Origin of the sequence: Paenibacillus illinoisensis NBRC 15959, assembly GCF_004000925.1 — a bacterium.
Classification (GTDB): domain Bacteria; phylum Bacillota; class Bacilli; order Paenibacillales; family Paenibacillaceae; genus Paenibacillus; species Paenibacillus illinoisensis.
The window spans coordinates 288,358-346,028 of record NZ_BIME01000003.1 but is presented as its reverse complement, the minus strand read 5'-3'; the positions used below and the strand labels follow the sequence as shown (position 1 = coordinate 346,028).

54 protein-coding genes (2 of these 54 only partly in view) are annotated in these 57,671 nt (G+C 49.6%); 46 read left to right on the top strand and 8 right to left on the bottom strand.

Annotation, left to right across the window (positions count from 1 at the left end):
• On the bottom strand, positions 1–18 hold the beginning of the coding sequence (locus PIL01S_RS10210) for an AGE family epimerase/isomerase (protein ID WP_127537439.1). 1,164 nt of this gene lie to the left of the window's left edge; the window shows 18 of its 1,182 coding nt (coding positions 1–18); the start codon lies at positions 16–18; its stop codon lies off the left edge, out of view.
• A gap of 221 nt (positions 19–239) precedes the next feature.
• Between PIL01S_RS10210 and PIL01S_RS10205 the strand changes: the two genes are divergently transcribed.
• From PIL01S_RS10205 to PIL01S_RS10135, 16 genes are all read left to right on the top strand, one after another.
• A complete protein-coding gene (locus PIL01S_RS10205; protein WP_127537438.1) occupies positions 240–1,553 on the top strand; it encodes an ABC transporter substrate-binding protein in 1,314 nt (437 codons plus the stop codon).
• Positions 1,554–1,787: 234 nt separating this feature from the next.
• Complete coding sequence (locus tag PIL01S_RS10200; RefSeq protein WP_095290862.1) at positions 1,788–2,675, top strand: carbohydrate ABC transporter permease; 888 nt, start codon at positions 1,788–1,790, stop codon at positions 2,673–2,675.
• The gene (locus tag PIL01S_RS10195; protein WP_371859946.1) at positions 2,672–3,511 is read left to right on the top strand and encodes a carbohydrate ABC transporter permease; all 840 of its coding nucleotides are present in this window, start codon (positions 2,672–2,674) and stop codon (positions 3,509–3,511) included. The genes PIL01S_RS10200 and PIL01S_RS10195 overlap by 4 nt, the downstream gene beginning before the upstream one ends.
• A 165-nt stretch (positions 3,512–3,676) precedes the next feature.
• A complete protein-coding gene (locus PIL01S_RS10190) occupies positions 3,677–4,714 on the top strand; it encodes a glycoside hydrolase family 130 protein (RefSeq protein ID WP_127537436.1) in 1,038 nt (345 codons plus the stop codon).
• A 45-nt stretch (positions 4,715–4,759) separates the two neighbouring features.
• Complete coding sequence (locus PIL01S_RS10185; RefSeq protein WP_127537649.1) at positions 4,760–5,701, top strand: glycoside hydrolase family 113; 942 nt, start codon at positions 4,760–4,762, stop codon at positions 5,699–5,701.
• Between the two features lie 237 nt (positions 5,702–5,938).
• On the top strand, positions 5,939–6,904 hold the full coding sequence (locus tag PIL01S_RS10180) for a phosphotransferase family protein (protein ID WP_127537435.1): 966 nt from the start codon (positions 5,939–5,941) through the stop codon (positions 6,902–6,904).
• Between the two features lie 17 nt (positions 6,905–6,921).
• Positions 6,922–7,920, top strand: coding sequence for a glycosyltransferase (locus PIL01S_RS10175; RefSeq protein WP_127537434.1), 999 nt, complete (start codon positions 6,922–6,924; stop codon positions 7,918–7,920).
• A gap of 41 nt (positions 7,921–7,961) precedes the next feature.
• Positions 7,962–8,246: a hypothetical protein gene (locus PIL01S_RS10170; RefSeq protein ID WP_127537433.1), complete on the top strand. Its 285-nt coding sequence runs from the start codon at positions 7,962–7,964 to the stop codon at positions 8,244–8,246.
• Between the two features lie 56 nt (positions 8,247–8,302).
• Positions 8,303–8,770, top strand: coding sequence for a hypothetical protein (locus PIL01S_RS10165; protein WP_127537432.1), 468 nt, complete (start codon positions 8,303–8,305; stop codon positions 8,768–8,770).
• A 124-nt stretch (positions 8,771–8,894) separates the two neighbouring features.
• A complete protein-coding gene (locus PIL01S_RS29455; RefSeq protein WP_164764209.1) occupies positions 8,895–9,056 on the top strand; it encodes a hypothetical protein in 162 nt (53 codons plus the stop codon).
• 97 nt (positions 9,057–9,153) lie between these two features.
• A complete protein-coding gene (abc-f, locus tag PIL01S_RS10160; protein WP_127537431.1) occupies positions 9,154–11,079 on the top strand; it encodes a ribosomal protection-like ABC-F family protein in 1,926 nt (641 codons plus the stop codon).
• Between the two features lie 183 nt (positions 11,080–11,262).
• Positions 11,263–11,796 (top strand): hypothetical protein, encoded by a 534-nt coding sequence (locus PIL01S_RS29715; RefSeq protein WP_246058161.1) that lies wholly within the window; start codon positions 11,263–11,265, stop codon positions 11,794–11,796.
• Entirely contained in the window at positions 11,796–12,080 is a 285-nt protein-coding gene (locus PIL01S_RS10150) for a hypothetical protein (RefSeq protein ID WP_127537430.1), read from the top strand. The genes PIL01S_RS29715 and PIL01S_RS10150 overlap by 1 nt, the downstream gene beginning before the upstream one ends.
• 5 nt (positions 12,081–12,085) lie before the next feature.
• Positions 12,086–13,402, top strand: a complete 1,317-nt coding sequence (locus PIL01S_RS10145; RefSeq protein WP_127537429.1) for a glutathionylspermidine synthase family protein — start codon at positions 12,086–12,088, stop codon at positions 13,400–13,402.
• Positions 13,403–13,417: 15 nt separating this feature from the next.
• Complete coding sequence (locus PIL01S_RS10140; RefSeq protein ID WP_127537428.1) at positions 13,418–13,822, top strand: DUF350 domain-containing protein; 405 nt, start codon at positions 13,418–13,420, stop codon at positions 13,820–13,822.
• Between the two features lie 246 nt (positions 13,823–14,068).
• Positions 14,069–15,016: a nucleoside hydrolase gene (locus PIL01S_RS10135; RefSeq protein WP_095360156.1), complete on the top strand. Its 948-nt coding sequence runs from the start codon at positions 14,069–14,071 to the stop codon at positions 15,014–15,016.
• A 70-nt stretch (positions 15,017–15,086) separates the two neighbouring features.
• Here PIL01S_RS10135 and PIL01S_RS10130 read toward each other — a convergent pair whose 3' ends face one another.
• Positions 15,087–15,566 carry a heme-degrading domain-containing protein gene (locus PIL01S_RS10130; protein ID WP_246058160.1) on the bottom strand — a complete coding sequence of 160 codons (480 nt, stop codon included), beginning with the start codon at positions 15,564–15,566 and terminating at the stop codon, positions 15,087–15,089.
• Between the two features lie 229 nt (positions 15,567–15,795).
• On the opposite strand from PIL01S_RS10130, the gene lspA reads away from it, so the two are divergent.
• The 14 genes from lspA to PIL01S_RS10055 all read left to right on the top strand — a co-directional run bounded on the left by lspA (position 15,796) and on the right by PIL01S_RS10055 (position 31,991).
• Positions 15,796–16,287 carry a signal peptidase II gene (gene lspA / locus PIL01S_RS10125; protein WP_127537427.1) on the top strand — a complete coding sequence of 164 codons (492 nt, stop codon included), beginning with the start codon at positions 15,796–15,798 and terminating at the stop codon, positions 16,285–16,287.
• 297 nt (positions 16,288–16,584) lie between these two features.
• A complete protein-coding gene (locus tag PIL01S_RS10120) occupies positions 16,585–17,790 on the top strand; it encodes an ABC transporter substrate-binding protein (protein ID WP_127537646.1) in 1,206 nt (401 codons plus the stop codon).
• A gap of 24 nt (positions 17,791–17,814) precedes the next feature.
• Positions 17,815–18,681, top strand: a complete 867-nt coding sequence (locus PIL01S_RS10115; protein WP_095290884.1) for a carbohydrate ABC transporter permease — start codon at positions 17,815–17,817, stop codon at positions 18,679–18,681.
• Positions 18,681–19,508 (top strand): carbohydrate ABC transporter permease, encoded by an 828-nt coding sequence (locus tag PIL01S_RS10110; RefSeq protein ID WP_127537426.1) that lies wholly within the window; start codon positions 18,681–18,683, stop codon positions 19,506–19,508. The genes PIL01S_RS10115 and PIL01S_RS10110 overlap by 1 nt, the downstream gene beginning before the upstream one ends.
• A 247-nt stretch (positions 19,509–19,755) precedes the next feature.
• A complete protein-coding gene (locus PIL01S_RS10105) occupies positions 19,756–21,543 on the top strand; it encodes a cache domain-containing sensor histidine kinase (protein WP_164764208.1) in 1,788 nt (595 codons plus the stop codon).
• Entirely contained in the window at positions 21,533–22,321 is a 789-nt protein-coding gene (locus tag PIL01S_RS10100; protein ID WP_095360151.1) for a response regulator, read from the top strand. Before PIL01S_RS10105 ends, PIL01S_RS10100 begins: the two co-directional genes overlap by 11 nt.
• A gap of 125 nt (positions 22,322–22,446) precedes the next feature.
• Positions 22,447–23,784: an extracellular solute-binding protein gene (locus PIL01S_RS10095; protein WP_127537425.1), complete on the top strand. Its 1,338-nt coding sequence runs from the start codon at positions 22,447–22,449 to the stop codon at positions 23,782–23,784.
• 56 nt (positions 23,785–23,840) lie between these two features.
• Positions 23,841–24,722, top strand: coding sequence for a carbohydrate ABC transporter permease (locus PIL01S_RS10090; protein WP_127537424.1), 882 nt, complete (start codon positions 23,841–23,843; stop codon positions 24,720–24,722).
• 32 nt (positions 24,723–24,754) lie between these two features.
• Positions 24,755–25,642, top strand: a complete 888-nt coding sequence (locus PIL01S_RS10085) for a carbohydrate ABC transporter permease (RefSeq protein WP_371859945.1) — start codon at positions 24,755–24,757, stop codon at positions 25,640–25,642.
• Positions 25,643–25,896: 254 nt separating this feature from the next.
• On the top strand, positions 25,897–27,306 hold the full coding sequence (locus PIL01S_RS10080) for an MATE family efflux transporter (RefSeq protein ID WP_095290892.1): 1,410 nt from the start codon (positions 25,897–25,899) through the stop codon (positions 27,304–27,306).
• A 179-nt stretch (positions 27,307–27,485) separates the two neighbouring features.
• Positions 27,486–28,364 (top strand): helix-turn-helix transcriptional regulator, encoded by an 879-nt coding sequence (locus PIL01S_RS10070; protein WP_127537643.1) that lies wholly within the window; start codon positions 27,486–27,488, stop codon positions 28,362–28,364.
• A 248-nt stretch (positions 28,365–28,612) separates the two neighbouring features.
• Positions 28,613–29,323 carry a response regulator transcription factor gene (locus PIL01S_RS10065; protein WP_127537422.1) on the top strand — a complete coding sequence of 237 codons (711 nt, stop codon included), beginning with the start codon at positions 28,613–28,615 and terminating at the stop codon, positions 29,321–29,323.
• Positions 29,320–30,825, top strand: a complete 1,506-nt coding sequence (locus tag PIL01S_RS10060; protein ID WP_127537421.1) for a sensor histidine kinase — start codon at positions 29,320–29,322, stop codon at positions 30,823–30,825. Before PIL01S_RS10065 ends, PIL01S_RS10060 begins: the two co-directional genes overlap by 4 nt.
• A 59-nt stretch (positions 30,826–30,884) precedes the next feature.
• Complete coding sequence (locus PIL01S_RS10055) at positions 30,885–31,991, top strand: DUF5050 domain-containing protein (RefSeq protein ID WP_164764207.1); 1,107 nt, start codon at positions 30,885–30,887, stop codon at positions 31,989–31,991.
• A gap of 52 nt (positions 31,992–32,043) precedes the next feature.
• On the opposite strand, the gene PIL01S_RS10050 is transcribed toward PIL01S_RS10055, so the two are convergent.
• From PIL01S_RS10050 to PIL01S_RS10040, 3 genes are read right to left on the bottom strand one after another with little or no spacing between them, the layout of a single operon-like run.
• Positions 32,044–32,460, bottom strand: a complete 417-nt coding sequence (locus tag PIL01S_RS10050) for a YvaD family protein (RefSeq protein ID WP_127537419.1) — start codon at positions 32,458–32,460, stop codon at positions 32,044–32,046.
• 2 nt (positions 32,461–32,462) lie between these two features.
• Positions 32,463–32,897: a DMT family transporter gene (locus tag PIL01S_RS10045; protein ID WP_127537418.1), complete on the bottom strand. Its 435-nt coding sequence runs from the start codon at positions 32,895–32,897 to the stop codon at positions 32,463–32,465.
• Positions 32,897–33,466, bottom strand: coding sequence for a TetR/AcrR family transcriptional regulator (locus PIL01S_RS10040; RefSeq protein WP_127537417.1), 570 nt, complete (start codon positions 33,464–33,466; stop codon positions 32,897–32,899). The genes PIL01S_RS10045 and PIL01S_RS10040 overlap by 1 nt, the downstream gene beginning before the upstream one ends.
• 172 nt (positions 33,467–33,638) lie before the next feature.
• Here PIL01S_RS10040 and PIL01S_RS10035 point away from each other — a divergent pair, with 172 nt between their 5' ends.
• From PIL01S_RS10035 to PIL01S_RS10025, 3 genes are all read left to right on the top strand, one after another.
• A complete protein-coding gene (locus tag PIL01S_RS10035; RefSeq protein WP_127537416.1) occupies positions 33,639–34,553 on the top strand; it encodes a LysR family transcriptional regulator in 915 nt (304 codons plus the stop codon).
• A gap of 368 nt (positions 34,554–34,921) precedes the next feature.
• Positions 34,922–36,115, top strand: coding sequence for a M20 family metallopeptidase (locus PIL01S_RS10030; protein WP_127537415.1), 1,194 nt, complete (start codon positions 34,922–34,924; stop codon positions 36,113–36,115).
• A 4-nt stretch (positions 36,116–36,119) separates the two neighbouring features.
• Positions 36,120–37,544, top strand: coding sequence for a YfcC family protein (locus tag PIL01S_RS10025; protein WP_246058159.1), 1,425 nt, complete (start codon positions 36,120–36,122; stop codon positions 37,542–37,544).
• 96 nt (positions 37,545–37,640) lie between these two features.
• Here PIL01S_RS10025 and PIL01S_RS29755 read toward each other — a convergent pair whose 3' ends face one another.
• Positions 37,641–41,726: an InlB B-repeat-containing protein gene (locus PIL01S_RS29755; RefSeq protein ID WP_164764206.1), complete on the bottom strand. Its 4,086-nt coding sequence runs from the start codon at positions 41,724–41,726 to the stop codon at positions 37,641–37,643.
• Between the two features lie 381 nt (positions 41,727–42,107).
• Between PIL01S_RS29755 and trhO the strand changes: the two genes are divergently transcribed.
• The 9 genes from trhO to PIL01S_RS09975 all read left to right on the top strand — a co-directional run bounded on the left by trhO (position 42,108) and on the right by PIL01S_RS09975 (position 51,277).
• The gene (trhO, locus tag PIL01S_RS10015) at positions 42,108–42,995 is read left to right on the top strand and encodes an oxygen-dependent tRNA uridine(34) hydroxylase TrhO (protein WP_127537412.1); all 888 of its coding nucleotides are present in this window, start codon (positions 42,108–42,110) and stop codon (positions 42,993–42,995) included.
• A 21-nt stretch (positions 42,996–43,016) separates the two neighbouring features.
• Positions 43,017–43,655, top strand: a complete 639-nt coding sequence (locus tag PIL01S_RS10010) for a helix-turn-helix transcriptional regulator (RefSeq protein ID WP_095291272.1) — start codon at positions 43,017–43,019, stop codon at positions 43,653–43,655.
• A 238-nt stretch (positions 43,656–43,893) separates the two neighbouring features.
• A complete protein-coding gene (locus PIL01S_RS10005; protein ID WP_127537411.1) occupies positions 43,894–44,466 on the top strand; it encodes a TetR/AcrR family transcriptional regulator in 573 nt (190 codons plus the stop codon).
• A 22-nt stretch (positions 44,467–44,488) separates the two neighbouring features.
• Positions 44,489–45,343 carry a phosphotransferase family protein gene (locus PIL01S_RS10000; RefSeq protein ID WP_127537410.1) on the top strand — a complete coding sequence of 285 codons (855 nt, stop codon included), beginning with the start codon at positions 44,489–44,491 and terminating at the stop codon, positions 45,341–45,343.
• Positions 45,344–45,671: 328 nt separating this feature from the next.
• Complete coding sequence (locus PIL01S_RS09995; RefSeq protein WP_127537409.1) at positions 45,672–46,727, top strand: ABC transporter substrate-binding protein; 1,056 nt, start codon at positions 45,672–45,674, stop codon at positions 46,725–46,727.
• A gap of 149 nt (positions 46,728–46,876) precedes the next feature.
• Positions 46,877–47,737, top strand: a complete 861-nt coding sequence (locus PIL01S_RS09990) for an ABC transporter permease (protein ID WP_236146853.1) — start codon at positions 46,877–46,879, stop codon at positions 47,735–47,737.
• Between the two features lie 2 nt (positions 47,738–47,739).
• Positions 47,740–48,534, top strand: coding sequence for an ABC transporter ATP-binding protein (locus PIL01S_RS09985; protein ID WP_095290912.1), 795 nt, complete (start codon positions 47,740–47,742; stop codon positions 48,532–48,534).
• Positions 48,535–48,700: 166 nt separating this feature from the next.
• Positions 48,701–49,879 (top strand): winged helix-turn-helix domain-containing protein, encoded by a 1,179-nt coding sequence (locus PIL01S_RS09980; RefSeq protein WP_127537408.1) that lies wholly within the window; start codon positions 48,701–48,703, stop codon positions 49,877–49,879.
• A 78-nt stretch (positions 49,880–49,957) separates the two neighbouring features.
• A complete protein-coding gene (locus PIL01S_RS09975) occupies positions 49,958–51,277 on the top strand; it encodes an MFS transporter (protein ID WP_246058158.1) in 1,320 nt (439 codons plus the stop codon).
• Positions 51,278–51,367: 90 nt separating this feature from the next.
• Here the strand turns inward: PIL01S_RS09975 and PIL01S_RS09970 are convergent, their stop codons facing one another.
• Positions 51,368–51,949 (bottom strand): hypothetical protein, encoded by a 582-nt coding sequence (locus tag PIL01S_RS09970; protein ID WP_127537407.1) that lies wholly within the window; start codon positions 51,947–51,949, stop codon positions 51,368–51,370.
• A gap of 33 nt (positions 51,950–51,982) precedes the next feature.
• Complete coding sequence (locus PIL01S_RS09965; protein ID WP_127537406.1) at positions 51,983–52,501, bottom strand: hypothetical protein; 519 nt, start codon at positions 52,499–52,501, stop codon at positions 51,983–51,985.
• 78 nt (positions 52,502–52,579) lie between these two features.
• Here PIL01S_RS09965 and PIL01S_RS09960 point away from each other — a divergent pair, with 78 nt between their 5' ends.
• From PIL01S_RS09960 to PIL01S_RS09940, 4 genes are all read left to right on the top strand, one after another.
• Entirely contained in the window at positions 52,580–53,212 is a 633-nt protein-coding gene (locus PIL01S_RS09960) for a DUF6385 domain-containing protein (RefSeq protein WP_127537405.1), read from the top strand.
• 43 nt (positions 53,213–53,255) lie between these two features.
• Positions 53,256–54,764: a DUF6385 domain-containing protein gene (locus PIL01S_RS29825; RefSeq protein ID WP_246058157.1), complete on the top strand. Its 1,509-nt coding sequence runs from the start codon at positions 53,256–53,258 to the stop codon at positions 54,762–54,764.
• 80 nt (positions 54,765–54,844) lie between these two features.
• On the top strand, positions 54,845–57,001 hold the full coding sequence (locus PIL01S_RS09945; RefSeq protein ID WP_127537404.1) for a glycosyltransferase: 2,157 nt from the start codon (positions 54,845–54,847) through the stop codon (positions 56,999–57,001).
• Positions 56,964–57,671, top strand: the beginning of a protein-coding gene (locus PIL01S_RS09940) for a glycosyltransferase (RefSeq protein WP_164764205.1). 1,233 nt of this gene lie beyond the right edge of the window; 708 of the gene's 1,941 nt are visible here — the first part of the coding sequence; it begins with the start codon at positions 56,964–56,966; its stop codon lies off the right edge, out of view. Before PIL01S_RS09945 ends, PIL01S_RS09940 begins: the two co-directional genes overlap by 38 nt.

Genomic DNA, 57,671 nt, shown 5'->3' with positions numbered 1-57,671 from the left:
GTCACTGCTGTTCGTCATAAGTAAGCGCCCCTTCGAAATACAGGATCAAGTTTAGTTAAGTTATCGGTAACTTTATTTAATAATATTAGATTCGGATATAGACGTTGTCAACGAATCGTTTGAGAAAAACTTTTGTTAAGTAATAAATAATTTAATTGACAGGTAAGCGTTACCATAATAAAATCCATTTTGTAACCTTAACGATAACTTAAATTAACTTAGCAAAGGGGTCGAATCGATTGAAGAAAAACAAAGGCTGGATGCTTCTGCTTACCATGCTGCTCATTACTTCTCTACTCGCAGCTTGCTCTTCTGGAGGCGAATCTTCACAGGCAGGGGAGGATATCAGCACAGATCCTGCGGATATCAAGGGTGAAATTACCGTTTTGACACAGCGTACGGATATTGTTGATACCGTATTCAAGGATTACGCAGCAGCATTTAACAAGGAGTATCCGGATGTCAAAGTTAACTTCCAGGCACTGGCCGATTACGAGGGCCAAGTGAAAATCCGGATGAGCACCAAAGACTACGGTGACGTGCTGATGATTCCGACCAGCGTACCTATCGCAGATATCCCGGACTTTTTTGAACCGCTTGGCACGTATGACGAGTTGAAAGACAAGTACACAGGGATTGAAGAACGTATGGTCGATGGCCAGGTATATGGTATCCCTACAGTTATCACGTTCTCTGGAATTATCTATAACAAGCAGGTATTCAAGGATGCCGGCATTACGGAAGTGCCCAAGACGCCTGAGCAGTTCCAGGCAGCCCTCCAACTTGTGAAAGACAACACGGATGCAATTCCTCTGTACACCAACTATGCGTCCGGTTGGGCTTTGACGCAGTGGGAATCCGATCTTGCGACGGTTGCAGGCAGTGTGGACTACGTTAACATTGATCAGCCAAACACGGACGAGAACTTTGTGGCTGGTAAGCCGCATTATGAATTGTACAAAGTGCTCTATGATGCAGCCAAAAATGGCCTGATCGAGAAGGATCCAACCACAACCGATTGGGAAAGCTCCAAGGCTGACCTTGCAAATGGCAAAATTGCAACGATGGCGCTGGGATCATGGGCGATTACGCAAATCCAGGGCTTGACGGATACACCGGATAATATTGGATTCTTGCCATTCCCTACAAATGCAAGTGATGTAGTCGTTCCGCTCGCTGCAGACTATAACATCGGCATGAACGTGAATAGCGAGAACAAGCCTGCTGCGAAAGCGTGGATTGACTGGTTCCTCGCGAAATCAAACTATGCGGTTGAGCAAGGCGGAGGCATGAGTGCAGACAAAAGTGCGGAGCTGCCACCCATTTTGGATCAATACAAGGACGTTACATTCTCCACATTAACCCCTGCCAAAGAAGGACAGGAAGGCCTGGTTGATAAAATCGACAATGAAGGCGAGATCGGCCTCTGGCAGCCAGATTTCAAGAAACGCATTATCGAAGCAGCCATCGGTAACCGCAGCGAATCGTATGATGACATCATGAAGGACCTGAATGACAAATGGGTGAAAGCGCGGGCAGAACTCACGAAGTAAGCAGTTTGCAGCAGATGCAACGTTGTCACTGCAATACGTACGTCTGACCAACCGTTGACATACAGCGAGGCATTGCACACGGACTGAAGGAAGAAGGGTTTCCCTTTTTCATCAAGGCATTTTGCATCTGAATGCAGGATGTGAAATGCCATCTTCAGTAGTGTATTTATCAGCGTAATTGGGCGGGAGTCTTTCGATATAAAAGCGGTAGAACCGCTTGGAGGTGTGGAGAGCATGAAATACTTAAAGATTTCGAATTGGGGTTATTCAGCACAGCGCATATTTATCATCTGTGCCTTCTCAATTATTCCGTTGGCACTGCTGTTCACGTTTGCCTATTTACCTGTCATTAACATGTTCAAATACAGCTTCACCGACTGGAACGGATACAGCAAAAGATTCGACTATGTTGGGTTTGAGAACTACACGCGGATATTCAGTGACCCTGAATATTTTAAAGTGTTTATTGTCAGTCTCTACTATTTTGCTGCCACGTTCATACAAATGGGCCTGGCCCTTTACTTTGCAACAATCCTGAGTTTCAAAATTCGAGGCAAAAACTTTTTCAAAGGGATATTATTCTTTCCCTATCTGCTGAATGGCGTAGCTATCGGATTTATCTTCCTCTTTTTCTTCAAACCGGACGGTACCCTCGATACGCTCATGCAGGCGGTTGGACTTGGGCAGTATACCCAGCTCTGGCTGGGGAATCCGAACATTATTAACGTGTCACTCGCAGGCGCATCCGTATGGAGATACATGGGCTTCAACTTCATCATCTTCCTCGGTGCGATCTCTTCCATACAAAAGGATGTCTATGAAGCTTCGGATATTGACGGGGCCAATCGCTGGCAGCAGTTCCGCCATATTATCCTGCCGAGCATTACGCGTATCCTGCAGCTCAACCTGATCTTGGCGATTAGCGGCGCAATCAGTGCGTTCGATATTCCATACATTATGACCGACGGCTCCAACGGAAGTGAGACCTTTGTCATCCAGACGGTCCACTTGGCATTCAAGTACGGCAAGCTGGGCTTGGCATCGGCAATGGCCGTTGTGCTGCTGTTCATCGTCATTCTCGTTACGCTCGTTCAGCGTGTCACTATGAAAGGGGAGGAATGAACGTGCATCAACTCAAATATACCCTTGCGAGTCTATTCAAATATGCCTCACTTATTCTTGCCGCGTTCATTGCGCTTGTACCCATCGTTGTGGTGCTGTTTGCATCGCTTAAGACCAACGCCGAATATGCAACGAGCAGTCCGCTTGCCCCGCCAGCCAACTGGCTGAACTTTGCGAACTATACCAAGGCTTTTGTGGATGGCAACATGCTGGTCGGTTTCAAAAATACGATTATTATCCTGATTATTTCCATCGTGGGTGCGACTTTAACGGGCTCCATGATCGCTTACGTGCTGGATCGTTTCAAGTTTAAAGGTAAAAAAATCATGGTTGCCGCGTTTCTGCTCGCTACCCTGATCCCTAGTGTTACGACACAGGTCGCCACATTCCAGATTATTAACGCCCTGGATCTGTTCAACACCCGCTGGGCAGCCATTGTGATGTACCTGGGGACTGATATCATTGCGGTGTATATTTTCCTCCAGTTCCTGGGTTCCATCTCCAATGCACTGGATGAATCCGCCATGCTGGATGGGGCCTCCTACTTCACGATCTACTGGAAAATCATCTTGCCCCTGCTGAAACCGGCGATTGTTACGGTCATTATCGTAAAAGGGGTCAACATCTACAACGATTTCTACACGCCGTTTCTGTATATGCCCAAGACAGACCTGCAGGTGATATCCACGGCCCTGTTTAAATTCAAGGGGCCATTTGGTTCCCAGTGGGAGGTCATCAGCGCAGGCATCATGATCGCCATCATTCCAACGATGATCGTTTTCCTGCTGCTGCAGAAGTACATCTACAACGGCTTCGCACAAGGCTCTGTGAAATAAAAAGTGAAGGTTGCATGAAATGGATTTGAAATGCACAGGAACGGAGAGGGCAGAAAAAACCTGGAGATAACAGCGATCGGAAGGCTGTTCTGTCATTGAAGTGGTTTCGTGCAAGTTTTAACAGTTCATTTCATAGAACCTATCACCGAAGGGAGAAATGAAACGATGACAGTTGTTAATACGAAAAACGTACACATTGTTGGAGATGCCTTGCCCCATATGCCTTGGGAGGATAAACCGGAGGGGACAGAAGGGCCGGTCTGGAGACATTCAGCCAATCCGGTCGTGCCGCGTAACCCGGTCAAGGGGGTTGCCCGCATTTTCAACAGTGCTGTTGTTCCTTATGAAGGAAAGTTCATTGGTGTGTTCCGCGCCGAAACGATTAATGGCCGTCCGCACCTGCATATGGGTTCGAGTGAAGACGGTCTTACATGGACCATTGAAGAGGAGCGTATTTCTTTTGTAGATGAGAATGGCGATCCCTTCATGCCGAACTATGCGTACGATCCGCGTCTGGTTAAGGTGGAAGACACGTATTATATCATCTGGTGTACAGATTTCTACGGTGCAGCGCTGGGCTTGGCCAAAACGGATGATTTCAAAACGTTCGTGCGCCTCGAAAACCCCATGCTGCCGTTCAATCGCAATGGCGTGTTGTTTCCGCGCAAAATCAATGATAACTATGTCATGCTGTCCAGACCGAGTGACAGCGGCCACACGCCGTTCGGCGACATTTTTCTGAGTGAAAGTCCGGATCTTGTGTACTGGGGCAAGCATCGCCATGTCATGAGCAAGGGCGGCCAGGGCTGGTGGCAATCGGTCAAGATTGGCGGCGGTCCTGCTCCGATTGAAACATCTGAAGGCTGGCTGATGTTCTACCACGGCGTCACCGGAACGTGCAACGGATTTGTATACAGCATGGGTGCAGTCATTCTGGATTTGGATGAGCCATCGAAAGTGAAATATCGTTCCTCCAATTTCGTACTTACACCGGAAAAATGGTACGAGGAGCAAGGCTTTGTGGACAATGTCATCTTCCCATGCGCCACACTGCATGATGCGGAGACAGGACGAATCGCCATTTATTATGGAGCTGCGGATACGTATGTTGGCGTGGCGTATACCACCGTGGAAGAGATCGTACATTACGTCATCGAGACTGACGAAGTCATCGCCGGAGACCGCGAGGAAGGCAAGCTGTAATTGAACATTTTTATAGATTGAAAGGGGTTCTACAAGGCAATGCATATGGAGTACATTAAGGGGTTTACATTTGGCTGGATGAGCGGCAGAGGGGAATTCCGTAAACCGGAAGCCAAAGAGTCCCTGCGCCTGATGGCTGAACGAACGGGCAGTTCGCATGTCATTTTTGCACTGGCGGCACTTCAGGATCACCCGCAGGCGGTAGAAGTCAGGTATCGGGGAGAGCATATGGTGGAGGATGACGAATTACTGGATATGATTCGTTATGCTCGCACTCTTGGGCTGCGCGTGATTTTGAAACCAACGGTTAATTGCACCGATGGCACGTGGCGTGCACACATTAACTTTTTTGATATCGATGTGCCGTGTGAGCCGAAGTGGAAGGACTGGTTCCGCAGTTATACCGCTTATCAGAAGCACTATGCAGCCATTGCGGAGCAGGAGAAATGCGAGATGTTTATCGTTGGCTGCGAGATGGTACAGTCCGAGCGTCGTAGTGAGGAATGGCGTGGGGTAATTGCAGCTGTACGTGAAGTATACTCCGGACTTGTGTCGTACAATACGGACAAGTATCAGGAAGGTCATGTGACATGGTGGGATGCAGTGGATGTGATTTCATCGAGCGGATACTATCCCCTCGGAGACTGGGAAGCGCAGCTGGACCGGATCGAACAGGAGATTTCCCCTTACGGAAAACCGTTTTTCTTCGCGGAAGCAGGCTGTCCCAGCCGCAGCGGTTCGGCGCAGGTGCCGAACGATTGGGGCCTGGAAGGTGCGGTCAGTGCGGAGGAACAGGAGCGTTTCTACGAGGCCATGTTTAGGCATGCCAGCCAGCGGGAATGGGTGCGGGGATTCGGTCTATGGGACTGGAGTGCGAGCCTGTATCAGGAAAAGAATGCCCTGACCGATGATGGTTACGGCGTGTATGGTAAACCGGCAGAGCGTGTTATTCGTCGCTTCTATGAAAGGTTGTCGGTCGAAGTTTAGCCTCTCTAGCTATAGGGAAGTCACGAACTGCGGCATTGATGATGAAGCAGAGCGAGCAATGACGAAGAAAAAGGCGTACATGTAGATAATCTTGGATTATCCTCATGTGCGTCTTTTTTTGTTTTCCTTAGGGGCAAGAGTACTTCGTTTCACGCTTGCGGGCATGTGCGCAGCAACGTATGATGGATAGAACATATTAATGAGCAGGTACGGAAAGACGAATGGACGGTGTTGATCATGAACAAACATGCACATGGCTGGGTCACGGCTGAAGGGACCCTGAATGAACAGGCTATAACCAGCCGGGAGCAACTCTACAAGGGGATGAACGGCAGATATGTGGAGCGATTTACGGTCCACACCGGAGAGAGTTACATTTTCAAACCACTCACGAATCTGGGACAGCATGGGCGTGAACAGTGGATATCCATGCATGTGCTGTCCTTACTGCCTTCCATTTATCCTAGGCTAATAGACTCCTCTGACGAAGCCATCGCTCCGGAACAGAGCTGGCTGATCTACGAGGACCTGGGGCCGCTTGTGCATGATTTGCAGGAAGGTGCGATGCTGTCCGCAGCTGTACATATGGCGGAATGGCACACGCTCTGGGTACCCCAATGGGACGAGCTGCCGCGTGTGGGCCAGAAGCCGTCCATTGGCAACATGCTGCAGGAACTCTGGGATGCCCAGGAATCAACGGATGAATTGCTGTCCAAGCTGGGAATGACGCTCTCTGCACCTGCTTGGGACGAGATCAGGGCGCTTATCCAAACAGCTGACCAAGAACTTCCGCTTGTCCTGTGTCACGGAGACCTGCATCCCGGAAATATGGCCGATGTGAATGGCAGACTTGTCATTATCGATTGGGAACATGCTCATCTGAATACGCCCCTCTGGGATTTATATCACATGGTGGATCTGTCTCATCCGCTGTTTCCGAGACACGTTGCACCACAGCTTCGGGAGCGGATCATTCAGACGTATCTGAACGAGCTGGAGCAGCGCGGGCAGCGGGTCGAAAGAATTTCTTTTCGAAGATGGTATGCCGCGTATGCCATTGTATTCTCGCTCTGGATGCTGCGCTTGATCGATTCGGATCTGAAGAAGGAAGACTGCGTATGGCCGGAGGAGCAGCTGCGCAATCAATGGAATGAGACGGCAACCACGCTGGAACAGTGCATGAACCAGCTATTTACCGAATAGACATGAGGGGGCAGAACATGCGTAAAGTAGGACTCGTTATGCGGAAAATTCAATTCACCGAGGCGCAGGGACCGCGCGTATTCGCTGATCGGCTGAAGCAGATCGGTCTGGAGCTTGGGGTAGATATTGTGTTTATATCGCCGGAGCGCCATGTGAGCGGGTATGACTGGCTGCCCGGTTATGAACACGAGAAGGGAGATCTGGTAAACTACGATATCGTGCTTGACCAGATATATAGCCAAAATATAGAGCATGTCATCTACACGGTATCTGGGTTTACGTTTTTGAAGATGTTTTTGCCCAAAAGTGTACTGTTTCCGCACAGCTTCCCTGACCCGGCACTGACGGGGTATGAGATGATGAAGCCATTCTATAGCATGGTGGATAAAGCCATTGTGCAGACGGAGTTTTTGAAAACAGAACTCGGACGCAACTTCGGCGTACATGACGTGAGCGTCATTCCGATCGGCTTCAATGAGGAACTGGCACACCGCCATTATGACCCAAGTCAGGTCGTGCACAACCGCGTGCTCTGGATCGGCCGGGATGAAGCGAATCGTCGCCCGGATCTGGTGCTGGAATATGCCCGGCAGAACCCGGACAAGGAAGTGTACATGGTATTTGGCGGACGGCGTTATGAGGAGAGCATGAAGAAGTACGACATACCGGACAATGTGAAACTTCAGTTTGCATTGACCCAGGATGAAGTCTTTACTCTGATGAACTCTGCCAAGGTGTATTGGAGCTGCTCTGCGTTTGATACATTTGCGATGCCCCTGACGGAAGCGATGGCTATGGGCAAAATGATTGTGAAGCCTGAGCATGCATGCTACGGCCATATTCGTTCTACACATGCCTTTGCAGGCAATGAGGATAACTGGTTTGAGCTGTTGAATATGGCAGCTGCTGCACCGCGCAATGTATCGGAGGACAACCGGGAGTATGCGTTTGGAGCCTTTTCGCGCACAATTATGAAGGAAGGGTACCGGAACTTTTTTGCAGACTGGTTGAAGTAAGGGACTGCGGTATTAATATCCGATCGTAAGGAGAGGATTTTGTGGATATCGTTATTCTGTGGACGGTTGGCATGTGGTTGGTGCAGCTGCTGATAGAATGGATGGTGTATCGGATGCAAGGGCGCAGAATGACGTGGATTCAGTCGATCCTGCCGTGTCTGACGCTGCTTGGCGGGGCCGTTGTCATCATGATCAGCATCGATATTGGTGGATGGAATGGTATCGGATATGCACTGCTTGGTGCAGCTCTGGGTACATCGGGCTTATTGACGTTGATCACGGTCGCCATTACCGCTCTGGTGCTGCAGCGTCGGAGAAGGAAATGATCAGGTCTTGGGGGAAGGAGCCACGGACTTGATGCAATAACTGAAAGGATAACATAATGAACAGTCTAATCATGAAACACTGGTCTGCTGAACAACGTGAGTTACCTGGAATGAATTGCATTGCTTTTGCAAATGGAGACATCATCATCTTAAATATCAGCAAATATTACAACCCTAACAATAATGAGCGCACAATCTCCTGTACTCCCCTGTGTGATACAACCATCGAGAGCATTGATAAATATAACGATGATTATTGGGCCGCAGTTGATGCTTGGACAAGTATGGACTATCAGGGTGGAAAAATCTATGGCGGGGATGGCCAAATGGGGAATGAAGGCTTCATTGCCTGCACAGACGCAAACAACAGTTTGATCTGGGGTATTTTTTTGGATGAAACCAACCCTATAAAAAAATTAAGTGTTAGAGGTAAAACGCTGATTGCCATTAATGAACATGAAGACATGAGTATTGAAATAAATTTGGATTCCCTAGCAGATATTAAGATGGCATATCTTAGGTAATAACTGTAGCCGTCTGAGGTGACGTCTGCAAAAGGGACGAGGATGATAGGCGCATGACATGGTTGCAGAGATGCAATCGTCTGTGATATATTGGCATTAATTATGACAAGGGAGGTGAAGACAGGTGAATCACGAGATGCTTAACAACCGTATTAGCCAGCTGCCGATTGCTATGGCTGGCATTGTTCACACTTTTCGCTACAACGGGAGAAGTCTGTCCAATTTTGAATATACGGAAGTTAACTATTGCGAGAAGATGCCTGCCTTGACCTCATTCGGACGATAAGCGATTAAGCTTGAATTCTGAAGGGCCGCGGAGCTAACCTCTGCGGCTCTTTTTGTGTTGCGGTCAGGATCTTCCATACCATAGGAGGAACCTTATTATGATGATCATTAGCGCGCAACAACTGACTCAATATCACGGAGCACATCTGGTGCTGGACGGCATTACTTTTGAGATTATGGAAGGGGACAAAGTCGCCCTCATCGGCCGCAACGGAAGCGGCAAAACGACACTGATGCGCCTGATGGCCCGGCTGAATCAGCCGGACGAAGGGCAATTAATGATCAAAAAAGATACACGGATCGGCTATGTAGCGCAGGTGCCGGAAGGACTGGATGATTATACGGTACTGGATGTGCTGGCTCTGGGATTCAAAGCGCTTATGGAGTGCCGCAGCCGCATGAAGGAAATGGAGCAGCAGATGTCTGATCCAGACTATGCAGCAGATCCAGACCAATTGGAACGCTTGTTGAAACGATATGCCGCACTGCAGGAGCAGTTTGAACGTGAGGGCGGGTATGAGATGGACGCACGGATTGATCAGGTGGCGGACGGGCTGGATATTGCCAAAGCACACTATGGCTGGAGGTTCGGTTCCCTCTCCGGAGGAGAGCAGACCCGCGTCGTACTTGCTTCGCAGCTAATCGTCCGTCCAGATCTGCTGCTGCTGGATGAGCCGACCAATCACCTTGATCTGGAGCGGGTGGAATGGCTGGAAGGCTATCTACGGGAGTACACAGGCACGATCGTGCTGATCTCCCATGACCGTTATTTTCTGGACCGGGTGGTGACCCGAACGCTGGAGCTGGAAGATGGCGAAGCGCAAACGTCAGCAGGCGGTTATACGGAATACATGAAGGTGAAGGAACAACGGCTTCTGCAGCAATTTGAGGAGTTCAAGGAGCAGCAGAAGGTCATGAAGAAAATGAAGGAAACGATCCGTCAGCTGGAGGAATGGGGACGCATTGGTGGGAACGAGAAGTTCTTCCGGCGGGCCGCTTCGATGCGGAAGGCACTGGAGCGGATGGAGCAGGTGAAGCGGCCTGTGCTGGAGCGGCGCAATGCGGATTTCGATGTGCGTCCTACAGACCGCACGGGCCGCCGCGTGGCGGTAATTGAACAGGTGGAGAAGGCTTACGGAGAACGTCCGATCCTGCGCGGCGTTTCAGCGCTACTGGAGTTCGGAGACAAGGTGGCCCTGATTGGCCGTAATGGCTCAGGCAAGACCACATTGTTCAAGCTGCTGCTTGGAGAAGAGCAGCCGACTTCCGGTCAGCTTGAATGGGGAGCAAGGGTGGATGTTGGCTATCTGGCACAGCAGGAGGAGCCTTCCAATCCGAAGCTGAGCGTGCTTGAACATTTCCGCCTGGAGGCAGGCGTGGAAGAAGGCGAAGCACGTGGCATTCTGGCAAGGTATCTGTTCTATGGGGCAGATGTATTCCGCTCGGTTGGGCAGTTATCTGGCGGGGAATGGACCCGTCTACGGTTATCCCTGCTGGTGCATCGCAAGCCGAACGTACTGCTGCTGGATGAACCGACCAACCATCTGGACATTGCTTCAAGAGAAGCACTGGAAGAATCCCTGGTTGACTTTGAAGGCACGGTGCTTGCGATCTCTCATGACCGCTACTTCGTGAACCGTGTGGTTTCACGTGTCTGGGAGCTGGAGAATGGTGAGATGACCACCTATCTCGGGGATTATGAAGCCTATCGGGAGAAAAAGCTTGAACTGCAAATGCGAGCAGGTGAAGCGGCCCAGCATGCCGTTCCTATTCCGGCCCTTCCTCGTGAGCGTGCCGAATCTAAGGAACAACGTAATTCTCGCCAAGGAGAGAATGGAGCGGGGAAACGACAGTCGGCCGAGCAGCTGGAACAGAGGCTGGCTCGTCTGGAGGCACAGATTCAGGAGCTCGACCACCAGCTTGAATTGCAGGCAAGCTCTGCTGAGCTGGAACAGCTGTGGAATGAGCGTGAGCAGCTGTCGGGTGAATACAACCAGTTATTGGCCCAATGGGCTGAATTGTGATCGTTCGTCAAGGTAAGGACGAACATGAAAGGTCGGAGAATGGTCTCCGGCCTTTTTATTTTCCGGATGGTGAATACAGTCATTCTCCCCTGCAATAGGCTTCAAAAGGTGCATTGGTAATGTCCTTATTTACATGTCATAGGGAATAGTGTAACTTTTTCCCTTCTCATGCGTTAAATACGTTTGTATGATTTGAAGCGGCTCAACTTAGAGCTACACAAAAGGGAGGTTATCGTTATCTATTACGCATTGACTTATCGAAGCTGGTCGGACGATCGGCAGGCTGAGACCGGGCAGCTGGAGCACGTATCTGTTACCCGGGATGAACTGTTTATGCGCAAACTGGTGGATGCAACCCTGATGAAAAACAAACTGTGGGCCCACCTGTCCAACGAGTGCGAGGATCTGCGGGATCATGCGATCTATGTGACTGCCTACGAGAGCCAGATGCCTGCAGATTACGGTACAGCGATTGCGGACGCTGCACTGGCCATGTGCAAAATGTCCTCCATGTACAGCGCAGAGTACATGATGTGGAATGGAAAGGCATTTCAGGAGTTGGAACTTGCAGAATCGTCCTCGTACACGATGGAACTCGCCGAGCGTCTGCTGGACCATTATATGGTTCGTAACGGAACGACGTATGAATTCGTGTATTCGGTGCTGGATGGGGATCGCCGGAAAGTGTTGTTTTTTATGAAGGAGGTAGACCTGTAATGACAGAAGAAGAGCGGCACCATTCATCGAAACCCGGATCAAAGGCAAAGCTGGTTGCCTTTTCCCTGATGCTGGCTGTACCTGCGGTATTGTCGGGCTGCGGCAGCAATGACGAGTGCGACCCGGATTATGACACCGGATGTGAGTATGATTCCAGCAGTGGGCATTATTATTATGGCGGTTCATATGGTGGCAGCAGCAGTAGTAGCAAGAGCAGCTCCTATAGTAACTCGAAGTCCAAATCGAGCGGATTTGGCAGCTTCTTCCGCAGTTCGGGAGGCTAAAGGATATGAGGCATATTCACTCATTGCCCTATGGTCATGAAGAGGTGTTTGCGGGCGAGGCGGGGAAGCATGTGCCGTATCACCGGATGTATGGCAAGCAATATTGTGTACCCTCACTAACCCTGTATACTCCAGAAGAGATGCAGGAATTGCAGCGTGCAGTTGAGCTGATCGACGGCATATACTGCAAAGTCATGCGGTTCATCCAGCAGTATATGCCGGATAGCTTTTTGGAACAGCAGCTGGGTATTCATCCAGGGCTCATTGCGACAGCCAGGATGGAGACAGTGACTGGGGGCATTACGCGTCAGGACTGGATTATCGGTGAGGCCGGGTTCAAGTGTATCGAAAATAATACCGACACCCCAACTGGTATACCCGAAGCCGCGATTCTGGAGCGCATTTTGGTAGGCATGGCTGAAGATGATGCATTCACTGCGCCGTCAGCGGGCATGGATGCCTGCATCCGGGAATGCTTCCGCAGGTGGCTGGAGGTTTATGCCGAGCAAGGGCTGCGAGGACCAGTGACATTTACCTCATTTGGTGAGCATGTGGAGGATCGGACCAATACGGAATACCTGATGAAACGCTGTCAGGAGGCCGGATATGAGGTGCGCTATGCCCCGCTGGAGGAACTTGAGATTGTTCCCGGAGAGGCACTGTATCATGATGGGCACGAGATTCAGCTGCTGTATCGTCTGTATCCGCTGGAGTATCTCGTTGATGATCGGGATGAGACAACAGGTGTGGACATCGGTGCGGCACTGCTTGCACTGGTACAGGAAGGCCGGCTTGGGCTGATGAACCCCGTACAGCATGTCCTGATGCAGAGCAAAGGCTTCATGGCTGCGATCTGGTCACTCTATGAGCGCAACGATCAGACGCCAGAGTACTGCGGTTTTCGGCTGTTTACTAATGCGGAACTGGATTCGATTTCCCGGTATCTGCTGCCCACCTATTTCGAAGCAGGCCCTTTTGAACTGGAGTCCACTCCCTATGTGGAAAAAAGCTACTGGGGTCGTGAGGGCCGGGGCACTCAGCTGCTGGGTGAAGGAACGGAGAGTAGCGCGGCTGGAGCAGGACTGGACGAGGATGAAGATATCGCGGCTTACTATAACAACCAACCGAAGATTTATCAGCAGCTGGTTCCGATGGAACAGGCCAGCATCGTGACAGAAGACGGGGAATATAGCGGTTATCTGCTGACAGGCGTGTTTGTCATAGGTGGACGTTTTGCCGGTGTATTGCCCCGGATTGGGGAGAAAGTGACCGGAGATATGGCCTATTATTGTGCGGCTGCAGTAAATGGAAGTATTGGATGATGAGGAGGAGTAGGAATGGATAATTTGGGTTTGAACCTGCTGAATGTAGCGGTAGGCGTCGGCATTCTGTTGGTTGTATTGGTATGTGGGTATTTTGCTTTTAGCAAATTAACCCGGTATAACGATAGTGAGGAAATCGCCAAAGGTAACGAAGCGGCGGGTATGTATATGGGCAGCAAGCTGCTGGGACTGTGCATCATTGTCGGTATGGTGTCCTTCTCCACGCATTCATGGCTGGATATGCTGTTATGGTCTGTACTGGGAATCATTATTCTGTGTCTGGTCTATATTATATTTGATTTCCTGATTCCCAGAATGCGTGTATGCGATGAGATTGCAAGAGGCAATCTGGCGGTAGCCCAGCTGCTGCGTTCCATTATCATCGGCGTTTCCATCGTCATCGGTACATTTTTGATGTAAAATGTACCCTAGCGATAAATGATAATTTAGAGGGAATATAATAATTACACATGTACGAAGAGGACAGAAAGAATCTGGAGAAGCGAAGCGTTCGCCTTTATCATCGGATTTTCACCTTTTCAGAAGGTATAAAAAAAATCTGAGGATAACAGCGATCGTAAGATTGTTCTGTACTTGGAGTGCGAGTGTGTATTTCTTATATGTTCGTTCTAAATAAATATCAAACTGAAGAAGGAGCGCAGCATCATGAGAAAAGTCATCATTGATACAGATACAGCAGGAGACGATACGATTGCGATCCTGACGGCACTGCACCACTTTCAAGTGGAAGGCATCACCATTACGGGCGGTAACGTCCAGTTTGACCAAGAGGTTGAAAATGCCCTGTACACCGTGCAGGTTGCTGGACATGGCGGCAAGGTGCCTGTGTACAAAGGATGCGAACGACCGCTGATGGCCTACGGGCAGGCGCAGCACCGCACAGTGGAAGATGTGCATGGCGACGACGGCATGGGCGGCGCGCATTTCCCCAAGGCAGATCAGCGTCCCGAAAGCGGCCACGCGGTTGATTTTATTATCGAGAAGGTTCATGCCAATCCGGGAGAGATTTCTCTTCTGGCGATTGCACCCCTGACCAACATTGCGATGGCGATTCAAAAGGACCCGACGATTATTCCGGAGATTGCTCATCTCTACATTATGGGCGGTACGAATAATGCGCTGGGCAACATTACGCCAGCGGCAGAGTACAACTTCTACGTTGACCCCGAAGCAGCTAAAATTGTACTGCATGCCGGCATTCCAACAACGATGGTTGGCTGGGAGATGTGCACGCAATACTCCGTCATGGATGATGATGATCATGCAGAAATAGCAGCGCTTGGAACATCCGGAGCCGATTTCTTCACGGCCATCAACAAAGTCGTTATGCAGTTCAACAAGTCGGTACATAAGCTGAATGGAACCACACACCCGGATACACTGCTGATGGCGGTAGCGGCAGACGAATCGCTGATGACGAAGTCAGGCCAGTATTACGTGGATGTGGAAGCCGCAGGAGAACTGACGCGTGGATACAGCGTGGTGGATATCAACGGACGTTTCGGCAAGGAACCTAACGTGCGCGTATGTGAAGCCATCGATCGGCCGAAGTTTAAATCCATGCTGTTGGATGTTTTGTCAGCTATTCAATGAACCAAGGAATGATCTAAACACGGCAAGCCCACCTGGGTCCGCAAGGACCAGGTGGGCTTTTCTTGTTAAATTAGCCTTGCTGCAGCAAAAATGAACGGATTCCGGTGGTGACCAGGTCGTGGTCTTCCTCATCGGGCAGACCCGATACCGTAATTGTTCCGATCTGTCCCTGACCCTCCACAATCAATGGAAAGGCACCACCAGCCAGTACAAAGTCAGAGGAAGGCAGGCTGAAATCCTGCTCAAGCGTTTTATTCTCGCTGCGCAGACGCAGAGCGGTATGCCATGAACTGGAGGAGAAGTGGTTTACCACGTTGTTTTTACGCCGGATCCAATCCTCGTTGTCCGGATGAGTGCCTTCCATGGCATGCAGGAAAAGGCGATGTCCACGGAGGGTAATGTCGATGGTTACGGCCTGTGAACGGCTTTTTGCCTGCTCGATCAGATGGAGTCCAAGCTGTAGGGCCAGTTCAGAGTCAAATGTACGGAATACCAAGTCCTTTTCTTCCTGCTGCATTTCCTTTAATCTCTCTGTCATCGTCAGGTTCAATTTACAGGCAGCCCCTTTTCATGTGTAGTTCATATCTACATTCGACATAGGGTAGGGTGGTCCCTCCCGGATGCAGGCTGGGTTATCGTTTGGCTCTAAATCTGCCTTTCACCGGAGCCCATTTGGAGACACGACTTCGGCTGTGGTAAAGTGAAGGGAACGTAACTTTGGACATTCCACAGGTTTACATAGGATAGGGCAAAACGAGTTGGGCAGGAGGAGAGACAATATGCTGTTTTATTTTATAGCACTGCTGGTTACGCTGGTGGATCAGGGTACCAAGCTGGCCGTGAGAATGTATATGGAAGTCGGCGACATGATGAGACTCGGTGACTCCGGCATGCAGCTGCAGCATTATGAGAATAGCGGGATGGCGGGAAGCATGTTCCAGGGAAATGCGCGTCTGTTTGGCGTTGTCGCCATTCTGTTCATTGCCGGCATTCTGTATTATCGGAGAAAAGGTGAAATTCGCGGTTTCTGGATGCAGGCAGGAGCAGGCTTCATGGTTGGTGGAGCCTTGGGAAATGCAATCGACCGTTTTGTATTTGCAAAAGTAACGGATTTTCTAGTATTTCCATCTGGCCGGGGCATTCTCAACCTGGCTGATGTAGCGATTAACATTGGGGTGATACTCTTGGTGATCGGAATGTTAATCCGTGCATTTAAGAGCTACCGGGCCAAGCGATCGCGCAATGCCTTGCCCAAAATTGAACGTTGGTAATGCGACATTAATCAAGTGTTGCAATCACGCACAATGGAAAAAAGAAGGACATTGGATATAGGCCGATGTCCTTCTTTTTGTTGTGCAGCAAGCAATGCTGGAAAATAACGCCATGATTCATTTTTATCGAAACCGTTTTAGAAATAATAAAGGGTTGAATAGCCCGCCCTTATGTCATGCTCCGCGTGGAAGAATTAACCAAATGGTTATTCCACCAATTTAATGGGTATATCTTTACTTATATAATGCTGAGGGAGGTACAACATGAGAACATCGCTTACCAAGGCACTCGGGACAATGTTGCTATGTGGATTAATGGCTGTGCTCCTATCTTCTTGTACAAGCGGGGAGAGCGCAAGCGGCAAAGTGCAAATCGAATTCTTCCAGAACAAACCCGAAGCCAAAGGAACCTTTGACGAATTGATCAAGACATTCAATGCGGAGCACTCCGATATACAGGTCACTCAGGTGAATCCGCCAGATGCGGAGACGGTGTTGAAGACTCGCGTAGTCAAAAACGATGTGCCTGATATTATGGCCATGGGTGCAACCGATACATATTCGATACTGGCCCAAAGTGAAATTTTCGCTGATCTGACGGACAGCTCGCTGACCAAGACGATTGATCCGAATTACATACAAATGCTGAAGGATGTCACAGGCATGGAGGAAGTGACAGGCATTCCTTACGCAACAAATGCAAACGGCATCATGTACAACAAAACGCTGTTTAAGGAAATGGGACTCGACGTTCCCAAGACATGGGACGAGCTGATTGCTACTGCTCAAAAGATCAAGGACGCGGGTAAAATTCCGTTTTACTTCACGTACAAGGATGACTGGCAGACGAATCTGCCGTTCAATGCTCTTGGACCTAACTTGGTTGGTATCGATTTCTATCTGGATCGTCGCGAGAACAAGGTGACCTTCAAGGATAAATATCGCGAAGTGGCAGAGAAACAGCTTGAACTGATGAATTACGGTCATGGCGATAACTTCGGTAAGGCCTATTCCGATGGTAACCGGGCTTTTGCCAACGGCGAAGCATTCATGTATATCCAGGGAACCTGGGCGATCTCCGAGATTCGCAAAGCCAATCCGAATGTGGATATCGGCTTCTTCCCGTTCCCGACCGGAAATGATCCAAGCCAGATCAAGCTGGTGAACGGCATCGACTCCCTGTTTACGATCTCGGCAGATACGCCAAACCGGGAACAGGCTGAAGAGTTTATCGCATTCCTGCTGGAACCCGAAAATATCGGGAAATACATTGAAGAGCAAACGTTGTTTGCGGCGGTCGAAGGCGTTGAACAGGACGACCCTGCGGTGCAGGAGCTGACGCCATATATCGAGCAGGGCAAAGTTATTGATTTTGCCGATCACTACATTCCGGCTGCAGTGCAGCTGAATTCCATCGTACAGTCCTTTTTGCAGAACAAAGACATCGACAACTATCTGGATACACTCGACAAAGAATGGGACAAGGTTGCGAACCGGCGTTAAGCCTTGTCCGAAGGAGGATGGAGTATGAACAAACGTATGGCACCCTATTACTGGATGACGGTTCCGGCGGTGGTATTGTTCTTCGTGTTTATGACGCTGCCGGCTCTCCAGGGGATTTATTATTCCTTTACGAACTACAACGGTTTTGGGAAAAGCTATGATTTCGTCGGTTTCAAAAACTATTTCAACCTGTTTCAGGATGATAATGTCGGCAATGCCTACTGGTTTACATTCAAGTTTGCGATTGTGGTGACCATTCTCACCAATATTCTGAGCCTGCTTATCGCTCTCGGGCTGAATGCCAAGATCAAGTTCCGTAACTTTTTCCGCGGCATCTACTTCCTGCCCAATATTTTGAGCGTATTGATTGTAGGTTACATATTTAACTACCTGTTCTCCAACGTTTTTCCAATATGGGGACAAAACCTGGGGATTAACGCCCTATCGACCAACATTTTGGGTAGCGAAAGCCTGGCATGGATCGGGATCGTTATCGTAGCCGTATGGCAATCGGTAGCACTCAATACGATTCTGTATCTGGCCGGACTGCAAACGATACCAACAACGCTGTACGAGGCATCCAACCTCGACGGTGCAGGCAAATGGCGTGAATTCTGGAGCATTACCTTCCCGCTGATTGCACCATTCTTCACCATTAATATGGTACTGGCTATGAAAAACTCCCTGATGGTCTTCGATCAGATCGTTGCCTTGACCAATGGTGGACCCGGACGGGCGACGCAATCCATCTCTCACCTGATCTATACGGGTGGATTTGAAGGTGGAGAATACGCGTATCAATCTGCGAACTCGGTTATTTACTTCATCGTGATTGCGGTAATCTCGATTCTGCAAATCCGGTTCCTGCAAAGAAGGGAGATGGATCTGTAATGAGAAGTCGTACACGCACCAACTGGCTTGTTATGCTGCTCGTTATTCTGGGTACATTGTTTATCCTGTTTCCGCTGTATATGACGGTTACGATTGCGTTGAAAAATCCGGAGCAAATGGCTCAGTCGGTATTTGCCTTCCCGACCGAATTGCACTGGGAGAACTTCGCAAGCGCCATCGACATGACGAACTTCTTCCAATCGTTCCGTAACAGTGCTGTCGTTACTGCATCAACCGTCATTTTGACGCTCCTTAGTAACTCCATGGTAGCTTACGCTATCGCGCGCAATATGGAGAAACGAAAGTTTTTCAAAGGATTGTACTATTACTTCGTCAGTGCGATGTTCATTCCGTTTCCGATCATCATGCTGCCGATTGTCAAACTGACATCTTCACTGGAGATGACGAACCTGCTTGGCTTGACCTTATTACATACGGTGTATGGACTCGCCTTTAACGTCTTCGTGTATGTCGGATATATCCGGTCTATTCCGGTGGCACTGGAGGAGGCAGCTTTTGTGGATGGAGCAACAACCTGGGGCACATTCTGGAAAATCATTTTCCCGCTTATGGCACCAATCAGTGCTACGGTTGGTATTCTGACATGTCTGTCCACCTACAATGACTTCCTGCTGCCGCTCATCATTATCAGTGATCCGGCACAGTACACGCTGCCGCTGGTGCAATACGTCTTCCAGGGTCAGTTCAATACCGACTTTAACCTGGCGTTTGCATCCTACCTGCTGGCCTTGCTGCCGATGATTATCATCTATCTGTTTGCTCAGAAGTGGATCATTAACGGGGTAACCCAAGGTTCTGTAAAATAAAGCTTTGTGAATATAGAGAGGTGGACCTAAGAGTCCTCCTCTCTTTTTTATTTCAAGGATGCACTACGAACGTTTCGAACGGATTGATTAACCCGGGAAACTGTGCTATTTTTTATTCGTTAGTTTAATCATTAAACAAAGAAAGCGAGCGTTGTCTTTTGCAAGCGCTTTAATTAAATAAGTGAATGAAACCAGCATCGGTGTACTCAATCTCAAGAGCAAGGGAGTAGGATGGTGGTTTTTTTACATGCAGAAAGGAGAATGGACAGAGTTGCAGGGGAAACCAGGGCGCTATAACTCGCTTCGCAATCAGATCTTTGTCGGTTTCGTCATGGTGATGCTCATTGTTCTGCTGCTCGCAGGTGTAACAGCCTATGACCGGGTGGCTGCGTTGCTGAAGAGCAATGCCGAGAAACATATCCATCAGACTGCAGTGCAGGCCAGTGGTCGATTGGATGCGCTCATTGCACAGGTGAACTCCTTGACGGCCCAGGTCGCGGATGATTCGTATGTGCAGCGTCTGCTCAGTGACGAGAAGCATGGTAAACCGGCCACCTTCAATCAACGTCAGGCACTGCTTCAGATTGCAGGCAGCTATCAATCTTTTATTAACGGGGCGCAAAGTATGGAGATCTACACAACCGGATACAACCGTATATTCCCGATGGATGACCGATCCCTGGATCTCCGAGTGGAGCGCAGCTGGATCACCCAAGCGGATGAAGGCAAAGGCAGATTAGTGTGGGCAGGCTCTGACCCTGAAGACCCGGGTGTACTTCTCGCCATTCGTCGAATCAACCTGCTGGATCATTCTTTTGAACATGGGGGCTATGTTGTGGTGCGGATGCAGCGCAGTTTTTTTCAACTGAATGATTCGAATGAGTCAGAGGGTTTGCAGGATTCCATCCTGCTGCTGGACGGCGATGGTGAAGTGGTGACTTCCAATCTGCAGATTAACCTTGATCCGAAGGCCATTTTGGACAGTGGGTCCGTCGTTCAGAATGGTGAGGAATCCTATATCGTTGTTCGCCATAAGTCCGAGCTGACGGGATGGACACTTGCTGTGCTGACACCACTAGGAGAAACAACCGAAGGCGTATCGATCTTGAGAACGGCGCTGCTCGTTTCGGGAATCATTGGTGTGGGGCTGTTTCTTGTGATGTCCTTTTTTCTGTCCACCATGATCACACGTCCGTTGATTCGGCTGATGCGGGCCATGCGCGGGGCACAGCCCGGAGCGATGAGACCGAATCTGATGGTCAGTTCCACCATGGAGATCAATGAGCTGAATGATGTGTATAACCAGATGGTGTACAGGCAGAACGAATTGACACGTGTGGTGCACGAGAAGGAAGTCATGCAGTCCCGGGCCGAGCTGAAGGCGCTACAATCGCAGATTAATCCGCATTTTCTGTTTAACACCCTGGAGGCATTCTATTGGTCCTTGGAGGAAAAAGGAGAAGAGGAGCTGGCACTTAGGGTTATTGCCATGTCCCGGTTATTTCGCTACATCATCCCGGGTCCTCATCAGGAAGAATGGGTCACGATCGCGGACGAACTGGAGCATGCGGAGCGGTATTTAAACATTATGCAGATGCGGCTGGGCGAGAGAATGCAGTGGGAGATCAGTCTGAGCGAGGAACTGCGCAGCGTGCCTATCCCCAAGCTGCTGATCCAGCCATTGGTGGAAAACGCGATACTGCACGGGATTGAAAATACGTTAAAACCGGGAAAGGTGGAGATTCGTGTTGAACCTTCCTCGGTAGAAGGTCGTGTACGCGTCAAGGTCCAAGATAATGGGCCAGGCATGGATGAGGAACGTCTGCTATCCATTGTTCAAGCTTTGGACGGCGGGCCTGCTGCATCCACCAAGGGAACGGGAGTGGGGCTGATCAATGTGCATCGCCGGCTGAAAGTCTACTTTGGCAGCCAACTGGGCGATGCAGCCAAACTTGTGGTGGAGAGCGAAGTAGGGAGAGGGACCATCATATGTTTTGAAATTCCGAGGGAAACGGGGGCTGCACATGATTCATGAGAAAACCATTCTGATTGTGGATGACGAGCCGCGTACAAGAGAAGGCATACGCAAAACACTTGAGGCCTGGTCTACTGGGCGGAACCGGATTCAGACGGCTGCAAGCGGTGTTGAAGCCAGGGACTGGCTCGCCAGCCAGCCTGCCGATCTGCTGATCACCGATGTTCGCATGCCGGAGTTCTCGGGCTTGTCGCTGGTGGAGGCCATTCAGCATTTTCCCAGCAAGCCGGCTGTCCTGATTATGTCGGGGTATGCGGACTTTGATTATGTCCACCAGGCGATCAAGCTCGGTGTGGTCGATTATCTGCTCAAGCCGATTGACAAAGAACAGCTGCTCCAGACGGTACAGAAGGCACTGCACGTCCATGAACAGCAGCGGCGCATCCAAACGATACAGGAGATGGTTGATCCGAAGTTGTTCGAGGTCAAGGAGCGAAGAGAACAGCAGGGCAATACCCCGATTGGCGAAGCTTTGGCATACATTGAGGCACATCTGGGTGAACCGATGACCATGCGTGAGCTTGCCGATTCGCTGCATCTGAACTCCAGTTATTTCAGCGTGCTGTTCAAGGAGCAGGTCGGGCTGAATTTCAGTGAGTATCTCATGCGTAAACGGGTACAGCGGGCCAAGGAATTGCTGGTGCAGACAACGATGCCCATCTCGGAGATCGCGGAGAGCGTTGGCTACCAGACCGATAAATATTTTATCAAAGTCTTCAAAAGCCTGGAGGGGCTCAGTCCAAGCAAATACCGTCATGCCGTAAATGAAAAGAGTTAACAAGTTCACCTTAAAATAGTGGAGTTTTACCAAATCGTCCTGACCTTATAGCGTGATGATGCCCGTGCTACAATTTCAATAAAGCGGTTACATTAACCGAAAAACCACTATTGGGGGCTGGAATTATGAGCAAAAAAACGCTGGCAATGCTTCTGTCATGGACGCTGGTTCTCGCTGTCATATTGTCGGGGTGCAGCAACACGGGTTCCGGTGGAGATAACGAATCCGGCAGTAATGGCGGCGGAGAGGGCGGTACCACAGACGGAAAGGTCACGCTGAAATTTATGCATCTCTGGCCGGCCGGCAGTTCTGCACAGCAGAACAAGCTGGTCAATGATATTATCCAGCAGTATCAGACGGATCATCCAAATGTGACGATCAAGCAGGAAGTACTGGAGAATGAACAATACAAGAACAAACTGAAGATTCTGTCCGCATCCAATGAACTTCCCGATGTCGGGGTAACCTGGGCCGCAGGTTTCCTGGAGCCTTATGTAAAGGGCAATCTGTTTGCGCCGCTCGATGAAGTGCTGAATGGATCCCTTGGTGAGAAGTTCATCGCCGGAACGACAGAGGCTTACGCGGTAGACGGCAAAACCTATGCGCTTCCGATTGAGCTGAATATCTCACCCATTTATTACAACAAAGCGATCTTTGCCAAATATAATTTGCAGCCGCCAGCCACATACGATGAATTCCTGAATGTGCTGAAGACGCTGACCGAGAACGGTGAAGTGCCGATTGCACTCGGGAATAAAGACCGCTGGACCGGTTCACTCTGGTATATGTATCTGGCGAATCGTCTAGGCGGGGATGCGCTGGAGAAAGCGATTAGTGGATCAGGCAAGTTTGAAGATCCTGCCCTGACCCAGGCTGCGGCAGAAGTGCAGAAGCTTGTCGATATGAACGCATTCAACAAGGGTTTTAACGGGTTATCCAATGATGAAGGCAAATCCGAATTCATGAACGAGAAGGCTGCCATGTACCTGATGGGAACGTGGGAACTGCCGAACTTTACTACGAACCCGGATATTCCGCAGGAATTCAAGGATAAGGTTGGATTTTTCAAATTTCCGACGATTGATGGCGGCAAAGGAGACATCAACAGCTGGGTAGGCGGACCGGGCGTAGGCCTCTTTGTGGCCCAGAACTCCAAAGTGAAGGAAGAAGCGCAGAAGTTTGTGCAGTATTTTGTGGAAAAATGGGGCGAAAGCTCCGTGACCGAAGCAGGGGTCATTCCGGCGACCAAAGTCGATACGGCGGCAGTACAGCTGCCACAGCTCTATATCGATCTGCTGAACGAGTTGAATCAGGCGAGCAGCCTGACACTCTTTGCAGATGTGCAGATGAAACCGGCTGCTGCTCAGGCGCACCTGGACATGATTCAGGCACTGTTTGGCAAAGCGGTCACCCCTGAGGACTTTGTGAAGAATCATCAGGCTGCAATTGATAAAGGCAACTGATGTACACCTCACCTACACCATTTGAAGGTTTGAACGTTTGAAGGGAGGATCACGTCTTGGACAAAGTCATGTCGAACCGTCTGGTTGCTGCGCTGTATGTGCTGCCTGCGCTGCTTCTGCTGCTGGTTCTGGTCTATATCCCGATTGTGCTCACCGGATATTACGGCTTGATGCAATGGGATGGGATTGGGGCGATGACGTTTATTGGTTTGGATAACTACGCCAGATTGATTCAGGACAGTACGTTTTGGCAGAGCGCCAATCATACTTTTTTGCTCGCCTTGTTCTCTGCGCTGAGCCTGATTGGTTATCTGATGATTGCACTTGTACTGTCAGGCAAGATCAAGGGCGCGAATCTATTTCGAAAAATATATCTGATCCCGATGCTGCTGTCTTCTGTTGCGATTGCCCAGTTATGGCTGAAAATTTATCATCCCAGCAACGGTGTGCTGAACACCTTCCTGGAAGCGATCGGATTTAGCAATCCGCCGGCCTGGCTGGCGGAGCCATCGCTCGTGCTGTATGCACTGTTCGTGCCGATTCTGTGGCAGTATGCGGGCTTCTATATTCTGATCTATTATGCCGCGCTGAAGAACATCCCGGAATCTCTGGTCGAGGCTGCCCGCATTGATGGTGCGAATCCGTGGCAGATTGCCTTTCGGATCAAGCTGCCACTCATCACAGAAGTCATCAAGGTAACCGTGGTGCTCGCCGTGGTGGGCTCGCTCAAGTATTTCGACCTCATCTATGTGATGACCGATGGGGGTCCAAATGGCTCCAGTGAAGTTATGGCCTCCTATATGTATCGTCAGGCTTTCCGCAGCTTCGACTTTGGTTATGGCAGTGCTGTAGGGTTTTTCCTGCTCTTGATCTGTCTGGTGGTCACATGGTTGCTCCGCAAGGCGACGGCTTCCAAAGATACGATCGAGTATTCCTGACGTGAACGTAAAATGAAAGGAGGTCTATCCTGGTGAAGACGGATACGGCTGCTCGGCTGCCCGTACATCCGGAGACGGGCCAAGGCTCAGCATGGTTAAGAAGGTTTGGATATGTGCTGCTCTATGTGCTCTTATCTCTGGTAGCTGTACTTCAGATATTGCCCTTGATCTGGCTGCAGTTATTCTCGCTCAAAAATAATCAGGAAGTATTCGACATGGCTCCTTTTGCCCTCCCGGCTACGCCGCGTTGGGAGAACTATGTCAAGGTATGGACGGAAGGTAATATCAGCTTATACTTTTTCAACAGTGTATGGATGACGGTGGTTTCTGTGGTGTTCACGGTTCTGTTTGCCAGTCTCGTCACGTTTGCCATCACACGGATGCGCTGGAAGGGACGTTCGCTGGTGCTGGGGCTGTTCATGGTGGGTCTGATGATCCCGGTGCACTCCACACTGATCCCCCTGTTCAGTCTGTTCCTGAAGCTGAATCTCACAGACCATCCGTTATCGGTCATTCTGTCTTACATTGCATTTAATATGCCGATCACGATTATGATCCTGCTTGGATTCTATTATTCACTTCCGAGAGAGGTCGAGGAAGCCGCGGTGATGGACGGATGCTCCGTCAACCGGATCTTCTTCCGCATTGTACTGCCGATGACCGCTTCCGTAATTGCGACAACAGCCATCATTAACATGATCTATGACTGGAACGAATTTATTTTCGTCAATACCTTCATTAGCTCGGATGCGTATAAAACGCTGACGGTTGGTGTACAGAACTTTATTGGGCAGTATACCACCGATTGGGGTGCCATTGGGGCTACGCTGATGATCAGCATCCTGCCGATCCTGATTGCATTTCTGGTGCTGAGTGAACGGATTGTCGAAGGGATCGCGGCCGGTTCGGTCAAAGGATAATGGTCCGGTAATTGGTCCGATAATGCCCTTCTATTAGACGCATCGTCTGCGTTTAATAGAAGGGTTTTGCTATGTCTCGGCGATGTCTATAGAGCAATGTGGCGGTGACTGAAAGACAGGTTTTATGAAACAAATGAATTCCTATTTCTGGTATTTCAAAAATCTTTCAATTATTTTCACAAAACTACTGCATTTTCAAATTACCTGTGCTAACATACCCTATGAAATCAAGCCCACGTTAGAAAGGTGAGAAAATGACAGCAATATCCTCGACCAAAGAGTCCCTCCGTTCAGATGCCAAGGATCTGAAGCTGATTCGGCTGACCTGGCCGATTTTCCTGGAACTCTTCTTGTTTATGTTGATGGGGAGCGTAGATACGCTCATGCTTAGTTCGGTATCGGATAATGCAGTCTCCGGGGTGGGCGCAGCCAACCAGATTATCTCGATTGCCATTCTTGTACTCGAAGTCATCGGACATGGTGCTGCGATTGTAGTAGCCCAATATATAGGTTCCAAAAAACTGAGTGAAGCAGCACAGGTAACAGGGAATGCGATTACGCTGAACCTTATGGTTGGGCTGATCCTGAGTGTTATTTTTCTGGTGTTTGGTGGACATTTACTGACACTTCTGAATATTCAAGGCGAAATCTACGATTACGCCCGTTCGTATATAAGCATTGTCGGGGGCGGGATTTTCCTGCAGGCGCTCATCAATGCACTGGCTGCAACCATTCGTACACACGGGTATACTAAGGAAACGATGTACGTATCCGTGTTTATGAACGTCATCCACGTGATTGGTAACTATGCCCTGATCTTCGGACATTTCGGCCTGCCCAAGCTGGGCGTGGAAGGGGCAGCGATCTCGACGGTGGGAAGCCGTTTCATCTGCCTGCTGATCTTCTTCTGGCTGTTGTACCGTGTGAGTGAGGTTCGGGTAGAGTTCGGTTATTACATTAAATTGTCCAAAAATTTTATCGGCAAAATTCTGCGAATCGGCATTCCGTCTGCGATGGAATCCATGGTGTATCATTCCTGCCAACTCATATTTACGTTGTACGTGACCTATCTTGGTGCGGAAGCCATGGCAACCAAGCAATATGCCGGCAATATCTCCAGCTATATTTATCTGTTCAGCATGGCGATCGGCATGGGTACATCCATCATTGTCGGTCGTCTCGTGGGGGCACGCCGCAAAGATGAGGCATACAAACGAGTATTCGATAGTGTAAAATGGGCCCTTCTGGCCACTGTTATTATTGACGTGATCATTATTATTTTCCGCGTACCATTAATGAGCATTTTTACGGAAAACCCGGAGATTATCAAGCTGGGCGCGCAGGTACTCCTGCTTAGTCTTTTGCTTGAAACCGGACGTACCTGCAACATTGTCATTATCGGTTCCCTGCGTGCGGCAGGGGATGCCAAGTTCCCGGTATATATGGGGCTGATCTCGATGGTATGCATGAGTCTGCCTCTCGGATATCTGCTGGTGTTCCAGCTTGATCTGGGGCTGGCGGGTGTGTGGCTTGCCATTGCGGCAGACGAATGGACACGTGCAGTCATTATGTACTTCCGCTGGAAGAGCCGGGCGTGGGAGAAACATGAACTGGTGGAGCATGATGAGGACGAGGTTGGTGCAGAGCCGGTTCCGGCTGTCTGATTGTTTTGACACGATTGGATATACAGCAATCAAGAAAGAGTCGGTCAGGGACATCGTTGTCCCTGATCCGGCTCTTCTTTTTTATATTTTCCGCAAAAATGATCAAAACGGCCGATTGGCGAACACGTATAGTAAGGATATGGAAGGGGGTTAATCTCCACTTGAGCCGTTATCAGGAGATGATTCAGGACAGCTTGTACTATATTGAGACACATCTGCATGAGGAGATTGGGCTGGAAGAGGTGGCGTCGGAGGCTTTGTTATCCCCGTATCACTATCACCGGGTATTTCGGGATGAGGTGGGCATGACCGTTATCGATTACATTCGTCATCGCCGGATGAGTTTGGCCTCTACCGCACTGCGCTCCACGGATGCAGGCATTTTGGATATTTCTCTCGCCTGCGGCTTCGAAAGTCAGGAAGCATTCACCCGGGCCTTTCGCAAAATGTATGGCATGCCGCCCGGTCGTTTTCGCAAGGTATTCGATCTGAAACTATTTACCGGAAAAACCAGAGGAGGAGAATTACAAATGAATTCTGCAACTGCAATCAAAGGCTGGATGTTAACTGGAAGCCACCCGCAAAATTATGAGATGGGCATTGACCCTGCCGAAGTCCATCATGGGAAGGCCTCGGGGTATTTGAAGGCTGTAACACCCATGGAGCCGAATGAGTTTGCCACGATGATGCAGCAATTCCGTGCAGACAAGTATGTAGGGAAACGGATGAAGCTATCCGGCTTTGTCAAAACCGATCGTGTGGACGCATTCTGCGGATTATGGATGCGTGTGGATAATCATGTCCAGGACGTGCTGCAGTTTGATAATATGCATAACAGGCCGATCACGGGGACACAGCCCTGGAATCAATACAGCATTGTGCTGGATGTTCCCGCAGAGAGCGCAATCATCTCGTTTGGCGTGATCCTGAACGGTAAGGGCAAGGTCTGGGTGGACAGCTTCCGCTTCGAGGAAGTGGACCTGAATACACCCTTGACCCATATGGAGACGGAAGCTGAGATGTCGGACGAGCCGATGAACTTGTCGTTTGAAGAATAGTTTGATCGTTCGCATGCTTGTAAGCTTAAAAATGGTAGAAGACGAAGGCCGATCCATTTCCAGGTGAGGTCTTTTTGCCTTGTACGGGTATAAAAAAAGTGGAGCGAAGTCCAAGCTTAGAGAATACGGCTTATTGTATAAATCATATCGTATAAATCATATCGTCCTCCATGGATTATCCGGCCAGACCTTGTTAACATAGATCCAGGAATAATGAACTTATGACATCAATAAAGAGGATGAATCCGATGACAAAAAAAGTGCTTGTGGTCGATGACGAGTCAAGCATCGTCAGTGCCATTGCTTATGCGCTCCGGCGCGAAGGATATGAAGTGGAGACAGCAAATGATGGCGAGGAGGCACTGGTCAAGGTGGCGTCATTCCATCCGCAGGTCATGATTCTGGATGTCATGATGCCAAGGCTCGATGGATACGGCGTATGCCGCAGACTGGAGGACCGCGAGGATATCGGTATTATTTTGCTGACCGTGAAAAATGATATCGTGGACAAAATCGTCGGACTGGAAATGGGCGCCGATGATTACATGACCAAGCCGTTCGAGATTCGCGAGCTGCTCGCTCGGGTGAAAGCGCTCATGCGCCGGGTGGAGAAGAGCAGTCCACCGCCAGACGAGCAGAAGAATCAGGCCATCGTTAATGGGGACTTGCGCATTCATGTGGCTCACCGAACGGTGACGGTAAAGGAAGAGAAGCTGGATCTGACGCCCAAGGAGTTCGACCTGCTCACCATCCTGATGTCCAATCCGGAGCGGGTGTACACCCGTGATGATCTGCTGGATCGGGTATGGGGCATGGAATACGCAGGAGGCACACGCACAGTGGATATTCATATTCAGCGTTTGCGCAAAAAAATTGGTGATACGGATCAGCAAAAGCTGCAGACGGTGTACGGCATTGGCTATAAAGCGTCAGCTCCTGTACCGGGCGGTTCGGCATGAGGGTCAGCATCAAGCTGAAATTCAGCGTGTTTCTCGCGGCATTGCTCATCTTGACTGTTGTGGTGCTCAGTTCCCTCGTCCTGCGAGGGATTGAACGCAACCAGCAGTCACAGATCGAGGGCATTCTGTCGCAACAGACGCGTCTGGTCAATCTCAATGTGCGTCAGGCCTACTATACGGAAGCCATACGGCTGGAGACGGATGCCTTTCTGAAGCAAAATGGCCGCAGGCTGGCCCAGGAGCTGGCGAACTCCACAGGACTGCCCATTGCGCTTTATGACATGAATGGGACACAGGTAGGCTCGTCCATTACACCGGGTGAGAGTCTGGAGATCCAGGAGACGCTGAACTATGCTCTGCAAAATAAAATCGCCTACCGTGAACAGGGTGACACGCTGCTCTATGCAGCACCGCTGGATGGTCCGGATGGTCAGATGGGTGCAATATGGATGCAGTATTCGGTCCAGAGCTACCATGAATTCTACGCACGCATTTTACAGTTGTTCCTATGGGCGGGAATTGCCGTCGTTGTATTGAGCTTTATTCTCGGGTACCTGTTCTATAATCGCTTCGCAGTCGCGATAACCAAGCTGAAGAAATCAGCGGATTCCATTCGGGAAGGCGAGTATATCACCGAATCCCCTGTTAAACGCAAAGATGAACTGGGCGAACTGGGGCAAGGCATTTATTACATGAGCACGTCGATTCAGCAAAATATTACGGACATGCATGCAGAACAAGAGAAGCTGCAGCTGGCCATTAAGAAGCTGCAGGCGCTGGAACAGCAGCAGAAGCAATATATCGGCAATATCAGCCATGAATTCAAAACGCCGCTCACCTCGATCAAGGCATATGTGGAGCTGCTCGATATGTACCGGGATGACCCTCAGTTACTTGAGGACGCCTCCAGCAACATTGGCAAGGAAACGGAACGGTTATACGAGATGGTCGAGAAGGTGCTGCATTTATCGGCATTGGAGAAATATGATTTTGAAAACCAGGCGGAGGATGTAGAGGTTGGTGCGCTGCTGGAGGACGCCTGCGGACGCATGCGAGGCAAAGCCGAGAAGTTTGCGCTTCGCATGGAGCTGGACATTCAGCCTGCCGTTATCCGCAGTGATCGGGAGAGCCTCATGCATATCTTCATCAATCTGCTCGACAATGCGATCAAGTATAACGTGCCTGGGGGCATCATTCGGGTACAGAGCGAGCAGCGGCCACAGACGCGTGAAGCGGTGATTCGCATCTTCAACTCGGGTCTGCCGATTCCGGAAGAGGCAAGAGAGAAGATCTTTGAACCTTTTTATACCGTCAACAAGGACCGGGCGAGAAAAACAGGCGGAACCGGACTCGGTCTGTCACTCGTGAAGCAATTTGTAGAGAAACAGGGCGGGACGATCACCCTGCTGCCGGGTGAAGTGAATAATGAGGAAGGAACAACATTCCAGCTTGTTTTCCCGCTCGCCGATTCAAGTTTACAAGTTGGAAACAAGTCTGAATAACTTTGGAAGTATGACATGTGTATGCTTGGTCTATAGCAGAGAAACCAGGGGGGACCATGATGAATTGGAAACAGACGGCTTTGGGTGCATTAGGAGCGTTAGCTCTCTTGTCGGCAACGGCTTGCGGGGGAAGCACTGAACCGGAAGGGAATGCGGGAAGTGGGAAAACGGGCACAGATATTACGGTAAAAGACAATACCAATACATCGGTGTATCAGAGCTTCAAACTCGAGAAAATTGATAAATTACCCAATATGCGCGGCGTGGCCTGGCTAAGTGATGACTGGATCGTATCGGACAAAGAGAACACGTCGATGAAACCCGTTATGGTTGAAGGCCAGGAGAGATACCCGCATAACTTATATATGTACGATCTGGCGAAAGGAACCGATACACCGCTCAAGGAGAGCGAAGTCAGTCTGAGCTCGCCGATTGTTTCACCGGATGGGCAGTACCTGTTCTACCGTGAGCCGGAGGAATCGACAGGCAAAGGTTTCTTTATGAATTTGCACAACGGGGAGACAGTGAATGCAGGCAAGGAAGATGGTTTCGTTCAGGAAGGCGCGTGGCTGGATAATGAGCATGTTGTCTTTCCGAATATGAAGGGAGAACTCGTCTCAGCCAGTATTGATGGAACAACCAAGGTGTTGGTGGAGACCGGCAATTTCAACGTGCGCAGCGTCAGGGTTTCGGGCAGTATGATCTACTATATTACCGGTGAAGACGGACAGTTGAATGCCTATGATACAACTACAGGTGATGTAAAACAGGTCCTGAAGAGCGTGGAGTGGGTTATTCCGTCCAATGATGGAACTAGGCTGGCCATTGTGAAAAAAACAGCGGATACGAAACGGGCGCTGGTGCTTACCGATCTGGAAGGCAACGAGAAGGCGACGCTTGCCAGAGGCACACAGATCTTCGGGACCAGTTGGTCCGGGGATGATTCCAAGATCGCGTACACAATTAACTCGGAGAGCGATGATGAGAAAGGGCTGTTCGTCTCCAATACGGAATCAGCAGAGCAATTCCAGATTTCGGCCGACATGGACGACATCTCCGATCCGCTTGCCTGGAGCCCGGAAGGCAACAAGATTCTGCTGTCCCAAGCGGTGCTGCAGAATGAATCATATCACTTTGTCACCTCTGTTATTACGATCTCGGAGTAACGGGTGACTATACAAGAATGAGCCTGTTCCCAGGAGGAACCAGGCTTTTTTCTTATGCACTTTTTGAAAAGATGGAAGCAGGCTGTTCCTTACGGAGAAGTCTCGGTATGTAGAATAACGGATAGATCATCAAGTAAAGGTTGGGAACCCACCAGCCCCAATCGAGCTCTCCGCGGAATGACCAGAACGCAATCGCTTGGAGCCCGGAACAGAAGGTCAATACCAGGGAGATAAGGGCGACCATCCGCGAGCGTTGATCCGAACGGCGAAGAAGGAACAGACTATAGAATCCTGTAGCGGAAATGAGCAGATCAAGCGGAAGAAACGACAGGTTCCAAGCGACCAGCAGAGGGTTAGTATAGTCCTGATATAAGTATTCCTTAGGAATCCATGAACCCCAAGTCACCGCCCAATACAGAATAAAGCCGATATCCGTGAGCAGGAATAAGGTTTTTAACGAACGACTCAATGTTATCCCTCCTTATCGGGTTGGAATTCAGCACCATGATGCAGTGAAACATCCTGTGCCAAAACAGAAGGTGAGTATTCTGCTGCCAGCTGAAGAGACCCGTTACTCGGTACTTTCGCTTCTGTGCTTCCCATACGTAATCCAGCCACACCAAGGATAATCAGCAGCAGGGATCCGGCTTTCAGCCAAGTCATCGGTTCCTGAAACGCGAACAGCCCAACCACAGCCAGAATGGTGATCCCAGCTCCAGACCATATGGCATAGGCGATACTGACTGGAATTTCTTTGAGTGCAAGACTCATGACCCCAAAACTAATCAGATAAAAAATACCCATAAGTACTGCGAGCCCGGGTTTACTTAATCCTTCAGACATTTTCATGGAGATCGTCCCGGCAACTTCAAATAGAACGGCTACAGCGAGCCATAACCAAGCCATTATGGTCCCTCCTTTGGAAGAACGCCTTCCAGGAGCATATCGACCATCTCCTGCAGTGCTGCCGATAAGGTGCTGCCGTTCCAGGATCCGGATGCAGACTGTTCCATCAACCTGTATAAGCCGCCAATATAGACTTGTACAAAAACTTCGGTATCAAAGGAACGCAGTTCACCAGATGCCTGTCCTGTGTGTACCAATTGTCTGATCTCATCCCAGTGGTTCGTTATAAAAAGATCCAATTGGCTCCAGACAGCAGGATAATAACGTTGCAATTCAGACAAACGTCGGAGATCAAACATGCCGAGGTCGTCGGGCATCATGACAAGGGCTTGTCTTAACTTGGACGGAAGGGGTAGCGAAGTGTCACTCATGAGCTGTTGCTCTTTCTGAACGATTTCGGTCAGTGAGGTATCGAGCAAGTCTTTGAGCAAGTCTTCTTTGGAAGGAAAGAATTCATATACCGTCTTGGTACTCATACCCAGTTGTTTGGACAAGTCATTCATACTGAACCGGAAGCCACTGCGGATCACTTCATGGCGGGTGATATCAAGAATGCGTTCTCTAATCATGGTTATGCCTCCTTGTACTCTGCTTGTTTGATCGGAAAATAAATAAAATAATTTATTTTCCTTGTTTTTTTTGTATTTTATATCCCGGTTTTCTTTGTGTCAAGAAGAGGCACTTCTTTAATGCTGCAGTAAGTTATACTGAAAAGACGAGAAGTGAAGGGGGAAGTGTGCCATGGATGAAAAGGACTGCCGTTTACTGCTAAGCGTATCCGAAGAGAGCAGTCTGACCCGTGCTGCGGAGCGCATGTTTATGACCCAGCCGGCCTTGACTTACCGATTGCAGCAGCTGGAGAAAGAGTTTGGCGTACCGCTCATCGACAAAACGCTGAAAGGGGCCAAATTTACACCGGAAGGTGAACATCTAGCGATCTATGCCCGGAAAATGCTGCGTGACCTCCATCAGGTGAAAGAGCAGCTCTCAAATATTCGCAATGAAGTCAAGGGAACGCTGCGCCTGGGGATCGCCAATCATTACTCCTTGTATAAGCTCCCGCCTTTGTTAAAACAATTTCAGGAGCAGTATCCTGAAGTGAAGTTTGCCGTTACCTGTGCACTAAGTGTTGAAGTTATTGAACTGCTGACGCGCGATGAAATTCAGGTAGGGGTGATTCGGGGAGAGCATCCCTGGTTTGATTGCAAGCATCTGCTGCACGATGAAGCAGTCTGTATCGTATCCAGGGAACCGATAGATCTGGATGAACTCCCCGGTCTGCCGCAAATCGCTTTTCAGGAACCTGTAACTAAGGCAGGAGGAGTGGCGATAAGTCCATTTCGTGAGGCGGTAGCCTCTTGGTGGTATGAACGTTATGATCGTTCACCTACGGTGGCGATGCGGGTGGACAGCTATGAGACCTGCAAAGAAATGGTGCGCTATGGCCTTGGTTACGCGATTATCCCGGGGATCTTCGTTACAGATGAGGACGGGCTTCACCAGCAGGAGCTCATTCGTCTTGACGGTCAGGGCGTGAGACGCAATACATGGCTGGTTTATAAGAAAAGTGTGCTGCAGCAAGCTACAGCAGACCGCTTTATCAGTTTGATGAGATCGGAAAGGACTCAGGCTGATACGGGTGTAGATAATAGTTAAACCTCAGGTGATATGTGCATGATATATATGCATAATTATTCGGATAGATTTGGAGTGGAACGGCGTCTCTTGCAGGTTGGTATGGTATGGGGATTACGTATGTTCTTGTTTTAAAGGGATGTAGATACGGCTGGATTGCTCATCAAGCAACTCCATATGGATGTTGAAATATTCCGTTTATGCTTACACATCATAATATCCATATATGAATAATCCAGGCCCATAAAATTTTTTATGGGTTTTTCCTTAATTTTTTTGAATTTACTAATGGCATGGTCACACATACAATATATGAAAATCACACTGTATATTTATTCAGTAGAATTGAATATATAAATATGTTGTTCGGAGAAAGGTGGTAAGCATTCATGAATCATGACCATGCTCATATGAAGCAGAACATAAAGGACGTTGTGGATCAGCTGGACCCTCAGCTGCGGGAGCTGTCCCTTCGTATTCATGCCAATCCTGAGCTTAGTTTCGGGGAAGTTCAAGCACAGCAGTGGTTAACAGAACCACTTGAAGCGGCCGGATTTCAGGTGGAAAAGGGGATTTCCGGACTTCCGACTTCGTTTCGAGCTGTATGGGAAGGCCAAGCAGATGGGCCTACCATCGCTCTGCTGGCCGAATATGATGCTTTGCCTCGTATTGGACATGCCTGCGGACATAATCTGATCGGCACTTCGGCAGTAGGTGCCGCCATGGCTCTTAAGAAGGCTTTTCCTGAACTGCCTGGGCGAATCATTGTTCTTGGTACTCCGGCTGAGGAAGAGGGCGGCGGCAAGATTATCATGGCGAATGATGGTGTATTTGACGGGATCGATGCTGTCATGATGTGCCATCCGCAGCAAAAAACGATGGTACTCCGGGGAGCACTGGCTTGTGTGGACGCAACCTTTACGTTTCATGGCAAACAGGCGCATGCAGCTTCTTCTCCCGAAAAGGGAATCAGTGCGCTGGATGCACTGGTAAATGCCTATGCGGGCATTAACTCGCTTCGCCCCTATTTGAAGGATGACGTCCGGGTAAACGGGATTATCACCAAGGGTGGAGATGCACCAAACGTTGTGCCTGAGCTGGCAGAGGCGGTGTACATTATCCGGGCAAAAACAGTTGAGGAACTGAAGACGGTTATGGATAAAGTGTACCGCGTCGTGCGTCATGCTGCCGAGGGAGTTGGTGCCACGGTAGATATTTCGGAAGGACTGATCTATGCCGAGCGCAATAACAACAAGGCGCTGGCGAGCCTGTTTCAACAGAATCTGGAGGACATGGGCATTGAGGTCCATGATCCGCCGCAGACAGGTGGAGTGGGTTCATCGGATATTGGCAATGTAAGCCAGGTAACCGCAGCGATCCATCCATACATCCGGTTGGGAGATGCAACGACCCATACCCCTGAGTTTGCCCGGCTTGCCGGAGCGGAAGAGGGCATGATTGAGCTGAATCTTGCAGCCAAGGCGCTGGCACTGACAGCGTACGATCTGTATGCGGACAGAGCTGCTTTGCAGCAGGTGCGGAATGAATTTGAAGAGTGGAAACAACAGAAGGACGAGGGATGATCAATTGGAAAACATAACAAAACCACCACAACAACCACGCAAATGGTTCAAAATGCCGCATACCTTCGTCATCTTGTTTATTCTGGTATTGGTTGCTACCGTACTGACGTACATTATTCCCGCAGGGGAATTCGACCGGGTGAAGGATGAGGCCACAGGCAAATCTCTGCTCGTTCCGGGTTCATATCATCATGTGGAGGCCAATCCGACGAGCCTGTGGGATATTCCCAAATCTATCGTCCGCGGGCTGGTTGATTCCGCTGACGTCGTATTCTTTATTTTCATCATTGGCGGGGCATTTCAGATCATTACAAGCACGGGTACGATTGAGGCACTGACGGGCCGGGTAGCGCGTTCGTTCGCCAACAAGGGATTGTGGGTCATTCCAGTGTTTATCACCTTATTCTCTGTGGGTGGGTTTACAATGGGGATGTCTACAGAGGTCATGGTTTTCGTACCCATTGGTATCGCTATTGCTCGGGCACTGGGATATGACGCACTTACCGGTACAGCGATGATCTCGCTGGGAGCCTCTTGTGGTTTCACCGCTGGATTGCTGAATCCGTTCAATGTGGGCCTGGCTCAGGCCATCGCCGAAGTTCCGATTTTCTCCGGCATGTGGCTCCGTGCGATCATCCTGGTATGCTTGATTGCTATTACAAGTATCTATATCATGCGTTATGCTTCGCGGGTGAAATCTGACCCGACTCGAGGGTTGGTTCACGAGCTTGAGCTGGAGCAGGCAGCGGATACACCAGCCGTGGATCTGAACAAGCTACCAACCATTCGCATTACACATATCCTTACAATCCTTACGATTGTTGCCGGGTTTGCCCTGTTGATCTGGGGCGTATCGACAGAAGGCTGGTGGATGGAGGAGCTTGCGGCCCTTTTCCTGAGCATGGGCGTCATTTCCGGACTGGTTTCCGGATTCGGACCGAGCCGAATTGCGAGTGAATTTGTTAAAGGGGCAAGTGGTATCGCGTACGGAGCCTTTATCATTGGTCTGGCCAGAGGTATTATGGTTGTTCTGGATCAGGGGAATGTTATCGATTCGGTTGTGTACGGAATGTCTACTGCAGTGAGTGAACTTCCGTCATCTGTTCAAGTATTGGGCATGTACTTCTTCCAAAATATAATGAATGTCTTCATTACATCGGGTACAGGCATGGCGGTAACAACGATGCCGATCATGGTTCCACTATCCGATCTGCTCGGCATTACCCGTCAGACTGCCGTGTTGGCATTCCAGTTCGGTGATGGTTTCACCAACATGATTCTGCCAACATCTTCCGCATTAATGGGCAGTCTTGCCGTATCGGGTATTCCGTATCAAAAGTGGGTTAAATTTTTCTGGCCTCTAATGGTAATGTGGATAGCACTGGGGATCATCTTCATGCTAATCGCAAGTACCATTCAGTATTCCTAATAAAATAAAGAGCCTGTGTTCTGAGGCAGCTCCTCTCCAACTGTTTATACAGTTCAGAGGGGCTGCCGCCAGAACACAGGCTTTATTTATGGAAATTTAATTGGGCATACTCATGAGCAGCTTCACTGCTTCGGCACGCGTCGTGTTGTCTCTTGGAGCAAAGGTGTTCAATCCCTTACCATTCAATAGCCCGGACTGTTGCATTCCAGCCACCGCTGCTCTCGCCCATACAGGAATCTGTTCGTTATCTGCAAAGGTTGAGCTGGTTCCGGATTCTGCCTTCACTTGCAGGGCATTCGCTACCATCACGGCCATTTCTGCACGGGTTACGGCATCATTCGGACGGAAGGCACCGCCCGAGTCCCCCTGAATGAATCCGGCCTGCACGGCACTGGCTACGGCAGACTGTGCCCAGGCGGCTATGTTTGAGCGGTCGGTAAATGATAAAGGTGCTTCTGCATAATCGGTTTGCAGTGCATTCATCAGCATTACTGTGAACTCGGCACGTGTAACGGATGCGTTTGGTTTAAACGATCCATCCACATATCCCTTCACGATGCCATCACGGACAGCCTGCTGAATGAGCTCTTCCGCCCAGTGACCTTTTATATCATGTAATGCGACTTCTACTGGGGCGTTAGGCTGATCAATCGCAAATACAGCAAATTTGGTAAAATGATTTACGTCGACTTGGATCAGATCGCCATCCATAGAGGATTTTCCAGCAGAAAGCCATTTCTTTTCTTGTTCATCAAAATAGAATAGTTCTGCCCGTTGATTGCTTCGCAAGCTTGATCCGTCGAAGGCCATCTTTAAGGTTACGGGTTTGTCGAAATTCTGAGTCACATTCTTTAGTAGTTCATATACCGGACTGAGCAGCTGGGCTTGATTGGTCAGCAGATCGGATGAATCTTCAACCGGGTCAATGGTGATCTTCAGTTCCTGATTCATTGCCCCGGCAGGGATAATTAATGTCATGCCATTTCCTAAACTTACTTGACCGGCCTGCCCCGCTGCCAGCGTTAAACGGCCGTTTGTTGATGAGTTCGCCGAGTTGGGTGACGAGGAATTATTGCTCGATCCGTTGCTGTTCTGGCTACCGGAACCACCGCCGTTATTGCCATTGCCGCCTGATGGTGGAGAAGGAACCACGTTCCATTTCGCATATAAAGTAAGATCGGCGATAATCTCCGTTTGATCAAAGTCGAACGGTGTCTTCAACTCAGGATCGACGTACCATCCACTAAACGTGTAGCCTGAACGGCTTGGTGAAACCGGAGCTGTAAGCTTATTTCCGTGCTCAACCGATACATCATCTACGGCAGATCCACCAAGAGTATCGAAGGAGATGGTGTATTTGTCAGCAGTCCATTTCGCATACAGAGTAAGATCGCCAGTTACAGTTGTGTTATCAAAGTCAAAAGCCTGACTCAAACTTGAATCGGTGAACCACCCAGCGAAAGTGTGTCCCACTTTGGTTGGATCAGCAGGAGCCACTGCCAACTCACCATATTGAATCGATTGATCGTCCACCGCCGTACCGCCATTAGAGTTGAAGCTGACAGTGTAGGAGTTGATCGTCCATTTCGCATATAGGGTGAGATTGCCAGTTACAGGTGTATTGTCAAAGTCAAAAGCCTGACTCAAACCTGAATCGGTGAACCATCCAGCAAAAGTGTGTCCTGCTTTGGTTGGATTGGCAGGAGCCGCTGCCAACTCACTATATGGAACGGACTGGTCATCGACGGCCGTACCGCCATTAGAGTTGAAGTTAACGGTGTAGGAGTTGATCGTCCATTTAGCATGCAGGGTGATATCGCCAGTTACGGTTGTGTTGTCAAAGTCAAAACGCTGACTCAAACCCGAATCGGTGAACCATCCGGCGAACGTGTGCCCATCTTTGGTTGGGGCATCAGGAGCCGCTACCAACTCGCTATATGGAACAGACTGATCATCGACCACTGTACCGCCGTTAGAGTCAAAGCTGACGGTGTAATTGTTGATCGACCATTTTGCATAAAGAGTGAGGTCACTAGTTACTGTTGTGTTGTCAAAATCAAAAGCCTGACTCAAACCTGAATCCGTGAACCATCCAGCGAAGGTGTGTCCAGCTTTGGTTGGGGTATCAGGAGCCGTCGCCAACTCACCATATTGAATCGATTGAGTATCGATCGCTGTACCACCATTGGATTCAAAGTTAACAGTGTAGGAGTTGATCGTCCATTTCGCATGCAGGGTGATATCGCCAGTTACGGCTGTGTTGTCAAAATCAAAACGCTGACTCAAACCCGAATCGGTGAACCATCCGGCGAACGTGTGCCCAGCTTTGGTTGGGGCATCAGGAGCCGTTGCCAACTCGCTATATGGAACGGACTGATCATCGACCGCCGTACCGCCGTTAGAGTCGAAGTTGACAGTGTAGGAGTTGATCGACCATTTCGTATACAACGTAAGATTGGTAGTTACAGATGTGTTGTCAAAGTCAAAAGCCTGACTCAAACCCGAATCGGTGAACCATCCAGCGAACGTGTGCCCAGCTTTGGTTGGATCGGCTGGTTTGGTAGATTGGTCACCATAATTCACGTATTGTTCAGGTACATCCGAACCGCCATTACTGTCAAAATGGATCGTCCGTGGAGCATAAAAGCTAAATTGAATTGTTGTCGTGTTGCCTGCACGATCCGTAACAATCAGGAGTTGCTCTCCTTCGGTTTGGACCGTGCCCCCATTATTGAATGGGAAACCATTGAGGGTCGCTGTTCCTTCATTAAAGGTGATTACGGGACTAACGTTATAGACGCCGTTCTGGGTCACGCCTGTGACAACAGGGGGATGGGCATCTACCGTAAAGTGAATCGTTGTTGTACCAATGCTATTGGTAACTGTCAGGGTATAATCTCCATCTGCCGTGACGGTAGTGCCACTTGTAAATGCAGCGCCATTCAGCAGCGCCGTACCACTATTAAAGCTAGGTGTGACGGCTTGATTGTACACTGTGCCTTCAACTACACCGCTAATGATTGGAGCTGTAGTTTGCTCAATAGTTATGGAAACTGTCACCGGAACACTGGTGCCCCATTCATTGTTAGCACTATAAGTGAAACTGTCAGTTCCTACATAATCAGTCATCGGAGTATAAGTAAACGAGCCGTTGGCATTCATAACGAGTGTTCCGTACATCGGCCCACTCCTCAAGATAGCAGTAGAAGCATCCCTATCATTGGCTAGCAAGCCTGGTGCAGGAACAACCAAAGCGGCGTTTTGGTTGGTGGTATAGGTGTCTTCGATTGCTTCAGGCAGCTGTCCGAAGTCCAGAATGGGGAATTCGCCCCCATTTACAATATAATAAACCAAAGTTGATTGGTTTCGGTTGAGATCAGGTACTTTAAAATTCACCTGGCCATCACCACCAAACTTGGTGCCGAGTAGACTAAATAAAACTTGATTCTGGTTGATGGTCAGTGTTGATCCATCGGCTGGTATCCAGCGGTTTGTCGGAAGGCTTACCAGCATGGGAATGATCTCGCCTGAATACTCGCTACCAGTCCCATTCTCGGCACGTTGAGTTGGATCCGTGGATATGACATAGTTAATATTGTTTTGTATTTTAGGTAAATTCGGAAGTTTAAATGAGGTATTCCCGTCACCGCCGTAGGTCGTGCCAATCATCTTATATAAGTCACTGTATGTAGATGTGGAGAGCTCTTGGCCATTCGCGGCTAAAAATCCTGGTGGGGTAAACTGATACGGAAAGAGACGAACTTCTCCAAGAACAGATGGTCCCGCGCCATAGATATTCTCATCACGCGAAGGGAAAATTCCGTTTAACGCTATGTAATAGCCCATGCCATCAGGTGCAGCACCGGATAGATTGGGCAATGAGAAGGTTGTTTTTCCATCACCCCCAAAATTAAGTCCAAGCAGAGAGTAAAGAGCGGTATTCTGAGTGATAGACATGGTTTGTCCTCTGGCAGGCATCCATCCTCTGGGTGTTGCATTGTACGGAAATAATTTGATCTCACCAAGATAGGGTTCTACTGCTGCCGCGTTAGCCCGTTCTAGACTGAAATTATTCCACAGACCACTCAGTCCAATCAGGAATACCAACCAGATGATACTTACTTTCTTGAATAAAGGTAGACTCACAATTTCATCCCCATTTTCCTCATGTAATATATTCACGTTATGCTTATCCCCATCCACTGCACTTTCGTGTTTTACAGTGGTAAGCCATATAATGATGAGCATAGTGTACTGGATACGAAGGCAAAAATGAATATGATTTTTCTTCAAATTTAAAATAAATTTTGATATCTTCCAGAGACAACTCAATTATGGTTGAAATGTTCCATAACTTTCATCCCTTTCTATACATTTATATTGACTAAGCCCTTCCGATTCCGATAAACTAGAGTGCAGGAATAAAAGTCGTATGTTGGGCAGCAGTTCGAGACGATGTTTCGGGCGGCTGTTTATTTTCTTTTTAATGAGCAAGGTTGCAACGTTGTAGGCTTGTCGGATGATCCGGCCAATATCAACATGGAATAGGAACAGGTGATACACATGTGTAACAGCGCGTACCGCGTGCTTTTATATTATAAGTTCGTGAAGATTGAAGACCCCGAGACATTTACTCAAGAACATCTGCAATACTGCAAGGACCTGGGTGTAAAAGGCCGTATTCTAATTGCATCGGAAGGTATTAATGGTACGGTATCCGGCACGCCGGAGCAGACGGAGCAATACATGAAGGACATGCATGCCAATCCGCTGTTCAGCGATATGGTGTTCAAGATTGATGACGTGGAAGAGCATGCATTCAAAAAAATATTCGTTCGTCACAAAGCGGAGCTGGTAACCTTCCGCGTGGACGAAGAACTGGACCCGAACGTGACTAGCGGCAAACGTCTATCGCCGAAAGAGTTCCACGAGCATTTGCAACGGGAAGATGTCATCGTCATCGATGGCCGCAATGACTACGAATATGAAATCGGTCATTTCCGCGGAGCCATTCGTCCGGACGTTGAGTCGTTCCGCGAGTTTCCGGAGTGGATTCGGGAGAACTTGGGCGATATGAAGGACAAAAAGATCATTACCTACTGTACTGGCGGCATTCGCTGCGAGAAGCTGACCGGTTTCATGATCAAAGAAGGTTTCCAAGATGTGGCTCAACTGGAAGGTGGCATCGTAACCTACGGTAAGGACCCTGAGGTACAAGGTCGTCTGTTCGATGGTAAGTGCTACGTGTTTGACGAACGTATCTCCGTGCCGATTAACCGGACAGATGAGGATATCGTTATTGCCAGCTGTTATCACTGTGGAACGACACATGACCGATATATTAATTGTCCAACCTGCAACCTGCAGCATGTGTGCTGTGAGGATTGCGAAGAGACGCATAACCGCTTTTGCTCGGATGCCTGCCGGGAGGCAGCACCGGTACACGCATAAGCAGGAGAGCAGGTGCTGCACGTGAAGCGTGAAGACGAAATGACGACGCGTGAACGGATTTTGTTCATGCTGAAGCGGCAGGGCACGATGACCGCAAGAGAAATGACGGCCGAACTTGAACTGACCGGCATGGCGATTCGCCGTCACCTGACGGCACTGGAGCAGGATGGACTAATTGAAGTCCGGGAGGCTCGGGCCACAGCTGGACGTCCATCTTCGGTGTACCATTTGACCGCACGCGGAGATGGTTTTTTTCCAAAATCCTACCCGTCGCTTACGCTTGAATTGCTCGAAGAACTGACGGAGTCTGCCGGTGAAGGCATTGTAGACACGCTCTTCGAGAGTCGGCGCGACAAGCTGCTCCGGAGCAAATTGCCCCAGATGGAGGGCCAGGATCTGGCCGGGCGTGTGGAGGAATTGGCACGCATACAGAATGCTAATGGCTACATGGCTGACGCATCGAGAGAAGAAGACGGTTCTTATGTGCTGACAGAGCTGAACTGCCCCATTGTACAGGTGGCGAGCGTATATCGTCAGGCTTGCCGCTGTGAATTGGATCTTTTCCGTTCCTTGCTGCAGGCAGATGTCGAGCGCACGGAATGTTACGCTGAGGGCGGCAAGAAGTGCACATACCAGATTCGCGAAGCCGCGGGAAATTGATGAACGTAAGGAGATTGTTTCGATTATTCGAAACAGTCTCTTTTTTTGTTATATAAGACGTAAAAACGTTACTATTACGGTTGAATACACATTGTGATTCACTTAACATCCGGTAAAGTTATATCAGTTCACGATATTTAGGAGAAGATCTTATCGTACATGAACACTTGACACATGAATCTTATAATAATAACATGCGTTATATAACAGGTGTTATTTTTGATGGAGGGAGAATGTAATGCCACCAAGATCCGAGATCACGCAAGAAAAAGTGTTAGCTGCCGCATTTGAGCTTGTGCGGGAGCAGGGGCTGGAGGCGATCACTGCGAGAAACGTCGCTCAGACACTCCAATGCTCTACCCAACCGATCTATAGCCTCTATAACAACATTGAAGAGCTGAAAGCAAGTGTCTATGACAAAGCTGCCGAATTTGCTCGTAATAGCATGCTGGATTATAAGGACAGCGATAATTCTCCTGCTCTGAACCTGACCATCGGTTTTCTGTATTTTGCGCAAAACGAGAAGCAGCTGTTCAGAGCCTTGTATCTATCAGGTTATCGGCAATACCATCCACACACTGATCAGTTTCTGGGGGAAGAGCTGACCACATCTTATATGCGATACAGCAAGCGATTGCAGGACATTTCCTACGAGCAACTCAAGCGCATTTTCTTAAAATTGACGATTTATTTAATCGGCATTGGAACGCTACTTAACTCTCACACCTTAGAGCTGGACATGGACGAAGCCACCGAGATGATCCGGGAAATGTATGAGATGTTACTGCATAAAGAAGGTCTCACTTATTAAATCCGAATAGGGAGTGTGCATAGTGGTCCAGGGGCTCGGTAATAAAATTGGAGAAGGCGGATGCGCGGAAGTGTTTGAATGGGAAGATGGAAGCAAGATCATCAAGTTGGCTAAGCCAAATACCATTCCGGCTGCTTTACAGGCTGAACTGCACCATTGTCGAATTGCTTGGGCCTGCGGGCTGCCAGTTCCGCGACCCTACGATTTGGTGGACGTTGGAGGTCGATCAGGTGCTGTATTTGAACGAATCTATGGCGAACCCATTATGAAGAGATTTGTAGAAAGAGCAGTAGAGCAATCCAGACTGCAACAACCCATGGATATCATGGACGATTACATTGATGCGAAGATCACGGCACAACTTTTTCACCAGATTCATTCTCATTCAGTGGCCAATATGCCGAGTCAGCGGAAGAATATCAGAAACGATATTAATAGAGCCCAATATTTAACAGAAGCGGAGAAGGCAGCCGTTATCGCCGAACTGGATGACTTACCCATCAAGCAGCAGCTTTGTCACGGAGACCCAAATCCAGGCAATATACTGCTTAGAGATAACGACGCCGTCATTATTGACTGGAACAATGCTTCTACAGGAAATCCGGAAGCTGACTTGGCTGAATATGTAATTATGATCCGCTATGCGATCTTACCCCCACATTTGCCCAATGAGGCCAGTGTTCTTCTCGATGCTACAAGGGAAACCTGCATTAACTTGTTCATGGAGGAGTACGAAAGATTATCTGGCATCCGTTATGCAGACGTTGAACCTTGGATCCTCCCTATGGCAGCACGCAAACTGGTTGCGGATGGGATCTCCGAAGAGGAAAAGTGTTTGCTTATCAACGAGATTAGAAGAAGGCTCCACATTTGTTAGGCAAATTAAAGTATGATAAACGCGCCATCGGCAGAAATATTGTGGATGGCTTTTTTTATTTTGTGTAATGTTTTCTATCATGCTTAAGGAATAAACCAAATTGGAAGCGGTACAACCATTGACGGGAAAGAAGTCGCACCTTAATATTAGAGAAACACAAAATGACCAACACGAGTCATGGACTTCAGTCGCATGAGGAATGTCTATGTTTGTCTGCTTTTGTCGATAAAAGCAACAATGCGTTGAAGCGTTCGCTTTGTCCCGCCCTATCGTGCCACTAGGATGAGGAGATGGGCAACACATTTAGAAGATGGAGAGGGGTTCTCACATGAAAAAGAAATTCTGGATGTCACTGATGATGGTTGCCTCAATGATTGTAGCCGCAGGTTGCGGAAATAACAGCAGCACGGGTACGGGTACGGAATCCGAAGGATCCGGTACTACAGCAAGCGAAGGGACTGCAGAAAAATCCTACCGCATTGCCATCTCGCAAATTGTGGAACATCCTTCCCTGGATGCAACACGTGAAGGATTCATTGCGGCACTGAAGGAAGCGGGAATCGAGGAAAACAAAAACCTGACCATTGACTACAACAATGCACAAGGTGATTCAACCAACAACCTGTCCATTGCCCAAAAAATCGCAGGGGATTCGAAGAATGACCTGGTGCTCGGGATTGCTACCCCATCTGCACTGGCACTGGCTCAACAGGTCAAAGAAAAGCCATTGCTCTTCGCAGCAGTAACGGACCCGCTGGGTGCCAAACTGGTTAGTGACTTGGACAAGCCAGGCAGCAATGTCACTGGTGCATCGGATACGAATCCGGAAGCAATTGTGCAGTTGGCTGATTTTATCGCGAAATACATGACCGACGTAAAAACAGTAGGTTTGGTCATTAACGAGGGCGAACCGAATGCTGTTGTCATGGCCGACAATGCCGAAAAAGCACTGGCAACACACGGAATCAAGCTGGTCAAAGCTCCAGTTACGAATACATCTGAAGTTAAACAGGCAACAGACTCTCTGGTAGGCAAAGTGGATGCCTTCTACATCACACTCGACAACTCGGTTGTCAGTGCAGTGGATACGATCATCCAGACAGCAAACAGCAACAAGATTCCGTTCTTCTCCAGTGACCGGGACACGGTTGAAAAAGGTGCTTTTGCTACCGTAGGTTTTAAATACTATGACCATGGATATCAAGTCGGCGAAATGGCTGCGGATATTTTGAAGAATGGTACGAAGCCTGGCGATATGAAAGTAACCGTTCCGGACAAGCTCGATCTGATCCTGAATCTTAAAGCAGCTGAAGCTCAAGGCATCACAGTTACCGACGAGATGAAGGCGGAAGTGCAGGACCAGGATAACAACATTATTCAATAATCTGACCGGATGACAACCGGCAGTACGGATGCGAGGCGGACGTGCAGTAGGTTCGCCTCATTCTTTTCGATAGACAGGGAGGAAGTAGCGTGAGTATAAGTTGGAATTCAATCGAAGGTGCAATCGAGCTCGGTCTGTTATATGCCCTCATGGCCCTTGGTGTATATATTACGTTCCGGATTCTCGATTTTCCCGATCTTACCGTAGATGGAAGTTTTACAACAGGAGGCGCAATCGCGGCGGTTATGATCTCCAATGACTTTTCTCCTTGGCTCGCCTGTTTGGCGGCAATGGCTGGAGGAATGATAGCTGGAGCCTGTACCGGTCTGCTGCATACCAAAGGCAAAATCAATGGATTGTTATCCGGGATTCTCATGATGATCGCCCTCTATTCCATTAATATGCGCATCCTTGGTGCGCCGAATAAATCCATTATGGGAATGGATAATCCATTCTCGGGCGAGCATGTCATGGTGCTGATCATCATTGTCGTGCTGGTATTTAAAATCATGCTGGACCTGTTTATGAAAACCGATATTGGACTGGCATTGCGCGCCACAGGCGACAACAAACGCATGATCCGCAGCTTCGGTGCAAATACCGATGTAACGACCATCGTCGGCGTCAGTTTGTCTAACGGACTGGTTGCCTTGTCCGGGGCATTTATTGCCCAGCAATCAGGCTTCGCAGACATTACGATGGGAATTGGTATGATCGTAATCGGATTGGCCTCTGTTATTATCGGGGAAGCCATTCTGGGTGCAAGAACTGTATTCTGGGCAACGCTCGCAGCTGTAGTCGGTTCGATTATTTACCGGATTGTCGTTGCGCTTGCTCTTCAGGTCGAATGGTTCGATACCTCTGATCTGAAGCTGATTACCGCGGTCATCGTCATTATTGCTCTTGTCTTCCCAACCATGCAGCGCTCCATGAAGCAGAAGAGCCTTGCTCGCAAACGAACGGAAGAGCTCATGCGATCCACGGGTCAACAAGCGAAGGGAGGCATGTGATCATGCTGGAGATTTCACATGTGACGAAGCTGTTCAATCCGGGAACGACAGACGAGAAGACAGCTCTGGTTGGCGTGAATCTGACGATGAATCCGGGCGATTTCGTAACGGTCATCGGCAGTAATGGTGCGGGAAAATCTACGTTGATGAATATCATATCTGGTGTAATGAAGCCGGATATGGGAGATGTGCTGATCAATGACCGGTCCATCAAAAACCTGCCTGAGCATAAGCGCAGCAGCTGGATCGGCCGGGTGTTCCAGGATCCGATGGCAGGAACGGCTCCGCATATGTCGATTGAAGAAAACATGGCGATGGCGTATAAACGCGGTAAAGGGCGTGGCCTTGGCTTCGGGGTTACCCGGGCAAGACGGGAGATCTTCAACGCCCAGCTGCAGAAGCTGGGGATTGGACTCGATAAGCGTCCCAATGCCAAAGTGGGTCTTCTCTCTGGGGGGGAGCGCCAGGCACTCAGCCTTCTGATGGCAACCTTTACCCAGCCCCAGATTCTGCTGCTTGATGAACATACGGCGGCACTTGACCCTTCACGTGCCGAATTAATTACCGAGCTGACCGAAACGCTGGTCCGTGAGATGAAACTAACGACCCTGATGGTAACTCACAATATGGAACAAGCGATTCGTCTGGGTAACCGTCTGATCATGATGGATAAGGGCAGAATCATTCTGGACGTCAGTGAAGAGCGCAAGCGCACATTGACCGTACCTGAGCTGCTGGGTGAATTCGAGCGCATCAGCGGCAAAAAGATGGCAGACGACCGCGTGGTACTTGGCTAGGCCAGGCCATACGCTGGGCGTATTATACAGAAAACCTTTTGCGTACCCGCAAGAGGTTTTTTTGTGGTATGTTGTTTTCTACATGAACGAAATATCAGGTTTAGTTTAATCACATTATGTATGAACCCAAACAAGGGATAAGCAAGCATATACAGGGGGACCAGGCATGTCATTGCAATTTGATGAAGGTACATATACCGTAACCCGGCGCACGGATTCCATCCAGCTGCTCGCGAAGGAATTCGCGCTTTTTCATTTTCTATATGAAAACAAGGAAAAGGCATTTACCCGCAGCCAGCTGCTGGACAGTGTATGGCCGCTGGAATATCCGGTTGAACGCACCGTGGATGACCATGTGTATCGGCTGCGCAAGAAACTGAAACATTGGGAAGAAGTTTCGCTGGATACGGTTCGGGGTTACGGTTACAGACTAACCATACGGACGAATATGGCAGCGCTGCCCGCCAACCCCTCCGCACACGATCTGGAGATGCGGGAAGTGATCCATGGATTGTTCCGCAAATATCATTTGTTTGGACAGGGGAAATCGATGCTAACCTTGTTTGATCAGCAGGATGCTCTGGGTATCCAGATTGATTCGTTCTATCAATTGTATATCCATTTTATCCAGGGGGATCTGGAATGGCTAATTACTACTGAGGAATTCCCGTTTGAGGAGCGGTTGTACTGGCTGCTGATTTTTGTACACGCGCTGATTGAACCAGCGGAGAGTTTGCGTTTGTATGAGCAGGCACTGAGTTCACCTGCATTGTCTGCGGATCAGCTTCGGGAGCTCCGTATCTTGAATATTGTCGAGGTTTATGCAGAGGTTGGTCAATATCGGCGAGCCAAAGCACAGTTAGTAGAGACATATCGCGTCATTGAGACAGACCATCTGCTCAACTTCAAGCTGCCCGTATCCCTGTCGGAGTTGTACGTAGAGTTGTGGGGCGGCAGTGGTGAAAGAGTTGAAGAACAGATGAGCATGTTACGTTCGAGTCTGAAGGAAGCGCCATATTTGCGTGAGATCGGGCGGTTCCAGGTCATGGAGGGGCTGTGGCTGCTGAGGCAGGGGAGAGCTCGAGAAGCAGAGCCGAGAATGGATGACGGGCTGGCTGTTCTCAAAATGACATTGAACGCACCACTATACATCAATTCGGCGAATCAGATCTTGTTATTCATGGCACATCACCGAATTGAGGGACGTCTGGTTCACAAATATCGTCAAGTCTATGCTGAAATTGCCAAAGAATACGGTGTTCCTATGTATGGGCAGCGTACTACGAATGAAGTCCGCGCGTATTTATCCTCATTCCCTCCAGCGTCTGATCTTCCTCTGATATAACTCTCGTATGATTACAGCCAAGGAACATGTAAGCCTGGCAACAAGGCTGTAATCAGAGGAGTAGGAGGAAACCCCACAATGAATACTGTTTCAAATGAATCTCATCAGCCATCACCTTCGTCCCCAATGCCGCCCACAAGTTTGTGGACCAACTTCCGCTTCATGCGTATGTTTATCGCGTATGCGCTCGCTACCTTCGGGGATTGGTTCGATGCCCTTGCCATTCAGGTATTGGTGGCCTATCGATGGGGTGCCGATCCACTGATCATCGCACTGATTCCCGTCTGTATGGCTGTCCCGGGTATCCTGCTGGGTTCGGTAGCGGGTACCCTTGCGGATCGTCTGCACAAAGTAAAGATCATGCTACTCTGTGATGTATTCACCGTTGTGCTTACGGTTGCCATTTTGTTCGCGCCAAGTGCGGCATGGCTGCTTCCGCTTCTGGCCTTGCGAGCCATGATGGGCGTATTCCACATTCCGGCCCAGCAGGCGCTGACGCGTCAAGTGGTGGCCGAGGAGCATCTGTTTCAGGCATCGTCTCTGAACGGTTTTGTCGGACAATGCTCCAAGGTGGCCGGACCGCTTCTGGGTGCCGTCATCCTGGCGGTATTCTCACCTCAGATTTGTATTGTGATCAATGCCTGCACCCGTCTAATATCCGGTTTGGTGCTATGGCCATTGCGACGGTTAACGGAGATGCCGGAACATTCTATAGGTGAGGAGACGCAAGATCAGCAGGAGCATGCAGAGACTGAATCGGTGCTGAGGCAATGGACGAAAGGGTGGAGTTTTATACGAAACAGCCGGGCCATTCTATGCACGCTGTTGTTTGGCTGTTTGGGCTTAATGGCGATTCTGATGATTGATTATCAGTTCGTAACGCTTTTCCGCAGCATCAAGCCGGGGAATGAAGCTTTGATCGGGTGGCTGGGCTCATCGGCAGGTGCAGGTGCTGTTATCATGATTCTGCTGCTGAACCGACTGCCGCGAGTCAGTTATGGATGGGGGTTAGGTGGAGGTTTTGTCCTTATTGGCGCAGGTATTGCTGCTCTAGGCTGGGTAGTTCCCCATACCCCGGATGTATGGATTATCGTTTGGGGACTGTGCATTGGCCTCGGAAACGGCCTCTCTATGGTGACTCTAAATTATTTGCTGCAAAAGGAAACCCCTCCTGCTTATGTAGGACGTGTCTTCGGCATCCAAAATTCGATGTCCAGTGTCGTGCTTGTTGTTGCCCCGCTGGCAGGTGGTGCGCTGATTCATATTATGGGGCCTGGCCTTACCTTTCAATTCATCGGCATTGCTACGCTGGCTATTGGAGTGGCAGGCATCGTATTGCAGCGTGTATTGTGGGGAATCCGGGAATCACATGGCACTGTCCTGAAGGAACACGTATAACATCTATATCTGGTGTGAAAAGAAATACGCTAAAGCCGCTTCCGGTTCGCCGGAGGCGGCTTTGACTATTTGGAAAGGTAGAGGTGGTCATTAGACCTCCCACCAAGCAAAGTAGGCTGTGGACGCCAGCAAGCCTCCAACGGAAAGAGAACCACTGACCGTCAGATTAATGGCCTGACCTGGCGGGACGACATAGCTCCCAAATACGCTGGATGAAAAGGGCCCCGCCTGCAAAGGCATCGTCATTAGCGTAGTTGCTCCGGTAGGCGCCGCGGTGGAAAATCGCACGATGGCAACACTGGTATTGGTGCTGGACAGATTGCTGTTCACGGATGGTAATGTACTCGGCGAGGTCAGCGTTCCATTAGCACTCAGTACCATGGAACCACTGAAGGAAGACAGGAGATTGAGTGCAACCGTAATTCCACCGGAAAGCTTGGATACGTACAGCGTTCTCCCACTTCCCACAGGATTGCTCAACTGGACCGTCGCGATAACGCTGCCGCCCAATAACCCCAGGGTGGTGGAGTTGGTTGTACCCGAATTGAATAGTCTTCCCACGTTTCCTGCATCGCTTTCCGGTGGGGTAATAATGCCCGGAGACTGATAGGTATTGGTATTGGACGTATACACAGGCTGAGTCTGCGGGTTAAACACGTTATTGTTGGGCAAGGTATTCACCACCTTTTCCTTCATGGTTATCTGTCAGAATTCCCACCAGAACAAATTAATGGCTGCCGTCTGATTCCCAATACCCAAGCTAACGGATAACGTCTGTCCTGGTGGCACGATAATCGAACCGTTGAAGTTCATCCGAAACATGCCAGCGGTCAGTGGAAGACTTAGCAGGCTTGTAAATGCACCGCCCAGCGTTCCGGTATTTTGCCTCGTGGTGACTACACTGGTATTCGTGCTGCCAAGCAATGTATTGACTGGGACGGGCGTACTTCCTACCGTAACGGTGCCCCCGGAATATACAACAAGCGTAGCAGCTGCGGTTGCTCCTCCCGAAATGCTGGAAATCCGCAAAGTTCTGCCGCTGCCAGCGGCATTAATGATTTGCAGCAGAAGATTCTGGTTGTTAGGAAGTCCAGCATTATTGGTAGTCAATGCATAGAAACTGCCTGCAGCAGCGGCGCCGCTCTCAGCCGAAGCCTCAATTCCGGGGGCGGAAAATGTATTGGTAAGCTGGGTAAACAGGGGACCGTTAGATTGGTTGAACACGTTATAGTTCGTTATGTTACCCACCTCCGCTTTGATAGAACTGAACTGACCTTGGTATGCAAATGGATACTCTCGTCCTTGTATTTACAGTGTATGTACAACATCGAGGAAGCGTTTGGGGCAAGAACGGCAAAATTGAAAATCGCGGCAGATGCCGTGCCCGTATTTTATGTCCGGGCATACGATGCGGAAGCACATTTTTTAAGGGGAATCGAGATGAGCCGAACAGCGAAGCGAAGCAAGAAGAGATTGAGACCAACTAAATATGTGAGCCGCCGCCGACCCCGCCGATCCTGCCGCGCTAAACTGCTGAAACCTCCTTGTTCCCGGATTACTCGTCCCCGGGTCAAGCAGGGTCGTTCCTCACGCACGATACTCCCTGGTGCTACTCACTGTTTTACAGAGCATACCTATGTCGGGGCCGAAACCAGCAGTTCCACCAGTGCTCTTCCTGCTCAGGATACATCATCGCTCAGCTTGTACACATATGGCATTGTGAACCGGGGCAAGAATCCGGCTCTGGTACAGATCCAGATTAGTCCCAATGCAGTGGATTATGCGGTGGACAGCCAGGAGGTGATTGCGGGGGGCCAAACCAAGGCTTTGGTTCCGCAGCGGTTCCTTCGATATACCCGGCTTGCGATTCAATCGGTGGAACCGGATCAACCCACCAGGCTGGATGTTTACTTTCAGGCACAGCGCATGCCCTAAGGTGAAATAACATGACGGATTTCCAGGGAGGAGGACGGGGCTCATGCCTAACTTCACAACGTTTAACACGAATCCGGACAATCTGCGGACCCTGATCTTTGGTCAGGATGCTACCGGTACGGCCCAGCCCGTCAGAACGGATACGAGTGGTAATGTTGTCGGGATCATTTTGGACGGAACGATCAGTAACATCTCGGGTTTGACGACGGTCACCATTAATGCAGGCACGATCACCAACCTTCTGAATGGTACCCTTACGAGTGTGCTCGGGGCCACCATTACAGCAGGTACGATTACCAGTGTGCTTGGAGCTACGGTGACAGCGGGGACGTTGACGAACTTGCTGAATGGTACGATCACAAGTGTGCTTGGAGCAACCATCACTGCCGGAACCATAACGAGCGTGCTTGGAGCCACCGTGACAGCGGGAACGTTGACGAACCTGCTGAATGGTACGATTACAAGTGTACTTGGAGCAACCATCACAGCTGGAACCATTACAAGCGTGCTCGGGGCCACTGTCACAGCGGGAACGTTGACGAACCTGCTGAATGGTACGCTTACGAGTGTACTCGGAGCCACAATCACAGCAGGCACGCTGACGAATTTGTTGAATGGTACAATCTCGAATGTGCTTGGAGCAACCATTACAGCCGGAACAATCACCAGCGTACTTGGAGCTACAGTGACAGCGGGAACGCTGACGAACCTGCTGAATGGTACGATTACCAGCGTGCTTGGTGCCACAATTACAGCCGGAACCATAACGAGTGTTCTCGGGGCCACGGTAACCGCAGGCACATTGACGAATCTGCTGAATGGTACAATTACGAACGTACTCGGCGCCACAATCACAGCGGGAACAATCACCAGTGTGCTTGGTGCGACGATTACTGCCGGAACAATCACAGGCATTCTGGGAGCGACGCTTACAGCCGGAACATTGACGAATCTGCTAAATGGTACCCTCACGAGTGTACTAGGTGCGACCATCACGGCGGGCACGCTGACAAACTTGCTGAACGGAACCATCACCAGCGTACTTGGTGCAACGGTCACGGCCGGAACATTAACCAACCTGCTTAACGGTACAATCACTAATGTGCTTGGTGCCACAATTACGGCTGGAACATTAACGAATTTGCTGAACGGAACCATCACCAGTGTACTCGGCGCGACCATCACAGCCGGAACACTTAGCAGCGTAACGTCGATTTCCCAAAAGAGCTTCCAGGAATCGCAGCTGATCAATACACCCACTGCCAATACGTTCACGCCTCTACCAGCGGTGACAACCAGTGTATTTGGCACATATTCCTTCTTTGTATACAACAGGGGGCCAGGGATCAATCGTGTGGATGCCCAGGTGGAAATCAGCGCCAACGGATCGAACTGGTATACGGACGTGACCACCGTAACGGGGATTTTGGCAGGCTCCGTGGATGTACTGGTCCCCCAACGTTTCCTCAAATATACACGCCTTTCCTATCGTTCCAGTCTCATCGGTGCACCAAGTACAATCGATGTGTTCTTCAATGGACAAGGCACATAACCAGGTTCTCAATCATATAGGTACATGGAGTCTCATTTAATGGACTTCATGTACTTTTTTTGCGTTGGAGGTGACAGCATATGCAGAACAGGCTGCTTGGAATTCACATGATTGTTCAAAATGAGGAACAACAATTGCCCCGCTGTCTGAATAGTTTTAACCTGCCCGGCATTCAGTGGTTCATTACAGATACAGGCTCGGATGAGCGCACACCAGAGATTGCGAGACAATTCGGGGCAACCGTACTTCATGCCCAGTGGGAAGATCACTTTGCACGGGCACGCAATATAAGCCTGCCGCTGGCAGGTACCGAGTGGATTCTGTGTGTAGACGCGGATGAATATGCCATAGATGGTTTGGAAGAGTTAATGAATTATCTGCCCACAGTCCATAAGAGTGTATCGAAGTTAAAAGTGACAATAGAGAATCGGATCGATGAAAAGACGGAAGATCAAGTTGTGTTTCAGCCGGTACGCCTGTTTCGATCGGGTTACGGATACCGCTATGAAGGTCGTATTCATGAGCAGCTGGTGTGTGATGATACGGAGAACATTCGGCGGGAGTCCGACCCTGTGGCTCCGCTGCGGCTCGCTCATGATGGATACCTTGCTTCCCAAATCGCTCAGGGGCGCAAACCTTTGCGGAATTTTAAGCTTTTGCAGCAGGAATTAAAGGAGCACCCGGATCAGCCTTTTCATCTCTACAATCTGGGAGTAACGTATTGCCAGCTGGGAGAGATGGAGAAGGCAGCGGATTCGTTTGCCAATTCACTGCGCCTGACGGAGCTTGGTGCACCGTATCGGTCTACACTCGTGTGCGATTATGCGAAAGTTCTTGGAGCCCTGGAGCGTTATGATGAAGGCCGTTCACTTCTGGCAGTGGAAACGCAGTATTACCCGGACTACGCTGACCTTCACTTTCTGTACGGTGACTTTCTTGAACAACAAGGTCTCGAGGAACGAGCTTATCAATCCTATGCAAGAGCAGTGGATACGTCCGAGGGAGTTCGCAGGCAAACCGATTATGTACATGAACAAGGCACGGACACATACAGACCCTATACAGCCATGGCGCGTCTGGCACAGAAGAGGGGGTTCCTGCAGGAGTCGGCCCATCTATATGGTCTGGCCTTGGATCACATGCCTGCATATCCCCCCACACTCCAGGGGCTAGCAGATGTATTGCAGCAATCTGGGGAATCGGATGAGGTCATTGCTGAGGCATTATTGCTTCGCTGGAGGAAGCGATTGAATTTAGGGGAGCAGAACTATACAGGAGAAGGTGCAGATGCGATCAGGAATATTGTTCATGCGCTTGCATCCTGCGGAGCATACGGGCAGGCACTGTCACTGCTTCAGGATATGGCTCAAAATGTTCAGATTGACCCGGCAGTTCAGCTGCACTGGATGTTATGTACGGGCCGATGCCTGGAAGCCGTACAACTTGCAGAACAACTGTGGGGTGAACGTGAGGCGAGTGTCGAACCTCTCCTGCCCGAGCAGCGACTGAATTGGGCAGTTGCTTGTTGGGCCAGTGGAGCGGGCCTTTCTCCTGCCTTTCTGGAGTCATCTGAGCAGGAAGATCGTGAAGTCTGGGGTACGGTGGACCGATGGTTCAGAGGACAACAGGTGCAGGGGTGTAACCCCATGAGACAGAGTGGGGAAAGGTTGTCTGAAGTACTGCAATCGACTGCGCTTAACCTGATTCAGGACATCATGCAGCGATCTGTACAAACAGGGCAACTGACGGTGGCCCAGCAGTGGTTTGAGAAGTGGATGGATGGTTGCACGGAGAAGGACCAATGCATGGAATTTAGTAGGTGGTTTGCAGGCATTCTTTATCGCGAAGGATATACCCGGGCGGCCGCTGATCTCCTAATTGGCTGCATGACGGAAGGGAAGCTGGATGCTGAGGGTACCTTTTACCTCGGGGAAGCGTTGTTTGCCAAAGGGTATTACGATCAGGCTGTGACTCTATTTCAGCAGGCGCTCGAGCGGGATGCAGGATGGCATCAGGCGCGAGCCGGAGCTGCCGTAAGTTATTTGTATTTGGCTCTGGGCGTTATTCAAAAGGAGCTGAGTCGCTCTCCTTCTAACCCGGGCCTTGTAGCGCAGCAGGATGCCCTCCTTCAAAGGTTAAGGACAGCCCAAGGCATCCCTTGGCGTACAGATTGGCATGCCAACGAGAGGAGGAACCAGCTTGCCGAGCAACCGCATTTCGCTATGCATGATCGTTAAGGATGAGGAGGAGTGGCTCGTCCAATGTTTGGAGAGTGTCCAGGGATCTGTTGATGAAATTATCGTCGTGGACACCGGCTCTTCGGATCGGAGCAACGATATTGCGCGGCAATACGGGGCTAGAATAGTGCCCTATGTGTGGTGTGATGATTTTGCTGCTGCACGTAATGCAGGTCTGGAGCAGGCGACAGGGGAATGGATTCTGTTCCTGGATGCGGACGAGGCGCTGGATGGAGCAGCGCGGGAGCAGCTTCGGAGCTGGACGGCAGCCAGCCCATGCGAAGGATTGTTTTTGAACATTCATAACTATTCAGGTACGGGTCAGCAGGGAGCTACAGTGAATCCGGTATTACGTCTGTTCCGTAATGCTCCGGAGCATCGGTTTGAAGGGCGGATTCATGAACAGATTGCAGGGGCCATTTGCCGGAAGAATCCGGATGCTGCTTTTCATGTGACAGACATGATGATCCATCATTATGGTTATCAGACTGCGGTTGTGGAGCGCAAGGACAAGGTGAATCGGAATCTGAAATTATTGGAACAGGCTGTGAAGGAAGAGCCGGAGCAATCGTTCCATCATTATAATCTGGGCGTCGAGTACTTGCGTGTGGGGGAAGCGGAGCGCGCACTTCAGACCTTTCGTGTGGCCAAGGCAGGCATCGATCCTCTG

Bases quoted from the DNA above. Each gene is read 5' to 3' on its own strand.
- PIL01S_RS10200 (WP_095290862.1), top strand. From the start codon at position 1,788: ATGAAATACTTAAAGATTTCGAATTGGGGTTATTCAGCACAGCGCATA.
- PIL01S_RS10195 (WP_371859946.1), top strand. From the start codon at position 2,672: ATGAACGTGCATCAACTCAAATATACCCTTGCGAGTCTATTCAAATAT.
- PIL01S_RS10190 (WP_127537436.1), top strand. From the start codon at position 3,677: ATGACAGTTGTTAATACGAAAAACGTACACATTGTTGGAGATGCCTTG.
- PIL01S_RS10185 (WP_127537649.1), top strand. From the start codon at position 4,760: ATGGAGTACATTAAGGGGTTTACATTTGGCTGGATGAGCGGCAGAGGG.
- PIL01S_RS10180 (WP_127537435.1), top strand. From the start codon at position 5,939: ATGAACAAACATGCACATGGCTGGGTCACGGCTGAAGGGACCCTGAAT.
- PIL01S_RS10175 (WP_127537434.1), top strand. From the start codon at position 6,922: ATGCGTAAAGTAGGACTCGTTATGCGGAAAATTCAATTCACCGAGGCG.
- PIL01S_RS10165 (WP_127537432.1), top strand. From the start codon at position 8,303: ATGAACAGTCTAATCATGAAACACTGGTCTGCTGAACAACGTGAGTTA.
- abc-f (WP_127537431.1), top strand. From the start codon at position 9,154: ATGATGATCATTAGCGCGCAACAACTGACTCAATATCACGGAGCACAT.
- PIL01S_RS10150 (WP_127537430.1), top strand. From the start codon at position 11,796: ATGACAGAAGAAGAGCGGCACCATTCATCGAAACCCGGATCAAAGGCA.
- PIL01S_RS10145 (WP_127537429.1), top strand. From the start codon at position 12,086: ATGAGGCATATTCACTCATTGCCCTATGGTCATGAAGAGGTGTTTGCG.
- PIL01S_RS10140 (WP_127537428.1), top strand. From the start codon at position 13,418: ATGGATAATTTGGGTTTGAACCTGCTGAATGTAGCGGTAGGCGTCGGC.
- PIL01S_RS10135 (WP_095360156.1), top strand. From the start codon at position 14,069: ATGAGAAAAGTCATCATTGATACAGATACAGCAGGAGACGATACGATT.
- lspA (WP_127537427.1), top strand. From the start codon at position 15,796: ATGCTGTTTTATTTTATAGCACTGCTGGTTACGCTGGTGGATCAGGGT.
- PIL01S_RS10120 (WP_127537646.1), top strand. From the start codon at position 16,585: ATGTTGCTATGTGGATTAATGGCTGTGCTCCTATCTTCTTGTACAAGC.
- PIL01S_RS10115 (WP_095290884.1), top strand. From the start codon at position 17,815: ATGAACAAACGTATGGCACCCTATTACTGGATGACGGTTCCGGCGGTG.
- PIL01S_RS10110 (WP_127537426.1), top strand. From the start codon at position 18,681: ATGAGAAGTCGTACACGCACCAACTGGCTTGTTATGCTGCTCGTTATT.
- PIL01S_RS10105 (WP_164764208.1), top strand. From the start codon at position 19,756: ATGCAGAAAGGAGAATGGACAGAGTTGCAGGGGAAACCAGGGCGCTAT.
- PIL01S_RS10100 (WP_095360151.1), top strand. From the start codon at position 21,533: ATGATTCATGAGAAAACCATTCTGATTGTGGATGACGAGCCGCGTACA.
- PIL01S_RS10095 (WP_127537425.1), top strand. From the start codon at position 22,447: ATGAGCAAAAAAACGCTGGCAATGCTTCTGTCATGGACGCTGGTTCTC.
- PIL01S_RS10080 (WP_095290892.1), top strand. From the start codon at position 25,897: ATGACAGCAATATCCTCGACCAAAGAGTCCCTCCGTTCAGATGCCAAG.
- PIL01S_RS10070 (WP_127537643.1), top strand. From the start codon at position 27,486: ATGATTCAGGACAGCTTGTACTATATTGAGACACATCTGCATGAGGAG.
- PIL01S_RS10065 (WP_127537422.1), top strand. From the start codon at position 28,613: ATGACAAAAAAAGTGCTTGTGGTCGATGACGAGTCAAGCATCGTCAGT.
- PIL01S_RS10060 (WP_127537421.1), top strand. From the start codon at position 29,320: ATGAGGGTCAGCATCAAGCTGAAATTCAGCGTGTTTCTCGCGGCATTG.
- PIL01S_RS10055 (WP_164764207.1), top strand. From the start codon at position 30,885: ATGAATTGGAAACAGACGGCTTTGGGTGCATTAGGAGCGTTAGCTCTC.
- PIL01S_RS10045 (WP_127537418.1), bottom strand. From the start codon at position 32,897: ATGGCTTGGTTATGGCTCGCTGTAGCCGTTCTATTTGAAGTTGCCGGG.
- PIL01S_RS10040 (WP_127537417.1), bottom strand. From the start codon at position 33,466: ATGATTAGAGAACGCATTCTTGATATCACCCGCCATGAAGTGATCCGC.
- PIL01S_RS10035 (WP_127537416.1), top strand. From the start codon at position 33,639: ATGGATGAAAAGGACTGCCGTTTACTGCTAAGCGTATCCGAAGAGAGC.
- PIL01S_RS10030 (WP_127537415.1), top strand. From the start codon at position 34,922: ATGAATCATGACCATGCTCATATGAAGCAGAACATAAAGGACGTTGTG.
- trhO (WP_127537412.1), top strand. From the start codon at position 42,108: ATGTGTAACAGCGCGTACCGCGTGCTTTTATATTATAAGTTCGTGAAG.
- PIL01S_RS10005 (WP_127537411.1), top strand. From the start codon at position 43,894: ATGCCACCAAGATCCGAGATCACGCAAGAAAAAGTGTTAGCTGCCGCA.
- PIL01S_RS09995 (WP_127537409.1), top strand. From the start codon at position 45,672: ATGAAAAAGAAATTCTGGATGTCACTGATGATGGTTGCCTCAATGATT.
- PIL01S_RS09990 (WP_236146853.1), top strand. From the start codon at position 46,877: ATGGCCCTTGGTGTATATATTACGTTCCGGATTCTCGATTTTCCCGAT.
- PIL01S_RS09985 (WP_095290912.1), top strand. From the start codon at position 47,740: ATGCTGGAGATTTCACATGTGACGAAGCTGTTCAATCCGGGAACGACA.
- PIL01S_RS09980 (WP_127537408.1), top strand. From the start codon at position 48,701: ATGTCATTGCAATTTGATGAAGGTACATATACCGTAACCCGGCGCACG.
- PIL01S_RS09975 (WP_246058158.1), top strand. From the start codon at position 49,958: ATGAATACTGTTTCAAATGAATCTCATCAGCCATCACCTTCGTCCCCA.
- PIL01S_RS29825 (WP_246058157.1), top strand. From the start codon at position 53,256: ATGCCTAACTTCACAACGTTTAACACGAATCCGGACAATCTGCGGACC.
- PIL01S_RS09945 (WP_127537404.1), top strand. From the start codon at position 54,845: ATGCAGAACAGGCTGCTTGGAATTCACATGATTGTTCAAAATGAGGAA.